The following is a 57,671-nucleotide window of genomic DNA, read 5'->3' on the forward strand; positions in this document are numbered from 1 at the left end:
CCTGCACGCGGACCACGAACAGAACGCGTCGACCTCGACCGTGCGTCTCGCCGGTTCGTCGGGTGCGAATCCGTTCGCCTGTATCGCCGCGGGTATCGCCTGTCTGTGGGGCCCGGCGCACGGCGGCGCGAACGAAGCCGCGCTGAACATGCTGGAAGAAATCGGCTCGGTCGACAACATTCCTGAGTTCATCAGGCAGGTGAAGGACAAGAACTCGGGCGTGAAGCTGATGGGCTTCGGTCACCGCGTCTACAAGAACTACGATCCGCGCGCGAAGCTGATGCGCGAAACCTGCCACGAAGTGCTGGAAGAGCTGGGCCTGCACGACGACCCGCTGTTCAAGCTGGCGATGGCACTGGAAAAGATCGCGCTGGAAGACGAGTATTTCGTGTCGCGCAAGCTGTACCCGAACGTCGACTTCTACTCGGGCATCGTGCAGCGCGCACTCGGCATCCCGACCTCGATGTTCACGTGTATCTTCGCGATGGCGCGTACGGTCGGCTGGATTGCACAGTGGAACGAAATGATCGCCGATCCGGAACAGAAGATTGGCCGTCCGCGTCAGCTGTTCATCGGCGAGACGCAACGTGAAGCGAAGCCGCTTGCGCAACGTTGAGCGGGTTTGAGTCTGCGTAGTTCGTAGCGGTTGGTTTGCTGCGAGCGAGCGGAGAGTTCACGCTGAAAGTGAAACGCCCCAACGGGTTCACCGTTGGGGCGTTTTGTTTTGTAGCTACAGCAACGTGACGTACATCTCATCCGCGCCGTGGTGCGCAAAAAACGAGGCGTATCTGAAGCGCCAGTTGCCGAGCTTCCTGCGCGGCGAAAGCCCGCCGGATTTTCCCACCGATCACTTCGAGACGGACTTCATCGGCCGCGCTCAGGAGAGCGACCTGACGCCGTTGGGGCGTGCGCAACTCGGCTTCGATCTCGCGCGTTAAACATGCGAATGCGTGACGGCGCATTACGCCGCCATCACACTCATCACGCTTGCCGGGTAACGTCGATACAGGTATCGGCACTACCACCCAACTCCCTGTTTTTTATCGGTTTTCTCGCTGATTGAAGGGCCCACGGCGGGGCGCTGCGTGGCATAATCGACCGACACAGTCAGCCCGCAGTCATTACTACCCCGCATACCATGGCACAGACTCTCTACGACAAATTGTGGAACACGCACGTGGTCCACACGGAAGAAGACGGCACGACGATTCTCTATATCGACCGTCACCTGCTGCACGAAGTGACCAGCCCTCAGGCGTTCGAAGGCCTGAAGCTGGCTGAGCGTCCGGTGTGGCGCATCAGCGCTAACCTGGCGGTCTCGGACCACAACGTCCCGACCACGGACCGCAGCCACGGCATCGCTGATCCGGTCTCCAGGCTGCAAGTCGACACGCTCGACTCGAACTGCGACGCCTACGGCATCACGCAGTTCAAGATGAACGACCTGCGTCAGGGCATCGTGCACATCATCGGGCCGGAGCAGGGCGCCACGCTGCCGGGCATGACGATCGTCTGCGGCGACTCGCACACGTCCACGCACGGCGCGTTCGGCGCACTGGCGCATGGCATCGGCACGTCGGAAGTGGAGCACGTGCTGGCCACGCAAACGCTCTTGCAGAAGAAGAGCAAGAACATGCTGGTGAAGGTCGAAGGCCCGCTGCCGCGCGGCTGCACCGCGAAAGACATCGTGCTCGCGATCATCGGCAAGATCGGCACGGCGGGCGGCACCGGCTACGCGATCGAATTCGGCGGTTCGACGATTCGCGCGTTGTCCATGGAAGGCCGCATGACGGTCTGCAACATGGCGATCGAAGCAGGCGCGCGCGCCGGCATGGTCGCGGTCGACGACACCACCATCGACTACCTGAAGGGCCGTCCGTTCTCGCCGCAAGGCGTCGAGTGGGATCACGCGGTCGAGTACTGGAAGCAGTTCAGGTCGGACGACAGCGCGCAATTCGATCGCGTGGTCGAACTGAGCGCCGCGGAAATCGTGCCGCAAGTCACGTGGGGCACGTCGCCGGAAATGGTCACGGCCGTGGACGGCCACGTGCCGGATCCGGAACGCGAAAAAGACCCGGTCAAGCGCGACGCGATGGAACGCGCGCTGAAGTACATGGCGCTCGAACCGAATGCGCCAATCGAGTCGATCAAGCCGGATAAAATCTTCATCGGCTCGTGCACCAACGCGCGCATTGAAGACATTCGCGCCGCGGCTTACGTCGTGAAGAAGCTGGGCCGCCGCGTCGCGCCGAACATCCGGCTGGCCATGGTGGTGCCGGGTTCGGGTCTGGTGAAGGCGCAGGCGGAACGCGAAGGCCTCGACAAGGTCTTTACCGATGCTGGTTTCGAATGGCGCGAGCCGGGTTGCTCGATGTGTCTCGCGATGAACGCCGACCGGCTGGATCCGGGCGAGCGTTGCGCGTCCACGTCGAATCGCAATTTCGAAGGTCGTCAGGGCGCCGGTGGCCGTACCCACCTCGTGAGCCCCGCAATGGCTGCGGCTGCGGCCATCGAAGGGCATTTCGTCGATATTCGCAAGCTTGGATAAATCGCATGATGAAGAACATGAATCGCATCACTCTATTGCGCCGCTTTGCACTCGGTGCGCTGGCCGGGCTACTACTTGGTCTGGCCGGCTGCAACACGGTGCACGGATTCGGCGAGGATATGTCGCACCTCGGCAATTCGATCAGCAATCACGCTGATAAATAAGCGGTTTTTGATTTTTGCCGGCGATGCGGCGAACGGCTTTCCGGCCGCGAGCCGCATCGCCCGGTCTTGAAACAGGCGCAAGCGTCATGGATAAATTCATCGTACACACCGGCGTCGTGGCGCCGCTCGATCGCGAGAACGTCGACACGGACGCGATCATTCCGAAGCAATTCCTGAAGTCGATCAAGCGCACGGGTTTCGGTCCGAACGCGTTCGACGAATGGCGTTACCTCGACCATGGCGAACCGGGCCAGGACAACTCGAAGCGTCCGCTAAATCCGGACTTCGTGCTGAATCAGCCGCGTTATCAGGGCGCTTCGGTGCTGCTGGCGCGCAAGAACTTCGGCTGCGGCAGCTCGCGTGAGCACGCGCCGTGGGCGTTGCAGCAATACGGCTTTCGCGCGCTGATCGCGCCGAGCTTCGCCGACATTTTCTATAACAACTGCTTCAAGAACGGCGTGCTGCCGATCGTGCTGACCGAACAGCAAGTCGATCACCTGTTCAACGAAACGTACGCGTTCAACGGCTTCAAGCTGACTGTCGACCTCGAAGCGCAAGTCGTGCGCACGTCGGACGGCGGCACCGAGTATCCGTTCGAAGTCGCGGCGTTCCGCAAGTACTGCTTGCTGAACGGTTTCGACGATATCGGCCTCACGCTGCGTCACGCGGACAAGATCCGCCAGTTCGAAGCGGAGCGCATCGCGAAGCAGCCGTGGCTGAATCACCGCATCGTCGGTTGAACGTGTGAGGGCCAGGCAAGGCCCGCTCGGTGATTCACGCTCAAAAGTCTCGAAGAACATCATCAAGGAATTCGCATGAAGATCGCAGTGTTGCCGGGCGACGGCATCGGTCCCGAAATCGTCAAGGAGGCCGTCAAGGTCCTGAACGTACTCGGCGAAAAGTTCGAACTCGAAGAAGCGCCGGTTGGCGGCGCGGGCTACGAAGCGAAGGGCCACCCGTTGCCCGATTCGACGCTGGCGCTGGCGAAGCAAGCCGACGCGATCCTGTTCGGCGCGGTCGGCGACTGGAAGTACGACAAGCTCGAACGCGCGCTGCGCCCGGAGCAGGCGATTCTCGGTCTGCGCAAGCATCTGCAACTGTTCGCGAACTTCCGTCCGGCGATCTGCTATCCGCAACTCACCGGCGCGTCGTCGTTGAAGGAAGAGATCGTGTCGGGTCTCGACATCCTGATCGTGCGCGAACTGAACGGCGACATCTACTTCGGCGCGCCGCGCGGCGTGCGCGAGGCGCCGGACGGCCTGTTCGCCGGCGCAAAGGAAGGCTTCGACACGATGCGTTATGCGGAACCCGAAGTGCGCCGCATTGCGCATGTCGCGTTCCAGGCGGCGCAAAAGCGCGGCAAGAAGCTGACTTCGGTCGATAAAGCCAACGTGCTCGAAACGTCGCAGTTCTGGAAAGACGTGATGATCGACGTGTCGAAGGAATACGCGGACGTCGAGCTGTCGCACATGTACGTCGACAACGCGGCGATGCAGCTGGTGAAGGCGCCGAAGTCGTTCGACGTGATCGTCACCGGCAACATGTTCGGCGACATCCTGTCCGACGAGGCCGCCATGCTGACGGGTTCGATCGGCATGCTGCCGTCGGCGTCGCTCGACAAGAACAACAAGGGCTTGTACGAGCCGTCGCACGGCTCCGCGCCGGACATCGCCGGCAAGGGCGTGGCTAATCCGCTCGCGACCATCCTGTCGGCGGCGATGATGCTGCGCTATTCGCTGAACAAGGCGGAGCAGGCGGACCGCATCGAAACCGCGGTGAAAAAGGTGCTCGAGCAGGGCTATCGCACCGGCGACATTCTCACGCCGGGTTGCAAGCAGGTCGGCACAGTCGCGATGGGCGACGCCGTCGTCGCAGCGCTGTAAGGCGAGTCAGGCTCAAAGCAGTAATTGGGTCGTCAAACGGCCTTTAATACGCAAATCGGCCTCGAAACAGGCCGATTTGCGCGCAATACGGACGGCAGCGGCGAATGACGTCGCCGGATTCCGGTTTTCGTGTATATTGTAGCGATGGCGCAGATCTCCCAAATCTCCTCGATTTCCAAACTGCACGGCAAAACGGCCCGTGTGGTTGAGTTCGCCATTACCACCAAAGCGCTCATTAAAGCGATTACCCCGAAAACGATCACGAAACGCTGATCGTCCGTCGTGCCCGCTCATCTTCCCCGCGCGGTCACTGCGGGCAAAGATGCGGGGAAGTTTCCATTCGAAGGGTATGAAGTCATGAACGTAGGTCTCGTAGGTTGGCGCGGCATGGTCGGCAGCGTCCTGATGCAGCGTATGCGGCAGGAAGGCGATTTCGACTTGATCGAACCGGTGTTTTTCAGCACCAGCAACGCGGGTGGCAACGCGCCGTCGTTCGCCAAAAACGAGACCAAGCTCAAAGATGCGACAAGCATCGACGACCTGAAGAAGTGCGAAGCGATCATCTCCTGCCAGGGCGGTGACTACACCAACGACGTGTTCCCGAAGCTGCGCGCAGCGGGCTGGAACGGCTACTGGATCGACGCGGCTTCGTCGCTGCGCATGAAGGACGACGCGGTCATCATTCTCGATCCGGTCAACCTCGACGTGATCAAGAACGCGCTGGTCAAGGGCCAGAAGAATTTCATCGGCGGCAATTGCACGGTCAGCCTGATGCTGATGGCGCTCGGCGGCCTATTCCGCGAGAACCTCGTCGACTGGATGACGGCCATGACATATCAGGCCGCTTCGGGCGCGGGCGCGCAGAACATGCGCGAACTGCTGCAGCAAATGGGCACGTTGTATGGTGCGGCCAAAGAAGACCTGGCTGATCCGTCGTCGGCGATTCTCGACATCGACCGCCGCGTGCTGAGCGCGATGAACAGCGATCGCATGCCCACCGACAACTTCGGCGTGCCGCTCGCCGGCTCGCTGATTCCGTGGATCGACAAGGATCTCGGCAACGGCATGTCGAAGGAAGAATGGAAGGGCGGCGCCGAAACCAACAAGATTCTCGGCAAGCCGGCCATGGGCACGCCGGGTTCGATCCCGGTCGACGGTCTGTGCGTGCGGATCGGCGCAATGCGCTGCCACTCGCAGGCGTTGACCATCAAGCTGAACAAGGACGTGCCGCTGGATGAAGTGAACAGCATCCTCGCGTCGGGCAACGACTGGGTCAAGGTGGTGCCGAACGAACGCGAAGCGTCGATGCGCGATCTCTCCCCGGCGGTGGTGACGGGCACGCTGACGGTGCCGGTCGGCCGGGTGCGCAAGCTTGCGATGGACGGCGAATATCTGTCGGCCTTCACGGTCGGCGATCAGCTGCTGTGGGGCGCTGCCGAACCGCTGCGTCGGATGCTTCGCATTGTGCTCGACAAGTAAAGTAAACTACGCGCTCACGACGCGTAGAAACTCATGAAGCGTCGCGCTTGCGCGGCGCTTTTTTCATTGTGTGCTCCGATTATCTTGTCTCCTTCCAACCGCAAAAAAGGCTGCGCGCTGACGCGCCAGGAGTCCCGATGAACCTTCGACTCTCGTCCATTCGGGCTATGTTCATTCATCAAGATAAGGGCCGTTTGACGGGCCACGCCGCAGGCGCGGCCGCTTTGGCTTTGGCGCTGGCCACCGCGGGCGTGGGCAGCGCGATTGCCGCGCCAGGCGATGCCGCGAGCGCGCCTGATGCCGCTTCCGTTTCGTACGCGGCCGGTAGCCAGTACACAGTGCGGCCCGGGCAGTCGTTGAACGACGTGGCGATTGCCGTCACGCAGTCGCACGACCGGGCAACGCTCGTACGCGCGTCGCGCGCGTTGTTCGATGCGAATCCGAACGCGTTCATGGGCCATGATCCGAGCCGGATGCGAGTAGGAGCGGTGTTGGTGGTGCCGGCGCTGGACGCGTCCGGGGCTTTGGCGGCTTCGTCGGCGGGTGCTCAAGGCGCTGCGGCGGCTTCCGCACCGAGTACGGCGGTGGCGACTGACGCGGCGAGCGGCGTGGCCCAGGTCAACGCTGCAGCGGCAAGCGCGGCAAGTGCCGCGGCGCCGGTTGCGCCTGCGGTTTCGGGGAAGGCCAGCGCGGCGGCCGAGGCAAGCTCGGCGGCGGTGGGCGGCGCGGCTGCGTCGTCGGCATTGGCAGCGGGTTCGCAGGCGGCGGCGTCGCCGGTGGGCGGCGCGCATGAGTGGTCCGGCTCGATTCAACCGTCGGCGAGCGAGCCTGCCGTGGGCGGACAGACACCGGCCGGGACGGCTCCGGCGACCGCTGCGGTACAGTCGGCGTCGCAACCGCGGGCGCAGGTCTCCAGTTTGCAGCAATTGCTTGCGCTGAAAAACCGCGTGCTGATGGAGTTGCAGAAGCATGGAATTGGCGGTGCGCCGGTGGCTACCAGCGGCACGGTGTCGGCGAGCGCAGTGCAGCCGGTGGCGGGTGCGTCCTCGGCGGCACCGGCGGTGTCCGGTCATGGGGCTGCGGCGGTTGTTCCCGCGTCGAATAGTGGCGGGATGTCGCAAAGGGATTTGAGCATCGCGGCGGCGGTTGGCGCCGCATTGGTTGTGCTGCTGGCAGCTCTGCGCATGAGTCGGCGTAAGCGCGAGCGTGTTGCGTCGGCGGAAGCTGCGTCGGCAGATGGCGAAGTGACGGCGTCGGCGCGGGCAAGCGACCCGCAGGATATCGTTGCGGCACGCGGGCAGACCGCTGTGCGCGAAGCGCCGGGCGCGGACGACGGCGACGCAGTGCGGCATGCGGCGGCGCTGGCGGTAGCTGAACGTGCGGCCGCTGAACAGGCAGAGGCGGAACGCGCAGCAGCGGAGCGTGCAGCGGCCGAAGGGGCAGAGGCGGAACGTACAGCAGCGGAACGCGTAGCGGCCGAACGGGCAGAGGCGGGACGCGCAGCAGCGGAACGCCTAGCGGCCGAACAGGCACACGCGGCACGCGCAGCAGCCGAACGCGCAGCAGCCGAACAAGCGGCGGCAGAACAAGCGGCGGCAGAACACGCAGCGGCAGAACACGCAGCGGCGGAGCGAGCACGACAACAAGCAATGGCCGAGCGCGCCACAGCAGAACACTTACCCACTACTCACGAACCCCATACAGACTCCCCCGTACCGGACCCCAATCCGCTCCAGCGCGACTGGCAGGAACACCACGCGTCGCCCGCACCCTTCGAACCAGTGCAACCGGCCGCGATCGCCGTCCCGCCCGCTGAGAGTGATTCCACATCGGAACCTCGCCCCGCTGCGCATGAAGAAAACTTCGACGGCGCGACCACGGCAGCAAGCCTCGCAGCCGCCGCGGAACTTGGCGCCGAAGCCTTGCCGCTGACACCACTGGAACCGGTCGACGAAGCCTTGCAGCCAGAAGAGCCTGCTCACCGTTTGCGATGGAATGACGAGCCGTCGCCGCGCGCGTCGGCCGCACCGCAAGAACCGGCGACCGAGCCGCAGAATCATCTGAACGCCCCACCACCTGTGATCGACTTCACGCAACAACGCATTGAGCCGCACACGGCTCCCCCGTTTGGCCAGCCGTACCGCGACGTGTCGGCGGATCCGCTCCCCGAAACGTCGGCGCACGCTCAACCTGCGTCCGCCGTGCCGACCGAATTCCCGCGCGACGCCGTCGACGCGTTCGGCAGTCTCGACATGCCGCTGCCGCCGCGCGTTGAGTCACTCGCCGATAGCATCCAGGCTCCCGCGTCGCTGACGACGCAGCCGGTCGCCTCGCCCGAAACCACCGCGCAACAGGCCTTCGCACCGCACGAACCGGACGACGCCCCGCATGTCGCCGATGAGATCGCCGCCGGCACGGCCGGCCACGCGGCCGTCGCAGGCCTCGGCGCGGCCGGCTTAGGCGCGGCCAGCTTCGGCGCGTTGAAGCTCGACTTCGACCTCGAGTTACCGCCGAGCCCGGCTCAGCCGTTACCGGCGTTTACGCAGGCCGATCTGGTCCGTATTGCGCGCAACAAGCTCGATCTGGCGTCCGAATACATCGAACTCGGCGATCTGTCCGGCGCACGCGCGCTCATCAACGAAGTGATCGAGGCGAACGATCCGGCCACGCGCACCGCCGCCCGCGCGCTGCTCTCGACGCTGGCACCGTTGTCGTGAAGCGGATTGCACTAGGCGTCCAGTACGACGGCGCGGCATTCGGCGGTTGGCAGTCGCAACCGCACGGCAATACCGTGCAGAACGTACTTGAACGGGCACTGCGCGAATTCGCGCAGACGCCCTTGCACACCGTGGTGGCGGGCCGCACGGATGCGGGTGTGCATGGGCTTGGGCAAGTCGTGCATTTCGACACCGAACTCGATCGCGCGGATATTTCCTGGGTTCGCGGCACCAACGCGTTTCTGCCGAAGACGATCGCCGTGCAATGGGCCAAGCCGATGCCCGACGAGTTCCACGCGCGCTTTTCGGCGTTCGAGCGGACCTATTACTACGTCCTTTACGTCAGTCCGGTACGCTCGCCGATGCTCGCGACGCGGGCCGGTTGGGTGCATATGCCGCTCGACGTCGGCGCGATGCGGGCCGCTGTCGCTCATCTGATCGGCGAGCACGATTTCTCCGCGTTCCGTTCGTCGCAATGTCAGTCGAAAACGCCGACCAAGCATCTGTATCAGATCGACGTTCAACAGCAAGGTAACTTCGTCCATTTCCGCTTTCGGGCGAATGCGTTCCTGCATCACATGGTGCGCAACCTGATGGGCTGCCTGATCGAAATCGGTCGGGGTCGTCGCCCGTCTGAGTGGATGGCCGACGTGCTCGCGAGCCGCAGCCGTGACTGCGCCGCGCCGACCTTCATGCCGGACGGCTTGTATCTGGCGCAAGTGGGCTATCCTGAGGAATTCGCGGTGCCTGCGCCGCAAACGGGCAGCGTGCCGTGGAGTACTGTATGGACCGAGCAACCGGAAACATGAAAGCAAGCGCTAACCTGCCGAACGACGCCGATGCCGCCGCCGCGGCAAAGCAGCACAGCGTGCCGCATCGCACACGCATCAAACTGTGTGGGCTGTCGAAGCCGGAAGACGTCGCCCACGCGATCGATCTCGGCGCCGACGCGATCGGCCTCGTGTTCTATCCGCCGAGCCCGCGCTCGGTCAGCGTCGCGCAGGCGGTCGAACTGGTGCACGATGTGCCGCCGTTCGTGTCGCTCGTGGGCCTGTTCGTCAACGCGACGCCGGATTGGGTCCGCGAAGTCGCAAGCAATGTCGGTCTCACGCTGTTGCAGTTTCATGGCGACGAGACCGCGGAGCAGTGCGAATCGCTCGCCGGCGTTGCGGGTTTGCCTTGGTTGCGCGCGTTGCGAGTTGCGGCGGATACACAGCCGGCCGATTTGGTAGAATCGGCTCTCAAATATTCAGCAGCCAGTGGTCTTCTGTTCGACACCCATGTCGAAGGCTATGGCGGCGGCGGGAAGGTTTTCGATTGGTCACTTATTCCAGCAGAGCTCGCGCGTCGGGCCGTTTTGAGTGGTGGGTTGAACGCGCAAAACGTCAGTGATGCGATCCATCGCGTGCGCCCGTACGCGGTCGATGTCTCGAGCGGCATCGAAGTCGCGGGCGCCAAGGGCGTGAAAGATCACGCCCGGATGGCGGCGTTCGTACGCGCAGTGCGCGCAGCGGATGCCGAATGATTCAGGCCAGCGGTTTTCTCATACGAAAGCCGCCATGCCACACTGAGAAGAGTGATCACCATGTATAACTTGCCTGACGAAAGAGGCCATTTCGGCCAGTTTGGTGGCGTGTTCGTCGCCGAAACGCTGGTTCACGCGTTGGACGAGCTGCGTGAAGCGTACGGGAAATATCAGAAAGACCCTGACTTCATCGCCGAATACGAGCGTGAGTTGAAGTACTTCGTCGGCCGTCCGTCGCCGATTTATCATGCACAGCGCTGGAGCGAACTGCTCGGCGGCGCGCAGGTTTTCCTCAAGCGCGAGGACTTGAATCACACCGGCGCACACAAGATCAACAACGTGATCGGCCAGGCGTTGCTGGCGAAGCGTATGGGCAAACCGCGCGTGATCGCGGAAACCGGCGCCGGCCAGCACGGCGTGGCCACGGCGACCATCGCGGCGCGTTTCGGCATGGAATGCGTGGTCTACATGGGCGCCGAAGACGTACGCCGTCAGGCCGCCAACATGTACCGCATGAAACTGCTCGGCGCGACCGTCATACCAGTCGAATCGGGCTCGCGGACGTTGAAGGACGCGCTGAACGAAGCAATGCGCGACTGGGTGACGAACATCGAAAACACGTTCTACATCATCGGTACGGTGGCTGGGCCGCATCCTTATCCGATGATGGTGCGCGACTTCCAACGCGTGATCGGCGATGAATGCAAGGTGCAGATGCCCGAACTGGTCGGTCGTCAGCCGGATGCCGTGATTGCGTGCGTTGGCGGCGGTTCGAATGCAATGGGTATCTTTTACCCGTATATCGACGACAGTTCGGTGCAGTTGATCGGCGTCGAAGCGGCCGGCGACGGCATCGAAACCGGCCGTCATGCGGCCTCGCTGATCGGCGGCAGCCCCGGTGTTCTGCATGGCAACCGCACGTATCTGCTCCAGGATGAAAACGGCCAGATCATCGAGACGCATTCGGTGTCGGCGGGGCTCGACTATCCGGGTGTCGGTCCTGAGCACGCGTGGCTAAAAGAGAGCAATCGTGCGCAATATGTCGGCATCACCGACGAAGAGGCGCTCAAGGCGTTCCACGATTGCTGCCGCATCGAAGGCATTATTCCGGCACTGGAATCCAGCCACGCGCTGGCCTACGCCGCGAAGCTCGCGCCGACGCTGCCGAAGGACAAGGTCCTTCTGGTCAATCTGTCGGGCCGCGGCGACAAGGACATGCATACGGTCGCTGAGCGATCGGGCATCCAGTTCTGAGCGCCGCGACGATGCGCGACGAGTTCGACGAGCCGCAGCCGGCGATTGAAACTACCAATCCGGCCGCCGAGGTAGCGGCGGCCGCGGCACCTGCACCGTTACTGGCGCAAGTGCCGGCCAGCATCCAGCTGTTGAATCGCGATTTTCTGACCGATGTGGCGAACATTCCTGACGCGTCGATCGATTTGATCGTCTGCGATCCGCCTTATGGGCTGGGCAAGGATTACGGCAACGACTCCGACATGCGTACTGGCGACGATTTCCTCGCCTGGACGCGTAGCTGGCTCGAACTGGCGGTGCCGAAGCTCAAGTCGTCAGGTTCGCTCTACATATTCTGCACGTGGCAGTACTCGCCGGAAATCTTCAGCTTCCTGAAGACAAAACTCATGATGATCAACGAAATCATCTGGGACCGGCGCGTGCCGAGCATGGGCGGCACAGTGCGCCGATTTACCTCGGTGCACGACAACATCGGCTTTTTCGCGATATCGAAGGATTATTTCTTCGATCTCGATCCCGTCCGCATCCCGTACGATGCAGTCACGAAGAAGGCGCGTTCGCGTAAGTTGTTCGAGGGCAGCAAGTGGTTGGAGCTTGGCTATAATCCGAAGGATGTCTGGTCGGTATCGCGCCTGCATCGGCAACACGCCGAGCGCGTCGATCATCCGACCCAGAAGCCGCTGGAAATTGTCGAGCGGATGGTGCTGGCCAGTTGTCCGAAGGGCGGCCGTGTGCTCGACCCATTCATGGGCAGCGGCACCACCGCAGTCGCTTGCACCCGTCAGCAGCGCGAATTCGTCGGCTATGAGATCAATGAAAGTTACTGCGCGATAGCGCGCGAGCGCGTGAGCGCCGCCGCTTCGCCTCCTGTGACTCGTCGGGCTAAAGCCAAAACACAACGGCAGACCGAAGTCCAATGAGCACCGTGCGATGAGCGCGCAGTAGCCCCGCAGTGGCCCAATTCCGAGAATATTCCATGTCCCGTATCAAGAACACGTTTGCCGCGCTGTCCGCCCAAGGTAAGAAAGGCCTGATTCCGTTCATGACGGCCGGCGACCCGGACCCGACGCGCACGGTCGAATTCATGCACGCGCTCGCCGCCGGCGGCGCGGATGTGATCGAACTCGGTGTGCCGTTTTCCGACCCGATGGCCGACGGCCCGGTGATCCAGCAATCGTCCGAGCGTGCCTTGGCGCACGGTGTGTCGTTGCGTCATGTGCTCGCCGACGTCAAGCGTTTCCGCGAAACCGACGATAAAACGCCGGTGGTGCTGATGGGCTACGCCAATCCGATCGAACGGATGGGTACTGAAGCGTTCGCGAAAGCCGCCAAAGAGGCCGGCGTCGATGGCGTGCTGGTTGTCGACTACCCGCCGGAAGAGTGTACTAACTTCGCCGAACAGATGCGATCTGCCGGTATCGATCCGATCTTTCTGCTCGCGCCCACCTCGACGGATGAGCGCGTCGCGGAAGTCGGCAAGATTGCCAGCGGCTACGTCTACTATGTGTCGTTGAAAGGGGTGACCGGAGCGACAAATCTGGACGTTTCCAGCATCGCGAGTAAAATCCCGGCCATCAAGTCGCGCGTACCCCTGCCGGTGGGCGTCGGTTTCGGCATCCGTGACGCGCAAACCGCGCGTTCGGTGGCCGAGGTGTCCGATGCCGTCGTGATCGGCAGCCGTATCGTCCAATTGCTCGAACAGGCAGCGCCCGACACCGCTGCCGAGACGCTCACGCGTTTCATCGCTGAAGTGCGCGAGGCGCTCGATAGCGCCGCGACTGCCCGATAACAGTTATTTTTGTCGCTGTAGTGTGAACGGCGGGCTTGTCCCGCCGTTTGCGCGACCGCTGACCCCAGAAGGATTCAATATGAGCTGGCTCGATAAGCTACTGCCGCCGAAAATCAAACAAACCGACCCGAAGAGCCGCAAGGGGATTCCGGAGGGCCTGTGGATCAAGTGCCCGTCGTGCGAAGCCGTGCTGTATCGCAATGACGTCGAGGCCAATCTACATGTTTGCCCGAAGTGCGACCATCACATGCGCATCGGCGCGCGTGAGCGGCTCGACGGCCTGCTCGATCCGGAAGGCCGTTACGAAATCGGCCAGGAAATCGTCCCGGTCGACGCGCTGAAGTTCAAAGACAGCCGCAAGTACCCGGAGCGCCTGAAAGAGGCGATGGACGATACCGACGAAACCGACGCAATGGTCGTGATGGGCGGCGCAATCCATACGCTGCCGGTGGTGGTGGCCTGCTTCGAGTTCTCGTTCATGGGCGGCTCGATGGGTTCGGTGGTCGGCGAGCGCTTCGCGCGCGGCGCGCAGAACGCGCTCGAACAGAAAGTGCCGTTTATCTGCTTCACCGCTTCGGGCGGCGCGCGGATGCAGGAAAGCCTGTTGTCGCTGATGCAGATGGCAAAGACCACGGCCATGTTGACCAAGCTCGCCGAAGCCAGGCTGCCGTTCATCTCCGTGCTGACCGATCCGACCATGGGCGGCGTGTCCGCGAGTTTCGCGTTTCTTGGCGACGTGGTGATCGCCGAGCCGAAGGCGCTGATCGGCTTTGCCGGCCCGCGCGTGATCGAACAAACCGTGCGTGAGAAGCTGCCGGAAGGCTTCCAGCGCGCCGAGTTCCTGCTGACGAAGGGCGCGGTCGACATGATCGTCGACCGTCGCAAGCTGCGTGAAGAACTTGCGCAATTGATGGCGCTGTTGAGCCATCAGCCGGCGGACGCGGTCGCGTAAGCAGACGCCGCACAGAGCCATTGACCGCCACGGCGCCGTGTAAAACGCGCGGCCGCGGTCGGAAAAGCAGTCAAGAAAATAGCGCGCCGCGTGAGTCATCAAGCGGCGCGCTGTCATTTCCGGGATAATCACGGTCTCGCAACGCAGCGGTGGTTGCGTAGGCTGCCCCGCGCGGTTTTCTGCGCATAAAGTGCCGCGCGCTACGCTCTGACAGCCGCAGCCGCAGCCGCAGCCGCAGCCGCAGCCGCAGCCGCAGCCGCAGCCGCAGCCGCAGCCGCAGCCGCCCGGCCCGCGCACCTTCGTAACACTGTCTAACCGATTCACTCGCGATTCACTCGATGACGACATTCCCCACCCTCGACGCGTGGCTCACGCACCTTGAATCCGCGCATCCGGTCGGCATCGACATGGGTCTGGGCCGCATCTCCCAGGTACGCGACGCGATGCAGTTGTCGTTCGCCTGCCCGGTCATCACGGTCGGCGGCACCAACGGCAAGGGCTCGACGTGCGCGATCCTCGAATCCATTCTGCTGCGCGCCGGCTTCACGGTCGGCTGCCACACGTCGCCGCATCTGCTGTCGTTCAACGAACGGGCGAGGGTGAACGGCGCAATGGCGAGCGACGCGGATCTGCTGCGGCACTTCGAAGTCGTCGAAGCCGCGCGCCAGAGCCTCGCCGAACCAGTCACGCTGACTTACTTCGAATTCACGACGCTGGCGATCATGAGCCTGTTCGCTTCGCGCGGACTGGACGCGGTGATCTTCGAAGTCGGTTTGGGTGGCCGCCTCGACGCGGTCAATATCCTCGATACGGACTGCGCGATCATCACCAGCATCGATATTGATCACACGGACTATCTCGGCGACACGCGCGAGAAGATCGCCTTCGAGAAAGCCGGCATTTTCCGCCCAGGCAAGCCGGCGATCTGCGCGGACCCGGTCGCTCCGCAATCGCTGATCGATCATGCCGAGAAGATCGGCGCCGAACTATGGCTCTTCGGCCGCGATTTCCGCTACGAAGGCCAGGCGGGCAGCGAGCGCCAGCAATGGAGCTACGTCGGCCCGACCATGCGGCGTTCGGCGCTCGCCTATCCCGCGCTGCGCGGCGCAAATCAGTTGATCAATACGTCGGCGGCGCTGGCCGCTCTCGAAGCGCTGCGCGACCGTTTGCCGGTGTCGGCGCAGGACATCCGGCTCGGCCTTGCCAACGTGGAGCTGCCGGGGCGTTTCCAGGTGCTGCCCGGCAAGCCGGCCATCGTGCTGGACGTCGGTCATAATCCGCATGCGGCCGCGGTGCTGACGCAAAACCTCGGCAATATGGGCTTCTTCCCGTACACCTACGCGGTGTTCGGCGCGATGCGCGACAAGGACATTGCCGGCATCCTCGCGCACGTGAAAGGCGAGATCGACCATTGGTGCGTGACCGATTTGCCGACCCCGCGGGCGGCGTCGGCGGAACAACTCGAAACGGCATTGCGCGGGCAGGGCGTGGGCGAGGGCGCCGATAGCAGCGTGATGCGCTACGCAACGCCCGCGGAGGCTTTCCAAGACGCGCTAAAACGAGCGTCAGAGAATGATAGAATCGTCGTCTTCGGCAGCTTCTACACGGTAGCGGGCGTCATGGCCTACCGTAAATCGCAGCAACACTGAACGGGCGCCAGGCTCGAACCAAGCGATTCATGGGAATTTTCTCGTTCGGCAAGAAAGACGACGCGCCCACCCGGCGCGGCGCAAACACCAGTTCCAATCGGGCTGCCCGTGGTGAGCGCGTGGAGCGGCGAACCCGCCGCACGGAGCGCACCGTCGATGCCGACGCGATGCTGCTCGACCCTACGCTGCCGGAAAAGCAACGGGCGCGGCGTCGGCTGGTCGGCGCAATCGCGCTGGTCGTGGCGGCGGTGATCATCCTGCCGATGGTGTTGGACTCACACCCCAAGCCCGTCACCGACGACATCTCCATCGACATTCCGAACCGTCCCGCGCCGAGGGTCGCGCACAAGACCAACGAAGACACGCAGAGCGGCGTAGCACCCGACAACCCGACGCCGGAAGCAGGTCTGGCTGCTTCGAGCCTCGCGCCGACGACCGCAGCCAAGCCGGACCAGTCCGGCGCGGCGAAGCAGAGCGCGAACGTGGACGCAACGCCCGCGGCCAAGCCGGCGGCCAAACCGCAGGCGCCGGCCGTCGCTGCGAACCCCGCACCGGCTGCGCCTGCAGCGCCGACCAAGCCGGAAGCCCGGACGCCGGAAGCCCGGACGCCGGCCGCCCGGACGCCGGCCACGCATAGCGCCGGGAACACCGCGGCCCCGAGCGACGACGACACGAACACCGCCGCCAGCGCGGACGCGAATTCCGGCACGCCGGCATCGCCGCCTGGCAGCCGTTTCGCGGTTCAGCTCGGCGCGTTTGCGAACGACGCCAACGCGCGTAATTGGGCAACCAAGTTGAAAGCGGCGGGTGTGCCCGCATATACCGAACATCGTAAGCAGGCGGATGGCACGACGCTCACGCTGTTGCGCGCCGGCCCGTTTGCCGATCGTGCAGCGGCAACCGCCGCGATCGCGAAGGTTCGCGAGGCCGGCCTGACGTCGGGCGCGAACAACGGCGCGGCACAGTAAGCGAGCGATGTTCACTGCCTTCGACTACGCTGTAATGGCGGTGATCGGTTTGTCGGCGTTGCGCGGCACGTGGCGTGGCTTTTTGTCGGAGGTATTCGGACTGATCGGCTGGATCGCGGCGTTTTTCATTGCCTGCGAATTTGTCGGTTACGTGGTGCCGTATATCCCGTCCCATTGGCCCGGCGGCGCGTTGACCCAGTGGCTGCTGGCGTTCGCGCTGGTGGTGATAGGCGTGGTGCTGGTGACGAGCGTGCTGAGCGCGCTGCTGAGCCGCATCGTGCAGGCTACCGGCTTGAGCGGCGTGGACCGCTCGCTCGGTTTGATGTTCGGCCTCGTACGCGGGGTCATCCTGGTGCTGATTCTGGTCGCCCTTGCAGGCTTGACCGAACTGCCCAAAGAGGAATTCTGGCGCAACGCCTTGCTTCGGCCCTATGCGGTCGAGGGCGTGCACGTAATGAAACCGCTGCTTCCCGAGACGCTTGCTGCGTACGTCCGTGTATGACGATCAGGCGAGCGGTTAGAGGAACACAGCAGGACTCCGGCGCAAACCGGTTGCCTTGGCGTACCGTCGCGTAACATCGCGTACGCCCCGAAGGAAGTCCCCTCGGGGAACGCCATCGCAGGCATCGGCCGCCACGACGAATTTCGTACCTTTGAAGGACATGCCATGTGCGGCATCGTAGGCGTAGTTTCCCATTCTCCGGTTAATCAACTGATTTATGACAGCCTGCTGCTCCTGCAGCACCGCGGTCAGGACGCCGCCGGCATCGCGACAGCGAACGGCAGCAATTTCCACATGCACAAGGCCAACGGCATGGTGCGCGACGTGTTCCGCACGCGCAACATGCGCAGCCTGCCCGGCACGACCGGGATCGGCCAGGTCCGCTACCCGACCGCCGGCTCCGCGTCGAGCGAAGAAGAAGCCCAGCCGTTCTACGTGAACGCGCCGTTCGGCATCATCCTCGCGCACAACGGCAACCTGACCAACTGGCAGCAACTGAAAGATGAGATGTTCCGCATCGATCGCCGTCACATCAACACCAATTCCGACACGGAAGTGATGCTCAACGTGCTCGCGCACGAATTGCAGCTGGCCAGCTCGGGCCTGCAACTCGATCCGGCCGCGCTGTTCAACGCCGTGTCGGGCGTGCATCGCCGGGTGCGGGGTTCGTACGCGATCGTGTCGTTGATCGCGGGTTACGGCCTGCTGGGCTTCCGCGACCCGTTCGGCATTCGTCCGCTGTGCCTCGGCAAGCTGGAAACGGCTGAAGGCGTCGAGTGGATGCTGGCGTCGGAATCGGTGGCGATCGAAGGTATCGGCTTCGAGTTCGTGCGCGACGTGGCGCCGGGCGAGGCGATCTTCATCGACATCGACGGCGAGCTGCACTCGCAGCAATGCGCGACGAGCCCGAGCCTGAACCCCTGCATTTTTGAACTCGTGTATCTCGCGCGCCCGGACTCGGTGCTCGACGGCGTGCCGGTCTACAACGTGCGTCTGCGCATGGGCGATTACCTCGCCGAGAAGATCAAGCGCGAACTGCCCGACGTCGCGATCGACGTCGTGATGCCGATTCCCGATTCGTCCCGTCCGGCCGCGATGCAGGTCGCGAAGAAGCTGGGCGTCGAGTACCGCGAAGGCTTCTTCAAGAACCGTTATGTCGGCCGTACCTTCATCATGCCGGGCCAGGCGGTACGCAAGAAATCGGTGCGCCAGAAGCTGAACGCGATGGGCATCGAGTTCAAGGGCAAGAACGTGTTGATCGTCGACGACTCGATCGTGCGCGGCACCACCTCGCACGAAATCGTGCAGATGGCGCGCGATGCGGGCGCGAACAAGGTGATCTTCGCGTCAGCGGCGCCGCCGGTGAAATTCCCGAACGTCTACGGTATCGACATGCCGACGCGTGGTGAACTGGTCGCCCATGGCCGCACGGACGACGAAGTCGCGCGCATGATCGGCGCGGACCATCTCGTCTATCAGGACGTCGAAGCGCTCAAGCAGGCGGTGCGCGACATCAACCCGGCGCTGAAGGAATTCGAAGCGTCGTGCTTCGACGGCAACTACGTGACCGGCGACGTGACGACCGAGTATCTCGACCGCATCGAAACCGCACGTCTCGCACCGTCGTCGCAATCGGATCGCGACGCCGCGAGCGAAGCGATCGACGGCGGCAGCCCGGCGCGTTCGCAACTGCATCTGCAACTGTCGGTAGGTTGAGCGCGGATTGCCCGACCGAGCCCGTAGCGTGGCGCGCCGCACGCCACGCTACACTGTGAGCGTGTTAGCATGGCGGCTTGCGTCGATTTGATCTCAGCTTGCGGACGCGGGGCAACCCGAAACAGCTAAAGCGAAGGGTGGAAAAGCCGCACTCATCCGCCTCCGCTCCAGCTTTCCCCCGCACATGAAGCCCGCTTATGCCGACGCAAAAGCGGGCTTTTTTGTTGCTGTCGTCTGGCGTTGCGCTTGGCTTCACACGCGAACCGCGCCGGACGCAGCCATCGAACATTGGAAACCAGAACCAACATGGACGACTCCCTGAACTTCGATACGCTGGCAGTCCGCTCGGGCACGGTGCGCAGCGACTTTAACGAGCATTCGGAAGCGATCTTCCTGACCTCGAGCTTCGTGTTCGCGAGTGCCGCGGACGCCGCCGAGCGCTTCAAGAACTCCGAGGACAACTACACCTACTCGCGCTTCACGAACCCGACGGTGTCGATGTTCCAGGACCGCCTGGCCGCGCTCGAAGGCGGCGAAGCCTGCATGGCGACGGCGTCGGGCATGGCCGCGATCATGTCCGTGGTGATGTCGACGCTGCAGGCCGGCGATCATCTGGTGAGCTCGCAGGCGCTGTTCGGTTCGACGCTCGGCATGTTCTCGCAGATCTTCAGCAAGTTCGGCATCACGACCACCTTCGTCGATCCGACCGATCTGGACGCATGGAAAAACGCCGTGCGTCCCGAGACGAAGATGTTCTTCCTCGAAACGCCGTCGAATCCGTTGACCGAAATCGCCGACATCGAAGCGATCAGCAAGATCGCCAAGGCGGCGAACGCGCTGTTCGTGGTCGACAACTGTTTCTGCAGCCCGGCCTTGCAGCAGCCGCTGAAGTTCGGCGCGGACGTCGTGATGCACTCGGCCACCAAGTTCCTCGACGGTCAGGGCCGGGTGCTGGGCGGCGCGCTGGTCGGCTCGAAGAAATTCATCATGGAGAAGGTGTTTCCATTCGTGCGCAGCGCCGGGCCGACGCTCTCAGCGTTCAACGCCTGGGTGCTGCTCAAGGGCATGGAAACGCTGTCGCTGCGCGTCGAAAAGCAGTCGGCGAACGCGCTCGAAATCGCGCGTTGGCTGGAAACGCATCCGGCCGTGAATCGCGTGTTCTATCCGGGGCTCGAATCGCATCCGCAGCATGCGCTGGCCATGCGTCAACAGAAGGCGGGCGGCGCGATCCTGTCGTTCGAACTGAAGGGCGACACGCCGGAGCAAATGCGCGCGAATGCGTGGCGCGTGATCGACAGCACGAAGATCTGCTCGATCACCGGCAACCTCGGCGATACGCGTACGACCATCACGCATCCGGCCACCACCACGCACGGCCGCGTGACGGCGGAAGCGCGCGCGGCGGCGGGCATCAGCGAAGGTTTGATCCGTCTTGCCGTGGGTCTGGAAAATGCCGGCGATATTCGCGGCGATCTGGAGCGCGGTCTGGCGGGTTGAGTGGTGCCTGATGCAACGGCGCCAGGTTCAGCGGCGCTCGCAGCAGCGCTTGCCGCGGCAAAAGCGGGCCGCCGTGTCAGGCGGCTCGCGCAGTGAAACTCAGTGGCGCAACGCGCGCCACTGACCGGGCGCCATCCCGAAGCGCCGCGTGAACGCGTGCGTGTATGCGCTCTGATCGCCGAAGCCGATGTCCAGCGCGATATCCGTCAACGACAGACGCGGGTCCGCGAGCAACGTGATCGACGTATCGAGCCGCAGCCGCTGCAAATAGCGATGCGGTGTTTCGCCGAACGCGTCGATAAAGAGCTGATGAAAGCGCCGCACGCCGAAGCCGCAATGCGCGGCGAGGTCGGCGATCCGCAAGGGCTCCGACAAATGCGCGCGCAGCCAGCGGTCGATCCGCGCGAAGTCGAGACCGGCGCCGCCTGCCTGCGCGCCGGCCGTCGTGCCGGTGTCGGCCACCAACGCAGCGCCCAGGCGCGCGGCTGCGTCCCAATGGAAACGCCGGCTGTCCAGATCGTCGCCTGGTGCGCCGCCGGTGGCGTGCGCCGCGATCCGCAGCACGAGCTGCGTGAGCGACGCATCGACCGTCACGGCACGTGCACGGTCGAACAGACGTTCCGGCACGGCCAGCGACGCGGCCGGCAAATCCAGCACCAACTGGCGGTTCTCGCCGACGCCCGCGTAATCGTGCCGCGCACCGGCCGGGATCAGCCAGGCGGAGCCGGCGTCGATCTGTTGCGCGACACCGTCGACCGCCATCACCATCGCGCCGTCGAGCCCGAGCACGACCTGGTGAAAGTCGTGCACGTCCGACGCTTCGATCGCGCCGTAGCGGCGCAGCGAAACGCTAGGAGCGGTGACGGCGGCGTGACTCATGGCCGTGACCCGTCGACGATGCGTGCGAGCAAAAACGACGAACCGCTTAGACGCCGAGCAATTCGACTTCGAACACGAGCGTCGCATTCGGCGGAATCACGCCGCCCGCGCCGCGCACGCCGTAGCCGAGTTGCGGCGGAATGGTCAGCTTGCGGGTGCCGCCGACCTTCATGCCTTGCACGCCTTCGTCCCAGCCCTTGATGACCATGCCGCCGCCCAGCACGAAAGCGAACGGGTCGTTGCGATCCTTGCTCGAGTCGAACTTCTGGCCATCGGTCAGCCAGCCGGTGTAGTGCACGCTGACGGTCTTGCCTGCCACCGCTTCGGCGCCGGTGCCTTCAACGATGTCTTCGTACTTCAAGCCGGATTCGGTAGTCACAGTCGACATGTGTCGCTCCTCAGTCAAATCGTAAAAACCGACATTGTAGGCGTGTTGACGCCGCCCCGCCCAGGATTGCCGCGTGGCACACCGATTGCGTGGAAGCTGGCCGTCCGGCGAGGCCGGCCGCACCTGGCCGGCCGCACCGGATGCCATGCCTATAATGGGGTTTTCTTCAATCATCCCGCACTGCCTGCGAGGGCTCGATCGTGACAACGTCTTCAACCGGGGCTGCCGGCGCACAGCCGGTTCCTTCCGGCTTCGCCGTATCCGAACGCACTGCGCGTCTGCGCGCCGAAGCCGCGCTGTTCATGCGCGATCACGTGCTGTCGCTGGTGTCGCACGATCTGCGTGGCCCTTTGAATGCCATTCATAGCTGGGCGTACGTGCTCGAGCGCAAGCTCGATGCGAACGACCCCAATGCGCAGCGCGCCGTCACCGGCATCCGCAGCGGCGTGGATCAACAGGTGAAGCTGCTCGAGACGATCGTCGACGCGACGCGCGCCGAAACCAGATCACTGGCGCTCGCCTATGCGCCGTTTCCGCTGCACCCGCTGCTCGATGAAACCGTCGACGAGGTCCGCTCGAACCTCGCGCGCCCGCGCGGCGTGGAAATCACGGTCGACTCGCAACTCGCGACCGAGCAGCTCAACGGCGACCGCGAGCGTCTCGCCGCCGCGTTGTGGGTGATGCTCACGTTCGCGGTCGAAGCGAGCACGGAAGGCGCCGCGCTCACGCTGGCTGCGCGCGTCGACACGGGCGCGTGGCACGCCACCGTCACCTACGATACTAACGAAGCGGCGTTGAACGACCCGGCATTGCCACATGTGCTGGAAACATTCGCCCGCCAGCAGGCCGGTGAGCCGCGTGAAGCGAAGCGGATTGCGTGGGTGTTCGCGCTTTGCAAGCGCGTCGCAGAAGCGCATGGCGGCAGTTTCGAGCAAAGCGACGCGACCGGCGGCGAAGCCGCCACGCTCGCGCTGCGTGTACCGCTGAGCGCGATGGCGCCGAGATAGGTGCTTCATCCCGGGTCTTGTGTTGTGCGCGATTAACTTTTCATCGAGTTTTCACCTTCTATACTGACAACTTTTGTTGCCGGAGCCCCTTGCTTTGATCCAGGTCGTCGCCCTTATCGGTGCGTTGTTTCTCGTTGCCCTCAACGGTTTCTTTGTCGCCGCTGAATTTGGTCTGGTCAAACTGCGCCAGACGCGCGTGCAGAGTCTCGCGACGCGGCACGGCTTGCGCGGACGTTTGCTCGCCAAGGTGCACGGGCGGCTCGACGCTTATCTGTCCGCCTGTCAACTCGGCATTACGCTCGCGTCGCTTGGACTCGGCTGGATCGGCGAGCCCGCGTTCGCACAACTGATCTCGCCGCTCTTCAGCCTGGTCGGGGTGGAATCGGAGAGGCTGGTGCACGGCATTTCGCTGTTCTTCGCGTTCTCGTGCATTTCGTTTCTGCATATCGTGGTGGGCGAACTGGCGCCGAAGTCGCTGGCGATTCGCGAAGCCGAGAAGGTGTCGCTGTGGGCCGCCATGCCGTTGTACAGCTTTTACTGGGCGATGTATCCGGCGATCTGGGTGCTCAATTCGAGCGCCAACGCGGTGCTGAAGCTCGCGAGACTCGACGCCGACCACGGCCACGACTCGCATTACTCAACCGAGGAACTCAAGCTGATCCTGCGCGGCCGCCACGCCACCGTTGCGACTGAACTGGGTTCGGCGGACGGCGCATACAGTCAGGACGAATGGAACACGATTGCGCACTCGCTGGATTTCTCGCGCATGACCGTGTCGGACCTGATGCGCCCGGCCTATGAAATGGTCGGCTTGCGGCGCGATCTGCCGACGCGCGACAACCTGCAGATTGTGGCGCAGCACCGCTTCAGCCGCTATCCGCTGTTCGAAGACGCGTCCGGCGAGCGCGTGGCCGGCATGATCCATTTGAAGGACTTGTTGCTGGCGCGCCAGGCGGGCAGCACGCTCGACGATCTCTCCCGATACGTGCGGCCCGTGCAATACGTGAAGCCGGAGATGCCGGCGCTCGAACTGTTTCGCCGCTTCCGCAAGGGCGCGCCGCATCTGGCGCTGGTCGGCCGCAAGAATGCGAAGCCGATCGGCTTTCTGACGCTCGACAATCTGCTTGGCGCCTTGGTCGGACAGATTCACGACGAATTCCGTCAGGGCGATGCCGACTGGACGCGCATGGACGACGGCACGTTGATGGGCAAGGGCAGCTTGCCGGTGGTGTCGCTGGAGCGCGCGTTGGGAATCGATATCGACGAGGGCCAGGCCGAATCGGTCGGCGGTCTCGTGATCCAGGCGCTCAACGATCTGCCCACCGAAGGACTGCGCGTGGAGTTCGACCGCTTCGACGTGGTGGTCAAGAAGATGAAAGGGCCGCGCATCGTGCTCGTGCGCGTGTACCCGAAGGTCTTCGACGACGAAGGCGGTTGAGCCGCGATTGATTGGTCGTTATGCGAAACAAGGCGGCTGAAGCACCTGTGTTTGAACCGCCTTCGGGCCGCCCGCAATAACTCGGCATCAACCGCGCGGCACGCCGTCCTCTACCAGCATCGCAATCGGCATCGCCGCGAGCGCATCGCGCAGATACAGCAGGCCGTTCTCATCGACCTTCGGCGCCGCCGGACTGAGCCAGTCGAACAACGCTCGCGCGGACAGATCGGACGGCACCTCCACCGCGGTATCCGCCCACTGCACGGGATCGACCATCGGCAGATCGCCGTCGTCGCCGAGCAACCCGGCAGCGAGCCGGCTCGCCACCACCACAGCCCACGCGTTGCCGTGCCGCCGCGCAAACGCGATCACATTCGACGCGTGCGCACCGCGCACCACGAGCGGCAGATAGGTGCTCTGACTCAGCAACTCCGGCAAATGCGCGCGCAATGCTAGCACTCGCTGCACTACTGCGAGCTTCACACGTCCATCGCGCCAGCCCGGCAGGAATTCCGACGGCGGCGTTTGCGCGAGCCACGCCACGCGTTTAGCGAAATCGACCGGCCGGCGATTGTCCGGATCGACCAGACTGAAGTCCCACAATTCGGTGCCCTGATAAAGATCGGGAATGCCAGGCGATGCGAGCCGCAACAGCGTCTGCTGCAAGCTGTTGAGTACCCCGGCGCGACCGATCCGCGCGACGAACGCAAACAGTTCCTTCAGGAACCCGTCGCGCCGCTGCGGCGCCAGGATGTCGAACAGGAAGTCGCGGCAACCGGCTTCGTACGCTTCGTCGGGAGCGAGCCAGTTGGTTTGCAGCTTTGCTTCCCGCAATGCCTTCAATTGCCATTGCGCGACGCGCTCGGCCAGCTTCCTGATGCCCGCTTCGTCGTCCGGTTGCAGCTCCGGCGGCCAGCAGCCCACCAGCGTTTGATACAGCATCGCTTCGGCGGCGGGGCCGGGCGCCCACGCGTCGCTCCGGTCTTGGCCGAAACCTTGGCCGGTATCCTGGCCGACACTGCCGACCGGCTTGCCATCGAGCGCACGCCGATGCGGCGCGTTCAACGTGGACCACGCGCGCAACGTCGCGCCCCAGTCCTCTGCGATCTCGCTCAACACCGCGAGCCGCGCGCGCACGTCTTCGCCGCGTTTGTGATCGTGCGTGGCCGTGGCGAGCAGCGTGTGCGGAAAGCGCTGCGAGCGCTCCAGATTCCCCGCATGAAAACGCTCGACCGACAACGCGAATTCGCCCGGGTCCGAGCCGACTTCGTTGCGCGATAACAGACGGCCATAGCGATAGCACGCCGTATCCTCGATCGCCTTCGCGGCGACCGGCGCGGTCAGCTGCGAAAACAGCGTCTGCGCGCTGCGTCGCGAGGAACCCGCATGACTCGGCGGCATACCGTTCTGAGCCGGCTGTTGCGGCGCGCCGGGCCGTGCACCCGGCATGTCTTCGGCACTGCCGCCGAGCCACGCGTTCACGCGCTCGAGCACGGCATGGTCCGCGCGCGACAGCGCCGCTCTCGCGCCCGCCAACGCCTGCTCGAAGTAGAGGTTGTCGGTGGCGCTGCGCAAGCCGTTCTGCGGATAGATGCGATACACCGGAAAATGCACGACCAGTTCGGTCAGCACGCGGCGCAGCGTGGTGAAGGTGAAGTCGCGCGTCGTCAGCGAATCGCGGGCAATACGATGCAGCGCGCGCGCCGCGCGATCCAGTTCCGCCGGGAGGTTTTCGACGAGAATCTTGCGGCGCGCGGCCACTGCTTCGTCGGCGAAACGCGGGCTGCGGCCGGTGAGTTCGGTCCATGTCCGCGCGAGCGGCTCGGCGCCGGCCGGATCGTGCAGCAATGCGCCCACGTCGTTCATGAAATCGTAGCCGGTCGTGCCGTCCACCGGCCAGTCGTCGCGCAACGGTTCGCCACGGCCGAGAATCTTTTCGACCACCACATACGGCGCGGTGTCGCGCAGTTCCGTGAGCCGCTGCCGCAAGCGTTGACAGTATTCGCGCGGCTCGGCGAGACCGTCGATGTGGTCGATCCGCAATCCGTCCAGCATGCCTTCGTGATACAGACGAAAAACCAGCGCATGCACGGCGTCGAATACTTCGGGCCGTTCCACACGCACGCCGGCCAGCGTCGAGATGTCGAAGAAGCGCCGCCAGTTCACTTCATCGGAGGCAGTGCGCCACCACGCAAGGCGAAAGTGCTGCCGCTCGATCAGCCGATGCAGCCGGTCACGCGTGACCGGATCGTCGGGCGCATACGCCTGCAACACGACGTCGATTGCCGCACGACCACTTTGCGCGACGAACTCGCGCAATTCATCGCGCCCTTCGGCGGCGCGCGGCTGATCGGTGGGCTGCGTCGTCAGTCCGTTGAAGCGCTCCGCGAGCGCGCTGAGATCGGCGCGCTCGGCGCTTTGCAGGATCGCCGCGTAATCGGTCGGGCACACCGGAAACACATGCGGACCATAGCCGATACAAAAGCGCCCGCTGTCGGCCGCGAAATCCAGCGCGATGCGGCCCGCCGCGAGTTCGTCGCCATAGGGCGCACCGAGCGTCGGCAGCAGCACCTTGCCACGCAGCGCCGGATCGGGCGAATGCCAGTCGACGTCGAAATGGCGCGCATACGCGCTGTGGCGGCCCCATTCGAGGATATCGAGCCACCATGCGTTGCCCGAACCGCTAACGCCCATATGGTTCGGCACCATGTCGACGACCAACCCCATGCTGTGCGCGCGCAGCTTGTCGACGAGGCGCCTGAGGCCCGCCTCGCCGCCGCATTCGGCGCTGACCTGGGTGTAGTCGACGGTATCGTAGCCGTGCGTCGAGCCCGGCTCGGCTGTCGTGACCGGCGACGCGTACAGGTGGCTGATGCCGAGCGCGGCGAAGTAGTCGACGTGCTTCGCGGCATCGTCGAAGGTGAAGCCTCGATGGAACTGGAGGCGCAGCGTGGAGCGCGGGACGGTCATGGCGTATCAGGCTCCGAAGAAGCTGTGGGAGAAGGAGCGGAAGTACCGGCAGAAGCGGCGCGGCGCGCGCGATCGACCGCCAGCAGGCGATCGTTGAAGCTGCCGTCGTCGAACATCTCGTCGATCGGCAAGGTCATCCGGCGGCGCCAGTTCGGATGCTCGTCGATCGAGCCGGGCAGGTTCGGCTGATCGTCCAGCGCGAGCAGATCTTCGAGCGGAAACGTGACGAGCGGCCCAGGCGTTGCCGCGACGAACGCCAGCGCTTCGTCAACGGGCGCGCTGTCGGGCGGCGGCGCGCCCACCTGCGGCGCGGCCACGCCGGCTTGCTGGAACGCGCGCCACAACGCGGCGCGGTCGTGCGCGCGTTCGGCCTGCGCGGCTTCCTCGGCGTTACGGCCGTCGGCGCGCGCCATCGTCTGACCGATCCGGTTGCGCCACATGATGTCGCTGCCGCGCCACCAGCCGGCCACGGTCGGTAGATCGTGCGTGGTGGTGGTGCCGACCGCGTTGCGGTCCCACTCACGCGGCGGCTTGAAACCGTTGCCGTCGGGCGCGCCCTCGAACCACAGCACGCGAATCCCGGCGATGCCGTGCTCGTCGAGCCGCTCGCGAAAACCCGGCGGCACGGTGCCGAGATCCTCGCCGATCACGATCGCGCGATGCCGCCACGATTCGAGCGCGATCAGACGCAGCAGGTCTTCGAGCGGATAGCGCAGATAGGCGCCATGGCGCGCGCTTTCGCCTTCGGGCACGAGCCATAGACGCCGCAAGCCGAGAATGTGATCGATGCGGATACCGCCGGCATGCGCGAAGGCCGCGCGCAGCATGTCGATGAACGCGGAGAAGCCCTGCGTGCGCATCGCGCGCGGCGAGAAGGTGGTGAGGCCCCACGCCTGCCCGGCCTGATTGAACAGGTCCGGCGGCGCGCCGACCGACACGCCTTGCAGCATGTCGTCGCGATACGACCACGCGTGACTGCCGGCGCTGTCGCAACCCACCGCGAGGTCGGCGATCAGGCCGACCGCCATGCCGGCCTCGTGCGCCGCGTGTTGCGCGTGCGATAAACCCTTCGCGGCGAGCCATTGCAGAAACAGATGGAAGTCGACTTCGTGACGATTGGCGTCGGCAAAGGTCTCCACTTCCGGGCTGCGCGGATCGCGCAAGGCCTCGGGCCAGCGACGCCAATGTCCGTTGCCGCCTTGCGCGAGTTGCGCCGCTTGCAGCGCTTCGAAACGCGCGTGATCTTCGAGTGCGCGTCCGGCGCGCTCGCAGAAGCCGTGGAATTCCAGCGCGCGCGGCGCGTTCTGCGCCCGCTCGTGCACACAGAAATGCTCGTATAGCGTGCGCAACACCTTCAGCTTCAACGTGACCGCGTTCGGCCAGTCGATCAGCGGCAGGTCTTCGAGTGCCGACCATGCGGCCGTGGCCTGTGCGGCTGCGAGCGCGGCGCGCGCCGCGTCCGCGCCGAACACCGCGGCGGGATCGATATGCGTGACGTTCAGCCACAAGCGCGACGACGGCGAATACGGACTGAAGCGCTTCGGCTGAGCGCTGAACATCGCGTGAGTCGGACTGACGGCGAGCGCATGCGCGCCACGCTGCGCGCTTTCGACGGCGATTCGCGCGAGCGCCGAATAGTCGCCGATGCCGCCGTCGCCGCGACGACGCAAGCCGTACAGTTGCGCGGCGATACCCCACAACGGCGGCATCGGCGCGGCGTCGTCGCGATGCAGCGTGCGCCATGCGTCGTCGACGGTGTAGCAGCGCGACGGCGCGATGGCCAGCGTCACGTGCTGCTCGTTGATCACGAGCGCGTGATAGCCGGGCTCATCGATCGGCGCGAGCAAGGCCTCCTCGCCTTTGGGCGCCGTGAAGCGACCGTCGATGATCGAGCCGCTTTCGAGTTCGATCCGATAGTGACTGTTTGATTTGAGCGCCGCGAGCGGCAGCGCGATACCGTGCCCGACCTCGGCGGTGATCAGCGGCGGCAATTTGCGGCCCGACAATTCGGCGTCCAAAGCAGCGGTGCTATGGCGGATTTGCGTGGTGTTGCCGCAAGGCAGGCCCATCTGTTCGAGCAGCACCGCGAGCGTGTTCTCGGGCACGTGTTGCGTCGTATGGTGCGCGTCCCGCCACTCCACCTCGAAGCCGGCGCGGGTGGCGAGCGTGGCGATCGTGTCGCCGTGGCGTCGGGTAGTCACGCGCGGTGCTCCTGTTGGCCCGCGATGCGAGCATCGTGGCCGATCGCATAGTCGCTGACGTCGCCGGTCAGCCATGCGACGAACGCGTTCGGCGGCAACACGCTGGCGTCGATCTGCTCGCGCACGCGCGGCGGCGTTTCGAAAATCACCTTGCCGGCGGGGACGTTGTCGAACGCGACGCTTTCCTTCGACAGATTCAGCGCGACCGCCAACGTCTCGCCGTCGCCCAGTTTCCAGCGGGCGATCAGCGCGTTTGCATCGCCGCCGTTGGCTGCGCTTAGCACGGTCGCGCTGAGCGCCTTGCTGTGTTTCAGGCGCGGCGTGATCAGCTTGGCGCGCACCGCGAGCGCGGACTTGTAGAAGTGCATCCAGTCGAGACGGTCTTTCGCGTCGGCATCGTTTTGCGCGGGCGCTTCACCGGGCGCGGGCGGCGACGACGCGGCGAACGTCGTCACGTCGTTCGGATCGGGAATCTGCGCGCGCCGCTGTGCGTCGCTGAACGCCGGGAAGCGTGCGAATTCGCGGCGCCGTCCTTCGCGCACGGCGTCGGCGAGTTCACCGGTGTAGTCGGTGAAAAACAGGAACGGTTGCGTCGAGCCGTATTCCTCGTCCATGAACAGCAGCGGGATTTGCGGCGACAGCAGGAGCAGGCCGGTGGCGGCGCGCAACCCATCGTCCGAGGTCAGCTTGCGCAGCCGCTCGCCGAACGCGCGGTTGCCGATCTGATCGTGGTTCTGCAAAAACATCACGAACGAAGTGGGCGGCAGATGCCGGCTCGACTCGCCGCGCGGTTTGCCGCCGTGAATCGGCGACGGGTCGCCCTGATACGTGAAGCCTTCCGACAGCACGCGCGCGAGGCGGCGGATCGGCTGGTCTTCATACGCGTGGTAGTAGCCTTCCGATTCACCGGTCAGCAGAACGTGCAGCGTGTTGTGCGCGTCGTCGTTCCATTGCGCGTCGAAATGCGTTTCCAGCAGGCTCGCCGTGTTGTGCTCGTTTTCCAGCACCAGATGCACATGCCGGCCATGCTGCACCTTGGCGCGGATATGGTCGGACAATTCGCGCAGCCATGCATGATCGTCGATCGCGTGCACCGCGTCGAAACGCAGCCCGTCGATCCGATATTCGTTGATCCAGTAGACGGCGTTGTCGGTGAAGAAGTCGCTCACTTCACAACGGCTGAAATCGATTGCCGGACCCCACGGCGTGTGCGTGCCTTCACGGAAAAACGAGCGGGCATAGGCGTGCAGATAATTGCCGTCCGGGCCGAAGTGGTTGTAGACCACGTCGAGAAACACCATCAGGCCGAGACCGTGCGCGGTGTCGATCAATGCTTTTAGTTCGTCAGGGCGCCCATAAGCGGAATCGGGCGCATACGGCAGCACGCCGTCGTAGCCCCAGTTGTGCTTGCCGGGGAAATCGTTCAACGGCATCAATTCGATCGCGGTGACGCCGAGCGCGACGAGCGCCGGCAAGCGCTTCTGCACGCCCGCATAGCCGCCCATCGCGCCCACATGCAGCTCGTACAGCACCGTTTCTTCCCACGGCCGGCCATGCCAGCTCGTGTGCTCCCAACGGTAGGCGCGCGGGTCGATGACTTCGCTCGGTCCGTGAACATCCTGCGGCTGGAAACGCGACGCGGGGTCGGGCACCGGTTGCTCGCCGTCGAGCTTGAAGCGGTACAGCGTACCCGCGCCACTATCCACGGTGGCTTCGAACCAGCCGTTGCCGGTGGGCGTCATGTCGTGCGCGCCTTGCGCCGGGCCGTTTTCGATTGCCACCTGGACGGTCTTGCAGGACGGCGCCCAGAAACGAAACCGCGTGCGCGGCCTGGTGCCCGCGGCGCCGAGCAATTGCGCGCTGAACGGCAGGCAATGTGCGTGATGATGCGCGTGAGGATCAATCGGACTTTCGGACATGATTCTTCACCATTCGTATGTGCTGTCGAGCCGCGTGCTGCCCGGCGTCAAGTGCTCGGCGATGTATCGCTACTGGGCGGATGCGCACCCGGATCGGGCGGCAGCGCCGTCAGGAGCCGCGGCCCGTGCTGCGGGCCGGCCTTCCAGCCCGCCTGCCAGTCCGCTTCTCCCACCGGTTGCGCAGCCAGCATCACGAGGCTGTGCGCGGCCACTTCGACCTCGGCCACCGCCAGCCGATGCGGCGCGCTGTCCGGTTCAGCAGTGTCTAACAGCACATGCCATTCCAGGTGCGGGGCGGGTGGCAGAAAGCGCAGCGTTTCCGCATTCGCGTTGAGCATCATCAACAATACTTCTGTTTCGCCATTCAAACCTGGTCCGGCGCGACGCAATGTGAACGCGCGGCCTTCGAGGTCCTGCCACGCTTCGATGGTGAGCGGATCGCCCTGTTCGTCGAACCAGCCGACATCGAACAGGCCCGGCAGCACTTCACGGTCGCCGAACAGAAAACGCGTTTCACGCAGCAGCGGATGGTGTTTGCGCAGCGCGATCACGCGCGCGACGAATTCGGTCATCTGGCGGCCGTCCGGAGATGCCGCGCGCTCCCAGTCGAGCCACGAGATGTCGTTGTCCTGGCAGTACGCATTGTTGTTGCCGTTCTGCGTGCGCAGCGACTCGTCGCCGGCGAGCATCATCGGCGTGCCGAGCGCCATCAGCAGCGTGGCGATCAGCGAACGGGCCACGCGTCGGCGCGTGTCGAGAATCACGGGGTCGTCGGTCGGACCTTCGACGCCCCAGTTGCGGCTGCAATTCTCGTTGTGGCCGTCGTTGTTGTCTTCGCCATTGGCTTCGTTGTGCTTCTGCTCGTAAGCCGTGACGTCGGCCAACGTGAAGCCGTCATGCGACGTGACGAAGTTGATCGAGGCCCATGGCTTCCTGAAGCGCCGGTTGAACAGGTCGGCCGAGCCGGTCAGACGCGCGGCAAGATCGGGCCGCAAGCCGGCGTCGCCGCGCCAGAAGCGGCGCACGGTGTCGCGGAAACGGTCGTTCCATTCGGCGAAGCCCGGCGGATGATTGCCGAGCTGATAGCCGCCGGGGCCGATGTCCCACGGCTCGGAGATCAGCTTGCGTTGCGACAGGATCGGATCCTGGCGCAACGCGTCGAAGAAGCCCGAGCCGGGATCGAAGCCATGTTGCTCGCGCCCGAGCGTCACGCCGAGATCGAACCGGAAGCCGTCGATATTGAATGCCGTCGACCAGTAGCGCAGCGAATCCATCACCATCTGCAGCACGCGCGGATGCGGCAGGTTCATCGTGTCGCCGCAGCCGGTGTCGTTGATATGGTGACGCTCGTCGCCGGGAACCAGGCGATAGTAGCTGGCGTTGTCGAGGCCGCGCCACGAGACGGTCGGGCCCATCTCGTTGCCTTCGCAGGTGTGGTTGTAGACCACGTCGAGAAAGACCTCGATGCCGGCCGCGTGCAACTGACGCACGGCAATGCGCATTTCGTCGAGCCGGTGCGTGCTCAGATACGACGGCTCGGGCGCGAAGAACGCGGCGCTGTTGTAGCCCCAGTAGTTGCGCAGACCGCGCCCCACCAGGAAGCGGTCGTTGAGAAACGCGTGGACCGGCAGCAATTCGACCGCGGTCACGCCGAGCTTCAGCAAATGCTCGATGAACTCCGGCGACGCCAGCGCGGCAAACGTGCCGCGTTCGTGCTGGCGCAAATCGGCACGCAGCATCGACGCGCCGCGCACATGCGTCTCGTAGATGATGGTCTCGCCCCACGGCACATTCGGGCGCCTGTCGTGCGACCAGTCGAACGCTTCGTCGATCACCACGCATTTCGGCATGGCCGGCGCCGAATCGCGCCGGTCGATCGAGAGGTCGGCGCGATTCGAATGCACGCGATAACCGAACAGCGCATCCGACCAGCGAAACTGCCCGACCAGCTTGCGCGCATACGGATCGAGCAACAGCTTGTGCGGGTTGAAGCGATGTCCCTGGTGCGGCTGATACGGCCCATGCGCGCGAAAGCCGTAAGCGGTGCCCGGATGCGCGTTCGGCAGGTAGCCGTGCCAGACCTCGTCGGTGCATTCGGGCAGCGCGAAACGGCGGATTTCCTTGCGGCCGGTGGGGTCGAACAGGCAGAGCTCGATTTTCTGCGCGTTCGCCGAGAACACCGCGAAGTTCACGCCGAGGCCATCCCAACTCGCACCGAGCGGATACGGCGAGCCGGGCAGCAGCCGGTCGGGCATTGCATGCGACATGATCCCCTTCCCTGTTCTGATTTATAAACGCCAGCTTGGGTCTTCATGCAGCGAGCGCGCGGCCTAAAGTGCACGCAGAGCCCACGCGGAGACCCCGCAGGCCGCGCGCTCGCGTTACAGCACGTCAATCACTCTGCGCGCAACACGATCGTCGCGAGCGGCGGCAATACCAGTGAAGCGGAATGCGGCCAACCGTGGCTCGAGATTGCGTCGGTATGAATCAGCCCTCCATTGCCCATGTTCGAGCCGCCGTACACGCCGGCATCCGTATTCAGCACTTCCGCCCAGCGTCCGCTGCGCGGCATGCCGATGCGATAGCCGACGCGCGGCACCGGCGTCAGGTTGCAGACCACCACGAGTTCCTGGCCGGCGCCGTCGGTGCGCCGATAGGCGAACACGCTGTTGGAGCTGTCGTCGCCGATCAGCCAGCCGAAGCCGCCCGGCTCGCTGTCGAGCCGATACAGCGCGGGCTCCTTGCCGTACAGATGGTTCAGGTCGCGCACCAGCATCTGCACGCCGTGGTGGTTCGCGTCGTCGAGCAGATGCCAATGCGGCGACGTGTCGTGATCGAACTCCGCCATCTGGCCGAATTCGCCGCCCATGAACAGCAGCTTCTTGCCCGGATGCGTCCACATGAAACCGAAGTACGCACGCAGGTTGGCGAACTTCTGCCACGGGTCGCCCGGCATCTTGCCGAGCAGCGAGCCTTTGCCGTGCACCACTTCGTCGTGCGAAAGCGGCAGCACGAAGCGCTCCGAGTACGCGTACACCATGCCGAACGTCATGTTGTGATGATGGTATCGGCGATAGACCGGGTCTTCCTGCATGTAGTGCAGCGTGTCGTGCATCCAGCCCATGTTCCACTTGAACTGGAAGCCGAGGCCGCCGTCTTCGACGCGCGCCGTCACGCCCGGCCACGCGGTCGATTCCTCGGCAATCGTGATCGCGCCGGGCACGCCCGGCACATAGCCGACTTCATGATTCAGGCGCTTCAGGAACGCAATCGCTTCGAGGTTCTCGCGGCCGCCGTAAATGTTCGGCACCCACTCGCCGGCGGCGCGCGAGTAGTCGCGATACAGCATCGACGCGACCGCATCGACGCGCAAACCGTCGACGTGATAGCGCTTCAGCCACGCGAGGCCCGACGCGACCAGGAACGCACTCACCTCGTTGCGGCCGAGGTTGTAGATCATCGTGTTCCAGTCCTGGTGATAGCCTTCGCGCGGATCGGCGTGCTCGTAGAGCGGCGTGCCGTCGAAGTCGACCAGGCCGTGCGCGTCGTTCGGAAAGTGCGCGGGCACCCAGTCGAGAATCACGCCGAGTCCGGCTCCGTGCGCCTTGTCGACGAAGCGCGCGAACTGCTCGGGCCTGCCGAAGCGCGCCGACGGCGCGAACTGCCCGAGCGGCTGATAGCCCCACGAGCCGCCGAACGGGTGCTCCGCGATCGGCATGAACTCGATGTGCGTGAAGCCCATGCTCTTCGCGTACGGAACAAGCCGCTCGGCGAGCTCTTCCCAGTCGAGGCCGCGCTGACCTTCTTCGGCGATGCGCAGCCACGATTCCGCGTGCACTTCGTAGATCGAGATCGGCGCGCGCGCGGTCTGTTTGTCGGCGCGCGATTGAATCCAGTCGTGATCGGTCCACGGAAACTGCTCGACCTCGTCGACATGCGCGACCACCGACGCGGTGCCCGGCGGCTTTTCCGTCTGCATTGCGCACGGATCGGCCTTCAGCGGCAGCGGATGACCGTCGCGCGACAGCAGCTCGTATTTGTAGCGTGTGCCCGCGCCGACGCGGGGCACGAACAGTTCCCACACGCCGGCCTGATGGCGCAGCCGCATCGGATGACGGCGGCCGTCCCACGCGTTGAAGTCGCCGACCACCGACACGCGCCGCGCATTCGGCGCCCATACGGCGAAGCGCACGCCGGGCACGCCGTCCACTTCCATCGGCCGCGCGCCGAGGCATTCGAGCACCGCGTACGGGTCGCCGTTGGCGAGGCGGCCCAACGGCTCGTCGCCGAGCACGGGGCCGAACGAATAGGTGTCCTCGATTTCCTGCACCACGCCGTGCCAGTCGATCCGCAAGCGGTACGGCGCCGCCGTCGTGACGCGGCCGACAAACAGCCCTGGCCGCAACGGTTCGAGCGCACCGAGCGTGGCGCCGTCGGCGCGCGCGATCACGGTGACCTGCGCGGCGTTCGGCAACAGCGCGCGCACCACCGGGCCCGCGTCCGTGCGATGCAGCCCGAGCTGCGAGAACGGATCGGGGTGGCGCGCTTCGACGAGCGCGTCGATATCGAGTGGGTGGAGGCCTGCGGCCGGATCATGCTCACTCATAGTCGCCCTCGGCCGGATTAGGCGGGGTGGCGGCACCTGGCGCCTGGGTGGATGAATCCTGATGGACGGGCGTGCCGGTATCGCCGAGCAGACGGCTGGTGAGCGAGGCGAGCCCGCGCACCGGCAAGCTGAGCCACGTCGGACGGTTGGCCGCTTCGTAGCGGATCTCGTAAGCGGCCTTCTCGATCAGGAACAGATCGAGTAACGCCTGTTCGGCCTCGGGGGCCACCAGCGGGGTCGGCGCATCCGCGACCGCTGCGCGGTACTCGGCGAGGAAGGCGCCGGTGGCATGCGCGCGGAACCGGTCGAATAACGCACGCTTGCGATCGGCGGTTTGCTGCGGCGCGCTTTCCATCGTGGATTGCGCAGCTGCGCTGGCATACGACAACGAACGCATCAGACCGGCCACGTCGCGCAGCGGACTCGACTTCTGACGACGCTCTTCGAGCGAACGCGCCGGCTCGCCTTCGAAATCGATCAGATAGGCGTCGCCCTGCGCGACCAGCACCTGGCCGAGGTGGAAGTCGCCGTGAATGCGGATGCGCAATGCGCCCACGTCGGTGGTGACCAGCTTGTCGACGGCCGCGACGAGTCCGGCGCGACGGTCGATCAGGCTTTGCGCCAGGGCCTGGGTTTCCGGATCGCTCATCTGTTCGATGCGCGGCGCGAGCAGATCGAGCGCGCTGGCGAGCATCTTCTGCGTGCCGTCGACCCATGCCTTCACCTGTTTGGCGCTGGCCGGTTGCGGCGCGAACGCCGGGTCGTCGGTCGGCGACGCGAGCGCCACGTGCAACTCGCCGAGCCGCCTGCCGATGATGCCGGCCAACTCGCTGTAGCCTTCCATCAGAATCGCTTCGTTGTCGCGGTCCGGCGCCGACGGCGCTTCCGTATCGACGGCGATCGCGAGCTCGTCCACCGAGCGGCGCAGATAGTCGAGCGACCAGTTCCACGCATCGCCCTGGTTGTCGATATAGCCCTGCAGGATCGCGAGCGTATGCGGCACGCCTTCTGGATCGACGCGCACCACTTCGCCATACAGCGGCGCGGTGTTCGCATAGCCGAGCTGGGTCAGATAGCGGCTGATCTCCGCTTCCGGATGAATGCCGCTGACGAGCCGGCGCACCAGCTTCAGCACCGCGGCATCGGCGATGATCAGCGAGCTGTTGCTCTGCTCGGCCGCGAGCCAGCGAATCTCCGGCCGGTCGCCGAGGTTGTCCAGTTCGGCGAAACGTTCGGTCGGCAGGAATTTGATTTCGCTCTTCTGCACGGTCGGCACCACCGCGCGTTCGCGCAGCTTGCGCACTACGTTGTGGGCGAAGATCGGCAGCGAGAACGCGTCCGTCAGATGCCCGACGTTGCGGCCGCGCCGCACGCGCGCCAACGCGAGCTGCATGAACAGCGGCGTGGTGGTTTCGCCGCCCCACGTGATCGCGATCGGCACCACGTAGCGTTCGGTGTGGTTGCCCACGTCCGCTTCGATTTCGGTGAACGCGAAGCCACCGTTCGGAATCGTGGTCAACGCGGCGAGCCGCACCGCGTGCATCTTCTGATCCTTCGACGCGAACCAGCGGCGCCGGCTCAGCCACGAAGGCAGCACTTCCGATTCGAGCAGACGCACGTTCTCCGGCGTCGGGCCGACCTGGCCTTCGCGGATCACGATCGTGACGAATTCCGGCAGCGGCTCCGAATGCGCCTGCGCCCACGTCGGACGCTGACTGCCCTCACACAGCATGAACCACAGGAAGCCGTACGGCGGAAACGTCAGCAGATAAGTCAGTTGGCCGATCGCGGGGAACACGGAATCGGCGGTCATTTCGATCGGCACAGAACCGTTGAACTCGGACAGATCGAGTTCGACCGCTTGCGGCGCGCGCGACAGATTCGCCACGCAGAGGATCGGCGGCTCGCCCGGCGTCTCGCGCAGATACGCGAGAATCTTGCGGTTCTCCGGCTTCAGAAAGCGGATCGTGCCGCGCCCGAAGGTCTGCTTCGCGCGCCGCGTGGCGAGCATGCGCCGGGTCCAGTTCAGCAGCGAATGCGGATCGCGGCTTTGCGCTTCGACGTTGACCGCGTCGAAGCCGTACAGCGAACCCATCACCGGCGGCAGCACCAGCTGTTCGGGATCGGCGCGCGAGAAACCGCCATTGCGGTCCGACGACCACTGCATCGGCGTGCGCACGCCGTCGCGGTCGCCGAGGTGGATGTTGTCGCCCATGCCGAGTTCGTCGCCGTAGTAGATCACGGGCGTGCCGGGCATCGACAGCAGCAGCGAATTGATCAACTCGATGCGGCGGCGGTCGCGCTCCATCAGCGGCGCGAGGCGGCGGCGAATGCCGAGATTGAGCCGCGCGCGGCGGTCGCTCGCATAGGTATTCCACAGGTAGTCGCGTTCGGAATCGGTGACCATCTCGAGCGTCAGTTCGTCGTGATTACGCAGGAAAATCGCCCACTGGTTCGACTCGGCGAGGTCCGGCGTTTGCCGCATGATGTCGGTGATTGGAAAGCGGTCTTCGCTCGCGATCGACATGTAAATGCGCGGCATCAGCGGGAAGTGGAACGCCATGTGGCATTCGTCTTCTTCGCCGAAATATTCCTTCACGTCTTCCGGCCACTGGTTCGCTTCGGCGAGCAGCATCCGGTTCGGATACTCGGCGTCGATGGTCGCGCGGATCTTCTTCAGCACCGCATGCGTTTCCGGCAGGTTCTCGTTGTTGGTGCCTTCACGTTCGACCAGATACGGCACCGCGTCGAGCCGCAGCCCGTCGATGCCCATGTCGAGCCAGAAGCGCATCACCTGCAGCACCGCTTTCAGCACCGCCGGATTGTCGAAGTTCAGATCGGGCTGGTGCGAGTAGAAGCGGTGCCAGTAATAGGCGCCCGCAACCGGATCGTGGGTCCAGTTCGACGGCTCGGAGTCGATGAAGATGATGCGCGTTTCCTGGTACTTCTGATCGGTATCGGACCACACGTAGTAGTTGCGGTGGTTCGAACCCGGCTTCGCGCGGCGCGCGCGCTGAAACCACGGGTGCTGATCGGACGTGTGGTTGATCACCAGTTCGGTAATCACGCGGATGCCGCGCGCGTGCGCTTCCTGAATGAAGCGCTTCACGTCCGCGATCTGGCCGTAGTCGGGATGCACGCTGCGGTAGTCGGCGATGTCATAGCCGTCGTCGCGGCGGGGCGACGGATAGAACGGCAGCAGCCAGATCGCATTCACGCCGAGTTCGGCGATGTAGTCGAGCTTCGCGATCAGGCCGGGGAAGTCGCCGACGCCGTCGTTGTTCGCATCGAAGAACGACTTGATATGCACCTGATAGATGATGGCGTCTTTGTACCAGAGCGGATCGTCGCTCAGGGCCGCCGGCTTGCCGCGCCGATGCGAGCGTGCTTTGGCCGCGCTGCCCGTGGCTGCGTCGGTATGCGCCTGTGGCGTGGTTTGGGCTGGATCGTCACGCTTCATGTCGCACCTTCCGTAAAGGTTGGGTTGAAGGCGTCTGCATGATGGGCACGGTCGGAATCGCTGTCAGAGATGCTGTCCGCGTCATCCGGGCGCTCGGCGGGCAGGCCGCCGAGCGGCGCGATGCGCCAGATCGAGAACGGCTGCCCCGAGCCGAGTTGCACGTGCTGCCAGCGGCCGTGCCATTCGAAGCGCGCGCCGGTCATCTGATCGGTGACTTCCAGCGCGCCATGATCGTGCAGATGCCAGCGTTGGAAAGTGTCCCACGATAATTCGATATCCGCGCCCTGTTCGTTGAACGGGTCGAGGTTGATCGCGACGACGATCACATTGTCGCGCGCCTCGGTCGCTTTCTCGAACAGCAGGATGTGGTCGTTGTGCGCACTCAGGAAGGTCAGGCCGAGATGCGTTTGCAGCGCCGGGTTCGCACGGCGAATCCGGTTCAAGGCCGTGATCTCGCCGACGATGTTGCCGGGCCGGTGCCAGTCCCACGCGCGCAGCTGATACTTTTCGGAGTCGAGATATTCCTCGCTGTTGGGCAGCGCGGCGGCCTCGCAGAGTTCGAAACCGCTGTACACGCCCCACGAACCCGCCAGCGTCGACGCGAGCGCCGCGCGAATCAGAAAGCCCGTGCGTCCCTGCGATTGCAGATGGCGAGGGTTGATGTCCGGCGTATTGACGAAGAAGTTCGGCCGGTAGAAGTCACGCGCGCCGGTTTGGGTGAGTTCGGTCAGGTACTCGATGAAATCGTGCTTCGACTCGCGCCACGTGAAATACGTGTACGACTGCGAGAAGCCGATCTTGCCGAGCCGGTTCATCATGCGCGGACGCGTGAACGCTTCGGCGAGGAAGATCGTGTCGGGATAGCGCGCGCGCACGTCGGCGATCATCCATTCCCAGAACGGCAGCGGCTTGGTGTGCGGATTGTCGACGCGGAAAATGTGCACGCCCGCGTCGATCCAGAACAGGATCACGTCGCGCAGCGCGAGCCACAGGTCGGGCTTGGCATCGTGCGCGTAGAAGTCGGGGTTGACGATGTCCTGGTATTTTTTCGGCGGATTCTCCGCGTAACGCAAGGTGCCGTCCGGACGCCAGGCGAACCACGTCGGATGCTCCTTGAGCCACGGGTGATCCGGCGAGCACTGGATCGCGAAGTCGAGCGCGATTTCGAGGCCGTGCGCGTGCGCGGCGGCGAGCATCGCCTTGAAGTCGTCGAGCGTGCCCAGTTGCGGATGCACGGCTGTGTGTCCGCCTTCGGCCCCGCCGATCGCATACGGACTGCCGACATCGCCTGGCTGCGCGGTCAGCGTGTTGTTGCGGCCTTTGCGATTCGCGAGACCGATCGGATGAATCGGCGGGAAATACAGCACGTCGAAACCCATGTCGCGGATGCGCGGCAGCTTCGTCGTCACGTCGGCGAAGGTGCCGTGACGCGCTTCGTCGTCGCTCATCGAACGCGGGAAGATCTCGTACCAGCTCGCGAAGCGCGCGGCGGTGCGGTCCGCGTCGATCCTGTAGAGCACCGGGTCGCGGCTTAGGAAGGGCCGGTGGCGCGCGGCGGTCATCGCCTGCGCGGTGGTCGGCGCGAGAATCAGCGCGAGCTTCGTTTCGGCATCGGCCTTCGTGAAGAGCTTGACGATGTGTTCGAGCGGCTCGGTCACCGCGCCGTCCGCCGTTTCCACTTCGGCGAGCACCAGCGCGAACAGATGCGCGGCTTCGTCGAGTTCGATCTCGATGGTTTGGCCCGCCTTCAGCTTCTTCTGGATGTGCTCGACCAGCGACGCAAAGTCGTCGCGCCACGCGATCACGGTGAACTCGTGGCGGCCCAGCCGTTCGAGCGGAATGCGCGCGCTCCAGATGTCGAGGCCGGCGGGCTGCGCCGGGGTCATCGGCACTTCGTGCCAGGCGGTTTCGTCAGCGGCGCGCCAGAGGACCGCGGCGGCGATCTTGTCGTGACCTTCGGCGAAGATCGCAGCGCTGATTTCGGCGCGCTCGCCTACCGACCGCTTGGCCGGGAAGCGGCCGTTGTCGACCGAGGGCATGACGTTTTCGATTGCCACGCGCGGCGCTTCGATCGCTTCGAGCACGCTCTTGTGGCCGCTGCGTTTGCCGCTCGCCTTGTCGATGGGCGGCGCGAGACGAATCGGCTGCTCCGCCGCCGCGCGGAACAGGCGCACGGCGCCGGGGGCGAGCGTGAATGGCGTCAAGCCGGCGGGCGCGGCCTGGCTTGGCGCATCGAGCGGCACGAAGCGCGTGAAGTTGCCCGGCGCGCTCGCGAGGAAGCGCGCCGGATCGACGCGCAGCGGCGCGCCGAGTTCGGGATTGATGACGATCAGGATTGCTTCGGCGGCTTCGCGCAGGTCCGGGTGATCGGCGCGCAGCAACACCGCCGCGGGTGCGCCGGGCCCGCTCAGCGGGCGTAACTCACCATTGGCGTGCAGCGTCTTGCTATGGCGCGCGAGTTCGTTGGCGTGCGCGATCCGTTCGGTGAGATCGAATTTCTTCGCCTGGGCCGCGACGGCGAACTGCGAGGCGTCGCCGCGCGTTTGCGACATCGGCTCCGTGATGCCGTATTCGAAGCCCATCGGCATCATCCAGCCGGTGCCGAGCGCGGCCGACGTGAACAGCGCGCGCCGGTAAGCCCGTTCGACGATGGCAGCGTCGTGGACGTCGCTCAACTCGGCGGCGAGACGCGTGCCGTACGGCGCTTCGGGGAAGGCGACCGGCGCGCCGATGTGCGCGAGCGCGGCGTGCTCCTCGGCCATCCAGCTCGAACGGAAGTCCCACCAGCGCACCGACGAAAACACGCTGTCAAAGCCCGCGCCTGCGAGGCCGAGCAGATCGTCGCGGGCGAGGCCGGGCGTCGCGGCGAGGAAACGCACGTCGGGGTGCCTGGCGCGCACCGCGTCGCCGAGTTGCCGCCAGACGGCGGTCGGCACGCGATGCGGCGAATCGAACCGGAAGCCGCCGACGCCGGCATCGGCCAGCGCCAGCAACTGCTGCGTCCACCAGCCGGCCAGCGCGGCGCCGCTGCTGGGGTCGTTGAAATTGGCATACGCGACGTTGTCCTCGCGATGCACATGACGTGGATCGAGCCGCGCCTCTGCCGACTCCAATGGATGGAACCAGCCGGCATGTTCGGCGTATAGCGCGCCATCGGCGGCCATCCGGTCGATCACCAGATCGACCAGCAAGGTCAGGCCGTGTTGACGGGCGGCGTTCGCGAGCGTGCGGATCGCTTCGGGGGGCGGCTGCCTCGCCTCGAACACCGGATGCAGCCGGGCGTGGTTGCCGACCACCTGTCCGTGGCCAGCTCGCCCGGGCTCGAACAGGCTGCCGATCAGCGCGTGATCGAAGCCCAGCGCGGCCGCATGAGCGAACTGCGCAGGCCACGCATCGAGCGGCCCGACCAGGAGTGAATGGAAATAGTAAATCCGCGGCGCATATCCGTTTGGAGATTCCATCGGTCGTTTCCAGATTGGTCCTGCTGTGGTGTGGATGCAGTTCGCATGCGATCACAGCGCTCATTGGGCTTCCAGAGCCGGATACCGCGCGATTCATCAGCGAGGGCGCGTACTGGTCAATGTAGTGCAAAGATCGTCACGCCGCTGGCCAGTCGAGGGTGCTTTGACGCCAGGCGCCGTTCGCATGAGGCTGGTCAGAACTATCCGCAGGGTGCAGCAAACGGTGTGCCAGTTGGGCCTGGAGCGGATCGATCGAAGGGCGCGCGCCCTGAAGGACGGCGCGCCGGGAGGCTGGAGAGGGACCAAGCGCGGTGGCGCACGCCCCGCGTGTAAAACCGGCGGGCATCGTGGGGGTTTTACACGCGGCGCGTGACAGGCGGCGCGATGACCGCCAGAGACGAAGTTGCGGCGGGTTGGATTGTGTCAGCAGCGTTACGACCCAAGCAGGCCCGCGGCAATATTCACGCACAAGCCCAGCACGGCCACATTGAAGTAGAACGACAGAATCGATTGCGCGAGCGCGGCGCGGCGAATCGAACGCGAGCGCAGCACCACGTCGGACGTTTGCGAAGCCACCGCGATGGTGAACGAGAAATACATGAAGTCCCAGTAGTTCGGTTCGAGCTTGTGATCGGGAAATAACAGTGCGGTCTCTTTCGCATCGGTATCGTAGTAGAGCCGTGCGTAGTGCAGCGTGAAAATGGTCGGAATCAGAAACCATGCGCCAATCAGCGTGAGACCGGTCAGCAGGTAGTGCCATGCGCTCGACGCGCCGGCTGTCCCTTTCGCCGACGCAAGCTCTAGCACGATCGCGGCAACGCTTGCGATGGTCGCAAGACAGAGCACGAACAGCACGACGCCCGCGTTTTCATCGTCGCGCACGGCGTATTCGCGGACCCGATGTTCGTCGGCGGCGGCCATGTGCACCCAGATCATCAACAGGTAGCTCCAGACGGCGGCGTCCCAGCCGATCAGCGCGCGTCCCATCGGGCTCGTATGCGCGGGCACCACCAGCGCGACCACGATGCCGATGACGAGGCCGATCACCGTGCGTGGCCGATTGCGAAGAACCTGCGGATAGTATTTTATGAGCATGGAATCGGAAGTGAGGGCCGCCGGTGTCGCGGATTCTACTCGCGCTTCGGCGACCATTTGTCGAATGAGTCGGTCACAGGCTATAGTCTTTCGCAGCGGCCTTGCGCGCCGCTTTCAGTTGAAAGGCAACTGGCAGCCAGCAGGCCTGCCTCGCAGTGAGCGCCACGTCGTGTGCGCTTATCACAGCTTCCACGAGCATCTGGCGGAGCCAGGCAATCGCGTCGTGCCGTCGGCGGATCACAAGGACGCGCTCGGCATCCCGCAGCCCGAGATCTACTACTCGATCAACGACTACGTGAAGAAGAGCGCCGCCAATACGCACGAACTGTATGCGCAGATCGCGGCGCTGTTCGGCGGCACCGAGGTCTCGTTCGACGACAGCTTCGCGCCCAACAGTCACATCATGGGCACCACGATCATGGGCAGCGATCCGGCGGATTCGGTCGTGGATGCGGACTGCCGCACGCACAATCACTCGAATCTGTTCATTGCCAGCAGCGGCGTGATGCCGACCGCCGCCTCGGTGAATTGCACGCTGACGATCGCGGCCTTGTCGCTGAAACTGGCCGACAAGCTCAAGCGCGAAATCTGAGCCCTGAGCGGAGAGTCACAATGACGAAGAACACCTCTCGCGTGCCGCCGGAAGAGGCGCTCGTTCAGCGTGCGCGCCACCGCCGCTTCAGGGGCGCGACGCTGGCGGCGGCGTTTTCGCTGTTCGCGCTGTACGTCGCCTGGCATGAGGCGCACGGACCCGAAGCGCGCCCCGAAGACGAATTGCCGATCACGCGGGCCCGCGCCGACGCCGCATCGCAGCCGGCCAATGCCGCGGCGACGCCGGCCGCGGTGACCGGCAACGATCTGGTCAAGCGCGGCGAATACCTGACGCGCGCCGGTGATTGCGCGGCCTGCCACACGGCGGACAAGTCGCGTCCGTTCGCGGGCGGCCTGCCGATCGACACGCCGTTCGGCACTATCGTGACGCCGAACATCACACCTGACCCGGCCACCGGCATCGGCCGATGGAGCGACGCCGACTTTCTGCGTGCGATGCACGAAGGCATCGGCAAAGGCGGCGAGCGGCTTTACCCGGCGTTCCCGTATGCGGAGTACACGCGAGTCACCGAGCAGGACGTGCTGGCCATTCGTGCGTATCTGAACACGCTCACGCCGATCCACTACACGCCGCCGGCCAATAACCTGACATTCCCGTTCAACCAGCGTTGGCTGATGGCGTTCTGGAACCTGTTCAATTTCACCGAAGGCCGCTTCGTTCCCGATCCGAAGCACAGCGCCGAGTGGAATCGCGGCGCATATCTGGTGCAAGGCCTCGCCCATTGCGACGAGTGCCACACGCCGCGCAATTTCATGCAGGGCCTGAAGTCAAGCTCGCGCTTCTCCGGTGCGGTGCAGGCCGGCTGGCATGCGTTCAACATCACGCCGGACAAGATTAGCGGTGTGGGCGACTGGCGCAATGACGAACTGGTCGCGTATCTGGCGACCGGCGCAGCGGCGGGCCGCGCCAATGCCGCCGGCCCGATGGGCGAAGTGGTGGCCGACAGCACGCAGTATCTGACGCCGGTCGATCTGCGCTCGATCGTCACCTATCTGCGCTCGGTGCCGCCGATCAGCGGCGGCGAAACGCGCCCACGCCACCAATGGGGCAGTCCCGCCGCCGACGTCACCGCGCTGCGTGGCACCACGATCAGCGGAGTGAACGGCGCGCAGCTCTTCGTGGCCAATTGCGCGACCTGCCATAGCTGGACGGGCCAGGGTGTGGGGGCGAGCGCGCCGGGGGCGTATCCGTCGCTGATCCACAATTCGACGGTCGGCGCGAGCGATGCCAACAATCTGGCGATGGTGATCCTGCACGGCGTCAGTCGCACGACGACGCATGCGGACGTGCTGATGCCCGCATTCGGCAACCAGCTCACCAACGACCAGGTGGCCGCGATCACCAACTATGTCACCAGACAGTTCGGCAATCCGCAGTCGAGCGTGACGGTCGAGCAAGTCGCCAAGCTGCGCACGCAGCTACGCCCGTGGCAATAATGACCGCAAAGGCCGCGTGTTTCCGGCAAGGCATCCCGGAAACATGCCGTTTTTGCGTTGTTTTGCGTCATTTTTGCTTTCTCATTCGCCAGAATACGATCGGCACCGCGCATACGCGCTCGCGGATGCAGCATTATCATGAGTATATGGCTTCCGTACTCGTCAACTCCGTCCAGCATCATGCAGCCAATGCGAGCGGCCGCGACTTCGTGGTCGGCGATCTGCACGGCTGCGTCGACGCATTGCGCTATCTGCTGCGCATGATCGCGTTCGACCCGGCGCGCGACCGGCTCTTTTCGGTCGGCGATCTGGTCGATCGCGGCGAACATTCCGAGCAGGCTCTGGCGCTGCTCGACAAGCCGTGGTTCTTCGCCGTGCTCGGCAATCACGAAGACACGCTGTGCGCTGTCGCCGATGGGCGTTTGCGGCCTCAGTGGTGGTATGGAATCGGCGGCACGTGGGCGATGGGTCTGCCCGACGAACGCTTGCAACACTACGCGGAACATCTGCGGATGCTGCCGCTCGTGCGGGTGGTCGGCAGCGGAAAAGAGCGCTTCAATATTCTGCATGCCGAATTTTTCGGCACGGACGCCGATCTCGACGCGGGGAATTTTTCCGCCGAGACCCGCCAGCAATTGCTTTGGGGACGCGACCTGGCATTGGGCAACGGCGATCCGGCGCGGCAACGCGGACTTTCGCTGACCTATTGCGGCCATACGCCGATGCGTGACATCAAGCAGATCGGTTCGCAGGTGTTCATCGACACCGGCGCATTCGGGCCGGGCGGCAAGCTGACGATCGTGCAGCCTCAGGCATTGCTGCGCTGGTCGATCTCGGTCGACGAAGCGCGCGCCGAAGGGGCGGCGGCGCTGGCTTTGCCCTGAGCGCGTGCGCCGCCGGGACTGTCTGGCCCGTTCATCAGCCGACCTGGCTGAGTTCGAACACCATATCCACGCTCGTACCGTTCCAGTTGTATTCCAGATACGCCGCGTGATGGCAGTCGCGCAGCAGCGTGGTCCGGAACGCGGCGAGGCATTCGCCTTCGGCATCCCGCACCGACGGATAGACGACGCCCGGCGCACCCGCTTCGCGCACCGTGCGGCCGAGCGACTGCCCGGCCAGATAATCGTCCGGCGACAGCACGGAGAGATCGAGCGAAGCGTCGTTGCGCAGGTCGACCACGTTGCCTTGCGCCGCCACTGTGTAGAGACGCATCTGCTGGCGCATCGGCGGCTCGGCGGTTGCTTCGAGAAATTTTCCCGTGTGATAACGCGTTTCGGCAATCGCGGTGGCGCGCGAGCGCGCGCAATAGAACACGCCGTAGGTGCCGTCGGAGAAGCGGCTGCCGAGCGGATTCAGATGCGTCAACGCGGCCATGATCGGTCCGTAGCCCGGGCCGAAGCGGCGCTCTTCGCGCGGCACCAGATCGAGCTCGCCGATTTCGGTGCGCAGCCGGTCGTTGGTCATCGCTTCGAGCGCGTACAGCGCGTCGAAATCTTCAGGGGAGGCGACCCGGTCGAACAGATTCACGGCGGGAAAGCGCGTCGGAATCACACGATACGCGGGCGACCAGTCGAGCGGCGCGGTGGGCCAGCGGTCCTGCCAATGCGGTTGTGTCACGCCCAGCCGCCTCGCATCGCGTCAAGATACTGGCGCACGGCCACGAGGTCGCTGATATTGCCCGCCAGCATGCGGTCCAGCGCGCGGCGGCCGCCGAACGGCGGCGCGCTGTTGGGGCGTTTGACCCAGGCGTCGGCGGCGCTCGGTTGCGGCAGCAGGATTTGCAACGCCTTGTAGATGCCGAGCAGCAGCGACAGGCGCTCGAGCGTGTCGCGCCCGAGACGGGCCGTTTCAGGCGCCTGCTTCCATTTGAAGAACGTAGAGCGGCCCGGCGAGCCGAGCAGCACGATCTGCTCGTCGGCGTTCAGGTCCCAGTCGCGCGCAATGTTGAAGAACGCGCGCAGACCCGCCGCGGTCATTTGCGTGAGCGTGGGTTCCGAAATGGGCCGGCGAATCGGCTCCTCGGGCGAGTTGAGGCGGGCAGCGTGGGCCATGAGCGGGTAAGTCCCTATATGTACTTAAAATTAATATTAGTCTAAATATGGATTTTTGCAAGAGAATATAATCCCGGCTCGTCATGCAGTCGAAGATCAGGAGAAGCAGGAGATGTGGGTTCGAGCAGTAGCAGCGGCGCTTGCCATGTGGTGTGTGTCGGACGCAGCGATGGCTGCGGGTTATACGGAAGTCTGGAATCCGCCCGAGGCGAGCGGGCATGCCGCGAAGCCGCCGAAGAACAAGCAGGGTGCGGCCAGGGTTAAGGCGGGTGGCGGTTTGAAGGCCGGTTCGAAAGTCGCCTCGAAGGCTGGGTCAAAGGCAAAAGCCGGTTCAAAGCACATGGCGAGCGTCCAGCACGCGGCGCCGCAAGTGGCTTCGGCAGCCGGAGCGGGGCACGGCGACAAGCGGGCGGCGCATGGCAGCGTGAAGAAGGTGGCGGCCAAGGGGACGGCGAAGAGCGGCGCCAGGCTACCGGCCGCGGGCAAGCCCAAGGAGAAAGCTGTCGTGACGGTGCAGGCCGGAAAGTCGCACGCACAGCTCGCGCAGGCGAAGCCGGGTCAGGGTAAGGTCGTGCACGCCAACCTGGTTCAAAGCCGCACGGCTCATCCTCATGTGGTCAAGGTCGCGGCGAAAAACGGCGCGGCGAAACCGGCTGTGTCCCACATGAGTGCGCCGGCCATGTCCGCAAACGTTAGCGCGGGCCCGGCGGACGCAGCCACCAATCCGGCGACCGCCAGCAGCGGTTCGCTGCCGCCGATCATCCACTGATCCCGACTCACGCCGCGCGTTTGCGTCTGGGTTTGCCGCCGGGCGGCCCCAACGCCGTGCGGCCAAGCTCGACGCGTTTGCCGCCTCCCGCTGTTTCCGTGCGGCGTCACGCGACTTTGCGCGGTCGACCGCCTTTCTTGCCGTTCTCGCGTGCAGCCGCCGACTTCGCCTCCGATTTGACGCTGCCGCCGCTGCGGCCGATATCGCGCATCCACGCTTTGGAGCCGAATACGCCGTCGATCAGGCCGTGGACCGATACCACCACGTCGAGCGCCGGAAACACAAGCGCCGAACCGAGGCCGAAAATCTGGATCTCGCGCAGATCCGCTGGCGCAGCGTTGTGCAAACCCTCGATATAGGCGACTGGCACCAGCAGCGAAATGCCGTTGGTCAGCGTGATTTCGAGGCGTTTCGTCCGCGATTTATAGCATGCGCTACGCGCGGCGGGACGTTTGGCGGTTTCGGCGCCACGTTGCTGCGCAAGCCGCCATTCTTCGCTGCTGTTCATGAGTGGATTCCTTTCCAGGCGGAGCACAGGAACGGCACCATTTCGTTAATACGTTTCGCCAGCCGACGCGCTTCGCGTTCTGAGTACCCTCGAACCTCACGGAGTGTCACCGGGCCCCTTGGGACAATTCAAGATAAAGATCAGCTCACCATCCGGACCGAGAACATGAACATGAGGCGGTGCATGATCGTGAGGGTAGATCACCACGATCAGCCCGTCGATTCGGGCAATGATGGGCATAGCCACGATTATATACCGTAGCCGCTTGGGTTATTGGGATGGTGCGCCCGAATACCTCAAGCGCTTGCCAACCCATTCGCCACCAACCGCAACGTCTCCACCGACCGCGGATCCCGCACCCGCGAATGCAGCGTCACGCGCGATTCCGGCAGCGTCGGCAGACCCAGCCGCGCGCCGACGTCGAGCAAGCCGCGCGGCGCCACTCTGCGCGCCAGCGGCGATACCGCCAGACCTGCCGCCACCGCTGCGCCGACCGCCGCCACGCCGCCGCCGACGAACACCTCCTGCCACGCAACCCCCGCCTCCGTCAGCGCGCGCAACGCCACGTCGCGTACGTTGCACGGCGGACTCAGCAGTGCCAGCGCCAATGGTTCGCCAACCCTCGGCAGCCACGCCGGCGTCGCGAGCCAGCCGAGCGGTTCGCTGAACAGCACTTGCGCGTCGTCGCGCGGCGGTTCGTCGGCGCCGTAACGGACGATCGCCGCGTCGAGCCGGCGTTCGTCGAATTGCGCGAGCAGCGCCGCCGATGTCCCCATGTGCAATTCGACCACCAGACCGGGGTCGTGCGCATTGAGCCGGCCGAGCAGCAGCGGCAAATCGGGCCCCGCGACGTGCTCGCTGAGCCCCAGCACGAGCCGCCGGCGCTCCACCGACAGTGAACCCAGCGCGCGCTCATGCGCGTTCAACAACTCGCGTGCGGCGCTGAGAAACGCGTTGCCGTCGGCGGAAAGACGCACGACGCGCGGTGTGCGCTCCAGCAACTGCTTGCCCAGATGCGCTTCCAGCCGCTTGAGCTTCAGACTGACAGCCGATTGCGTGGTGTCGAGCGCGTCCGCCGCACGCGTGAAACTGTGCAGATCGGCGACCAGAACGAACGCTCGCACCGCATCGAGATCGAGGACTTTCATTTTCAATGGATATAGATGAAATAGCCGATGATGTCTGTTTATTATGACTGAGCCCGCCTAAGCTGTGTTTACCCAATCAACGCAAGCAAGGAGTTTCATCATGCCGCTCACCCGAATCGCATTGCGCGCCGGCAAGCCCTCCGAATACCGGAAGGCGCTGACGGAAAGCATCCAACGCTCGCTGGTGGAGACCTTCAACGTGCCGAAGGACGACATCTTCATGCTGATCACCGAGCACGAGGCCGGCAATTTCGTCTATGACAGGCAGTATCTGAACGTCGGGCGCAGCGACGATCTCGTGCTGATTCAGATCACGTTGAACAACACACGAACGCTCGACCAGAAGAAGACGTTGTATAAGCGGATGGCGGACGAACTGGCGAAGTCGCCGGGGCTGCGTCGAGAAGATGTGTTCATTAGTCTCGTCGAGGTGGAGAAGGAGAACTGGTCGTTCGGCAACGGGATTGCGCAGTACGCGGTTTGAAGGCCGCGCCGCGCGTCATGGCGGGCGAGTTCCACGCGAGGCAGGCGGCAGTGCCGCCTGCTGTTCGTTTCGCCCATTCGTGAAACTGTGAACGGAGCCCTGCTGGATACTGTGGTTCCGTTCCTCGGAGGCCGTTGCGATCTCGCCGACGATATCCGACACGCGGCGGATCGCTTCCTTGATGTCGGCCATCGCGTTCGCTGGCGCGCCACTGAGCGGATCGTTGCCAACGCGCGCGTCGGTATAATGATTCGCTGTCCTTGCCTGGACCTTCGACCGCTCTCCGCCATGACACCCGAACGCACCGATCCTCCCCACGAATCCCTCGAACTCGGCGGCTCCGTCTGGTTTCAGGCCGGCGCGCGGACGCTCGGCGGCGCGTCGCGGATCGCGCTGCTCGCGGCGATCGGCGAAACCGGCTCGATCACCAGCGCGGCGAAGGCCGTCGGCATGAGCTACAAAGGCGCGTGGGACGCCGTCGACACGATGAACAACCTCGCCGGCGAGCCGCTCGTCGTGCGCCTGACCGGCGGCAAAGGCGGTGGCGGCACCACGCTCACGCCGCGCGCGGTGAAGCTGATCGAAACGTTTCGCGCGGTCGAACGCGAGCACCGGCGTTTTCTCGAACGTGCGGGCGCGGCGATCGAAGGCTTCGCGACGGATTGGGATCTGATTGGCCGCATCGGCGTGAAGACCAGCGCGCGCAACCAGTTCTACGGCACGGTGTCGGCGATCACGCGCGGCACCGTCAACGACGAAGTCTCGCTGGCGCTGCCGGGCGGTCACACGATCGTCGCCGTGCTCACGCATGAGAGCACCGAGACGCTCGGCCTGGCCGACGGCGTGGCGGCGTTCGCGTTGATCAAGGCGTCGTGGGTCGTGCTGCTCGTCGAAGCCGCGAGCGGCACGCCGCCCAGGCTCTCGGCGCGCAATCAGTTGCGCGGCACCGTGCAGAGCGTGAAGCGCGGCGCGGTGAATGCCGAGGTGTCGCTGGTGCTCGACGGCGGCGCGGTCATCACGGCGGTCGTCACCAATGAAAGCGTCGATACGCTGGGCCTCGTGGAGGGCGCAAGCGCTGTCGCGGCGTTCAAGGCGTCGAGCGTGATTCTTGGCGTGAAGGATTGAGCGCGAGGAAGACGCAAGCGGTGCAAGCGGACGCCAGCGCCGCGCGCCTGAGTCAACGCATGCTGCGTTCGTAGCCGGCGAACGGCATGTCAGCGTGAACTCAAAAGCGTGTGCTGCGGCACCAGACGGCCCGCGAGCAACGGGATCACGACACACGTCACCGAGGTCACGAGCACGAGGAAATAGCGGTGCTGTCGTCGCCGGCCGGCACGGCTGAATACACCGCCACCGAGAGCGTTTGCATGCGACCCGGCAGGTTGCCCGCGATCATCAGCGTCGCGCCGAATTCGCTGAGCGCGCGCGAACGCCAGCAGCCCGCCGGCGAGAATGCCGCGCGCGGCGAGCGGCAGCGTCACGCGAAAGAACACTGCCGTCTCGCTGACGCCGAGCGTGCGCGCCGCCCGCTCGAGTTGCGGATCGACGGATTCGCACGCGGCGCGCGCCGATTTCAGCACGAGCGGGAAGGCCACGACCGTCGACGCGATCACCGCACCCTGCCAGGTGAACACCAACTGGATATCGAAGCGGTCGAGCCACGCGCCGATCACGCTGCGTCGACCGAGCAGCACGATCAGGTAGTAGCCGAGCACGGTGGGCGGCAGCAGGAGCGGCAGCATCAGCAGCGAATCGATCACGTCCCGCACGCCGGAGCGCCAGCGCGACAAACCGAAGCCCACCGCGACGCCGAACACCAGATTGAGCGCCGTGGCCCAGCCCGCGACTTTCAACGACAGCAGGAGCGGAATTACTCACGACGGCGATTGATTCACGCGCATGAGGTGCTTTGTGAAGCAGAAGGGCGGCGTTTCAGACGCGGGACGCGTGCGGCGGCGCGAGCGTGTTGAGCGTTTGCGACAGCGGTGCCGTCGCCGGGCGGACATCGCGCACCGCCTTCCATTTGGCGCGGATGAACGGCCTTTCATGACCGGACACTTTCAGCGCGATGTGCGTGACCCAGCGCTGGGTCGGCACGTGCACGCCGTGCATCAGCACGGCAAGAACCAGCATGCTAACGGCGACGGGCATTGCCGACAAACGGCCCGGCTCGGCATTCCACGCGATGCGCACGAACAGCAGCGCGGCCAATGCGCCCACCAGGCAGCCGGTGACGGCTTCAGACGGCGAGTGAGCGCTCAGTACGACGCGCGACAGTCCCACCGCAATACCCGCGGCCAGCCCAAGTACGACGCCGATCAGCCGAACGGCAGGGCGTGCGGGCAGCAGCATCAGGAACAAGGCGACCGGATAGACCGCGGTGGACAGCATCGCGTGGCCGCTGACGCCGGTGAAGTCGAGCTCCCGCACGCCGAAACCCCAGCCGAGGAATGCCAGCTTGGTCACGGTCACCACGCCGATGGCCGCGCCGAGCAGCAGCAGCCAGCCCGCCGCCATGCGCCACGTGTAGCCGAGCGCCAGCCACAGCGCAATCGCGAACGCGAGCGGCAGCGTCATGCCGGCCCCGCCGAGACTGGTGATCGAGTACCACAGATGGAGAGGTAAATCGGGCATGGCAGGAGTGCGACCCAGGCCGCGTAGAATCGGGTTGGTAAAGAAATCAACGCGCGAGCGGCGCGAAACGCCGACGCGGCGCAGGCCCGCACATCAAATGATTTAACCGCCAGTATAGACGGGTGTTGCACCCCGGTCTCACCGTGCGCGGCGCCTTTGGCCGCCAAACGTTAGGTGGCGAACAAGCATTGCAGCGCTTTGACGCCAAGGCGGCCCCAAGGTTCGCCGCGCGGACATTTCGGTCCTGGGTGCCATCCCAGGCCTCCTGCATCGCATGAGGATTGATGTTATTGTGCATTGCACAACGATGCGTCGTTCGAGGTTTTATCGAGCGGCCCCTGTCCCTTTTTGCGAGGTCATCCGCCGATGGCAAAAAGTCTATCGAAAATCTGGCTACGCGGTCTGAAGCGACTGTTTGCAATTCAAACCGAGCACGCTCAAAAGACCGCCAAACGCACCACGGCGAGGCCGACGCGGCCCGCTACCGACAAACCGTCGACCAAGGTTCGTCCAGTCAAGCCGGTGGCTGCGCTGCGCGTGCCCGCAAAGCGCGACGCGCCGCTTGCCGCCCCACGCGAGTCGCGGGTGCGTCCGCGCGCGTCGGCGTGGGCGAGCGGCGCGTGGACGCGCTCGTTCCATTCCGCGCCGGTCGCTCCCGGGCGGCTCGTCAATCATCTCCAATACGGTCTGTATATCCCGTCCGGCCATGCACTCGAGGCGATGCCGCTGGTCGTGATGCTGCACGGTTGCACCCAGTCGATCGATGAATTCGCTGAAGGCACGCGGATGAACGTGCTGGCGGACCGCTTCGGCTTTGCCGTGGTTTATCCGGAGCAGTCGAAACACGCGCATTCGCATCGCTGCTGGCACTGGTACGACGCTGGCGAAAGCGCCGGCGGGGCCGAGGCGCGCGCCGTGGTCTCCCTTGTGGATGCGCTGGTTGCGCAGCATGGGTTCGACGACGAGCGTGTGTATGTCGCCGGGATTTCCGCCGGTGCGGGCCTGACGGCGCTGCTGGCGGTCAAGCATCCGGAACATTTCGCGGCAGTCGCGCTGCACTCCGGCCCCGCTTTCGGCGAGGCCCGCTCGGGCATTACCGCGATGGACGTGATGCGCCGCGGCGCACGCCGCGAGCCGGCCGCGCTCGCCGACGAGATGACCGACGTGGCCAACTACCCCGGCATGCCGGCGATTGTCATCCACGGCGATGCCGATCACGTGGTCGCGCCGGTCAATGCGGACCAACTGGCGGAGCAATTCCTTCGCCTGAACCGGATCGTCGACGCGAACGGCGCCCGCAAATCCGGCGAAGTGCGCGAAGACCGCAAGGGCGGCGTGGTGACGCGCGACTACGTGCGCGGCGGACGGCGCGTAGTGCGGCTATGCCGTGTGCAAGGGCTCGCCCACGCCTGGAGCGGTGGCGACGACGCCGTGCCGTTCCATTCGGCCAAAGGCCCGGACGCAAGCGCCATGGTGTGGGAATTTTTCAAGCATCAACGCCGCACAAGCACCGGCCGGATCGCGGAAAGTGCCGTCACAGCGGCCTCATCGGCCGGACGGTGACGTTGAAACAACAGTTCGAAATGAGCAGTGGCGCAATCCTAGGGTTTTCCCTATAATAAGGGTTATCCCTTAGGAGCTAACTCCTAAAACTCATTGTCGAGGTTGACCATGTACCTGCTTAGCCGCCTGTTCCTGTTTTTGACCAAATCGCCCGACCAACTCGCGAAAGAACGCGCGGATGCCTATCTGGCCGAGGCTACCGATCTGTACGATCTCGAGTTCCGCATGCGCAAGCTGGACCGTGATGTGAACGTCCGCCAACCGTCGTGGATGAGCCAGCACTAAGCTGAGCAAATTAAAGCATCGGCACGTAGTGAAACGCCGGTGTTCGGGGCTAGCCGCCCAAGCTGTCAGCCACGCTCAGCCATCCTGACGCACGTTCAGAAAGCCGGATTCAATTGCCTCAGCGTGTAATTCAACACTGCGGCGAACGCCACCCAGGCGACATACGGCACCAGCAGTATCCCTGCCCAGCGGTCCCGCCGCCAGAATACAAACGTCAGCGCGACGATCAAAACCAGCAGGATCACGATATCGGCCAGCGCTAAAGCTGGTCGATGCAGGCCGAAAAACAGCCACATCCACGCTGCGTTGAACAGCAACTGAACCACCCACAAGACGATCGCCGTACTCGCGCCGTCGCGTTTCCACACGCGCCAGACGGAAATCGCCATCAGCACGTAAAGCACTGTCCAGGCCGGCGGGAATACCCAGTTCGGCGGATTGAACGCAGGCTTTTGCAGCCCTGCGAACGGCGTGAACACCGTGAACGGCTTGCTTTGGCCGGTCAACACCTCGGCGCGCTCGAAAATCACCTGGTCCTTGAACGTCAGCCACTGGCGTCCGGCTTCGGCGAGACGCTCACGCACGCACTCGTCGCGCTCGATCGCGACCGGCTCGTAATCGTGATTCGCGAATACCGCATCGACGCGGAGTTCGTTGGCGAGTTTGGGCACGAGGTCGGCCGGATTGCCGTACAGCACGATCAGGCCGCCGCCGTTCGCGCGCAACGCGTCATCCAGTTCGCGCAGCGCCGCGAGAATGAACTCGATGCGGCGGTCCTGCGCCTGCGTATCTGGATGACGAGTCTGCCAGACCGTCGACGAGCGGCTGCAGGATTGTCGTATCGAACACGAAAGCGCACCAGACGCGCTCGCAATGCTTGAGCGCGTAGTAGAGGGCGGCGTTGTCCGCATTGCGCAGGTCGCGGCGGAACCAGACCAGACCGGTGTCGAAGGAGTCGTTCAGTTGTCGGACGCGTGTCATCGGGACCGTCGGTCAGAGCGAGGGGACGCGCTATGTGCTATTGCTGGCCGCAGCCGCAGCGGGCGGCACGGATCATAGCGCAGACTGCCTGCCCCGTCCGCAAAACGCAGCAATGCCCGCCCCTATTGTGCAGGGTGCGGGCGCAGTTCGCGGCGGCGCGGTGGTGCCACGCCGCTTCGACGATTCATTGACGCTTCATCGACGCCGCCGCTTACGCGACTTGCAGACGAACCGCGACGTTGTTGCGGGTGGCGTTCGAGTACGGGCAGACCTGATGCGCGGCATCGACCAGTTCCTTGGCGGTATCCGCCGGCAGACCCGGCAGCGAGATGCGCAGATCGATATCGAGTGCGAAGCCGCCTTTGTCGTTCGGACCGATGCCCACTTCGGCGGTGACTTGCGTGTCGGCCGGCAAAGTCTGCTTTTTCTGGCCAGCGACGAATTTCATCGCGCTCAGAAAACAGGCCGAGTAGCCGGCTGCGAACAGTTGTTCCGGATTCGTGCCGGCTGCACCGTTGCCGCCGAGTTCACGCGGCGCCGCGAGCTTGACGTCCAGCGCATTGTCCGACGACACAGCACGGCCGTCGCGGCCACCGGTACTCGTTGCGCTTGCTTTGTAGAGGATGTTCATGGTGCTGCTCCTAGTTTGGGTTGTCAGGATCTGCATGTTTGCCGCTGTTTGCTGGCCCGCCGTTCTGGCGGAGGGCTATCGGAGCGGCATGTCGTTAAGATAGTACACAAATCATTTGTGTGCAAACTAATTTATGAATCGGCGCGATAGGGTGCGCTTTGCGGCCGCCCGGCTAGTGATCCATGTAGTCGTTGAGGGTGCTGCGCAGACGGGTCAGGTCGTCGCGCAGACGCAGCAGGAATTCCTGCGTTTGCTGGGTCGCGCAGAAGATTTCCGCGGGCACTTCGCGCGCCTGGCGCTTGAGTGCCGTGCCGGCTTTAGTGAGCCGGATATACACGAGCCGTTCATCGTCGACACCGCGTACGCGTTCCAGCAGGCCTTGCGTCTCGAGGCGCTTGAGCAGCGGCGTGACCGTCGCCGAGTCGAGATTCAGGCGCGCGGCCATGTCCTTGACGGTGACGTCGTCGCTCTCCCACAGCACCAGCATCGTCAGATATT

Annotated in this window: 47 protein-coding genes and 4 pseudogenes (1 of these 51 running past the window's edge); 29 read left to right on the forward strand and 22 right to left on the reverse strand. The window is 64.7% G+C overall.

Annotation, left to right across the window (positions count from 1 at the left end):
* From HV744_RS27135 to leuB, 6 genes and pseudogenes are all read left to right on the forward strand, one after another.
* Nucleotides 1-616: citrate/2-methylcitrate synthase (locus tag HV744_RS27135; RefSeq protein WP_281363673.1), on the forward strand; the 616-nt coding region annotated here is incomplete at its 5' end.
* 115 nt (nt 617-731) lie between these two features.
* Nucleotides 732-938: pseudogene (locus HV744_RS27140) on the forward strand (YbiU family protein); the annotation flags it as partial.
* Between the two features lie 200 nt (nt 939-1,138).
* Nucleotides 1,139-2,548: a 3-isopropylmalate dehydratase large subunit gene (gene leuC, locus HV744_RS27145; protein ID WP_175152455.1), complete on the forward strand. Its 1,410-nt coding sequence runs from the start codon at nt 1,139-1,141 to the stop codon at nt 2,546-2,548.
* A gap of 5 nt (nt 2,549-2,553) precedes the next feature.
* Complete coding sequence (locus tag HV744_RS27150; protein WP_175152456.1) at nt 2,554-2,712, forward strand: entericidin A/B family lipoprotein; 159 nt, start codon at nt 2,554-2,556, stop codon at nt 2,710-2,712.
* An 86-nt stretch (nt 2,713-2,798) separates the two neighbouring features.
* Nucleotides 2,799-3,452 (forward strand): 3-isopropylmalate dehydratase small subunit, encoded by a 654-nt coding sequence (leuD, locus tag HV744_RS27155; RefSeq protein ID WP_175152457.1) that lies wholly within the window; start codon nt 2,799-2,801, stop codon nt 3,450-3,452.
* A 75-nt stretch (nt 3,453-3,527) separates the two neighbouring features.
* A complete protein-coding gene (leuB, locus tag HV744_RS27160; RefSeq protein WP_175152458.1) occupies nt 3,528-4,595 on the forward strand; it encodes a 3-isopropylmalate dehydrogenase in 1,068 nt (355 codons plus the stop codon).
* Between the two features lie 12 nt (nt 4,596-4,607).
* Here leuB and HV744_RS27165 read toward each other — a convergent pair whose 3' ends face one another.
* Nucleotides 4,608-4,889 carry a hypothetical protein gene (locus tag HV744_RS27165; protein WP_175152459.1) on the reverse strand — a complete coding sequence of 94 codons (282 nt, stop codon included), beginning with the start codon at nt 4,887-4,889 and terminating at the stop codon, nt 4,608-4,610.
* 63 nt (nt 4,890-4,952) lie between these two features.
* Here HV744_RS27165 and asd point away from each other — a divergent pair, with 63 nt between their 5' ends.
* The 13 genes from asd (at nt 4,953) to HV744_RS27230 (ending at nt 20,643) form a co-directional block, all read left to right on the forward strand.
* Nucleotides 4,953-6,074: an aspartate-semialdehyde dehydrogenase gene (gene asd / locus HV744_RS27170; protein WP_175152460.1), complete on the forward strand. Its 1,122-nt coding sequence runs from the start codon at nt 4,953-4,955 to the stop codon at nt 6,072-6,074.
* A gap of 137 nt (nt 6,075-6,211) precedes the next feature.
* Complete coding sequence (locus HV744_RS27175; RefSeq protein ID WP_175152461.1) at nt 6,212-8,791, forward strand: FimV/HubP family polar landmark protein; 2,580 nt, start codon at nt 6,212-6,214, stop codon at nt 8,789-8,791.
* Nucleotides 8,788-9,600 (forward strand): tRNA pseudouridine(38-40) synthase TruA, encoded by an 813-nt coding sequence (gene truA / locus HV744_RS27180; RefSeq protein ID WP_175152462.1) that lies wholly within the window; start codon nt 8,788-8,790, stop codon nt 9,598-9,600. The genes HV744_RS27175 and truA overlap by 4 nt, the downstream gene beginning before the upstream one ends.
* On the forward strand, nt 9,597-10,316 hold the full coding sequence (locus HV744_RS27185) for a phosphoribosylanthranilate isomerase (RefSeq protein WP_175152463.1): 720 nt from the start codon (nt 9,597-9,599) through the stop codon (nt 10,314-10,316). The genes truA and HV744_RS27185 overlap by 4 nt, the downstream gene beginning before the upstream one ends.
* A 60-nt stretch (nt 10,317-10,376) precedes the next feature.
* Nucleotides 10,377-11,570, forward strand: coding sequence for a tryptophan synthase subunit beta (gene trpB, locus HV744_RS27190; protein ID WP_175152464.1), 1,194 nt, complete (start codon nt 10,377-10,379; stop codon nt 11,568-11,570).
* A gap of 11 nt (nt 11,571-11,581) precedes the next feature.
* Nucleotides 11,582-12,490 carry a DNA-methyltransferase gene (locus tag HV744_RS27195; protein WP_175152465.1) on the forward strand — a complete coding sequence of 303 codons (909 nt, stop codon included), beginning with the start codon at nt 11,582-11,584 and terminating at the stop codon, nt 12,488-12,490.
* A gap of 56 nt (nt 12,491-12,546) precedes the next feature.
* A complete protein-coding gene (trpA, locus tag HV744_RS27200) occupies nt 12,547-13,359 on the forward strand; it encodes a tryptophan synthase subunit alpha (RefSeq protein WP_175152466.1) in 813 nt (270 codons plus the stop codon).
* A 79-nt stretch (nt 13,360-13,438) separates the two neighbouring features.
* A complete protein-coding gene (accD, locus tag HV744_RS27205) occupies nt 13,439-14,311 on the forward strand; it encodes an acetyl-CoA carboxylase, carboxyltransferase subunit beta (RefSeq protein ID WP_175152467.1) in 873 nt (290 codons plus the stop codon).
* A gap of 338 nt (nt 14,312-14,649) precedes the next feature.
* Complete coding sequence (folC, locus tag HV744_RS27210) at nt 14,650-15,960, forward strand: bifunctional tetrahydrofolate synthase/dihydrofolate synthase (RefSeq protein ID WP_175152468.1); 1,311 nt, start codon at nt 14,650-14,652, stop codon at nt 15,958-15,960.
* A 29-nt stretch (nt 15,961-15,989) separates the two neighbouring features.
* Entirely contained in the window at nt 15,990-16,928 is a 939-nt protein-coding gene (locus HV744_RS27215; RefSeq protein WP_175152469.1) for an SPOR domain-containing protein, read from the forward strand.
* Nucleotides 16,929-16,935: 7 nt separating this feature from the next.
* Nucleotides 16,936-17,430 carry a CvpA family protein gene (locus HV744_RS27220; protein WP_175152470.1) on the forward strand — a complete coding sequence of 165 codons (495 nt, stop codon included), beginning with the start codon at nt 16,936-16,938 and terminating at the stop codon, nt 17,428-17,430.
* Nucleotides 17,431-17,595: 165 nt separating this feature from the next.
* Nucleotides 17,596-19,146 (forward strand): amidophosphoribosyltransferase, encoded by a 1,551-nt coding sequence (gene purF, locus HV744_RS27225; RefSeq protein WP_175152471.1) that lies wholly within the window; start codon nt 17,596-17,598, stop codon nt 19,144-19,146.
* Nucleotides 19,147-19,452: 306 nt separating this feature from the next.
* Entirely contained in the window at nt 19,453-20,643 is a 1,191-nt protein-coding gene (locus HV744_RS27230) for an O-succinylhomoserine sulfhydrylase (protein ID WP_175152472.1), read from the forward strand.
* A gap of 99 nt (nt 20,644-20,742) precedes the next feature.
* Here the strand turns inward: HV744_RS27230 and HV744_RS27235 are convergent, their stop codons facing one another.
* Together HV744_RS27235 and HV744_RS27240 are read right to left on the reverse strand one after the other, a co-directional pair.
* Nucleotides 20,743-21,522 (reverse strand): helix-turn-helix transcriptional regulator, encoded by a 780-nt coding sequence (locus HV744_RS27235; protein ID WP_175152473.1) that lies wholly within the window; start codon nt 21,520-21,522, stop codon nt 20,743-20,745.
* Between the two features lie 46 nt (nt 21,523-21,568).
* Nucleotides 21,569-21,910 carry an FKBP-type peptidyl-prolyl cis-trans isomerase gene (locus tag HV744_RS27240; RefSeq protein ID WP_027803023.1) on the reverse strand — a complete coding sequence of 114 codons (342 nt, stop codon included), beginning with the start codon at nt 21,908-21,910 and terminating at the stop codon, nt 21,569-21,571.
* 200 nt (nt 21,911-22,110) lie between these two features.
* On the opposite strand from HV744_RS27240, the gene HV744_RS27245 reads away from it, so the two are divergent.
* Together HV744_RS27245 and HV744_RS27250 are read left to right on the forward strand one after the other, a co-directional pair.
* A complete protein-coding gene (locus HV744_RS27245; RefSeq protein ID WP_175152474.1) occupies nt 22,111-22,917 on the forward strand; it encodes a sensor histidine kinase in 807 nt (268 codons plus the stop codon).
* 94 nt (nt 22,918-23,011) lie between these two features.
* Nucleotides 23,012-24,355, forward strand: a complete 1,344-nt coding sequence (locus HV744_RS27250; RefSeq protein ID WP_175152475.1) for a hemolysin family protein — start codon at nt 23,012-23,014, stop codon at nt 24,353-24,355.
* Nucleotides 24,356-24,442: 87 nt separating this feature from the next.
* Here HV744_RS27250 and treY read toward each other — a convergent pair whose 3' ends face one another.
* The 8 genes from treY to HV744_RS27290 form a co-directional block, all read right to left on the reverse strand.
* Nucleotides 24,443-27,325: a malto-oligosyltrehalose synthase gene (gene treY, locus HV744_RS27255; RefSeq protein ID WP_175152476.1), complete on the reverse strand. Its 2,883-nt coding sequence runs from the start codon at nt 27,323-27,325 to the stop codon at nt 24,443-24,445.
* Complete coding sequence (gene malQ / locus HV744_RS27260) at nt 27,322-29,526, reverse strand: 4-alpha-glucanotransferase (RefSeq protein ID WP_175152477.1); 2,205 nt, start codon at nt 29,524-29,526, stop codon at nt 27,322-27,324. The genes treY and malQ overlap by 4 nt, the downstream gene beginning before the upstream one ends.
* A complete protein-coding gene (treZ, locus tag HV744_RS27265) occupies nt 29,523-31,445 on the reverse strand; it encodes a malto-oligosyltrehalose trehalohydrolase (RefSeq protein ID WP_175152478.1) in 1,923 nt (640 codons plus the stop codon). Before treZ ends, malQ begins: the two co-directional genes overlap by 4 nt.
* Before the next feature lie 47 nt (nt 31,446-31,492).
* Nucleotides 31,493-33,712, reverse strand: a complete 2,220-nt coding sequence (glgX, locus tag HV744_RS27270) for a glycogen debranching protein GlgX (protein ID WP_175152479.1) — start codon at nt 33,710-33,712, stop codon at nt 31,493-31,495.
* Nucleotides 33,713-33,840: 128 nt separating this feature from the next.
* Nucleotides 33,841-36,051 carry a 1,4-alpha-glucan branching protein GlgB gene (glgB, locus tag HV744_RS27275; protein WP_175152480.1) on the reverse strand — a complete coding sequence of 737 codons (2,211 nt, stop codon included), beginning with the start codon at nt 36,049-36,051 and terminating at the stop codon, nt 33,841-33,843.
* The gene (gene treS, locus HV744_RS27280) at nt 36,044-39,511 is read right to left on the reverse strand and encodes a maltose alpha-D-glucosyltransferase (RefSeq protein WP_175152481.1); all 3,468 of its coding nucleotides are present in this window, start codon (nt 39,509-39,511) and stop codon (nt 36,044-36,046) included. The genes glgB and treS overlap by 8 nt, the downstream gene beginning before the upstream one ends.
* Complete coding sequence (locus HV744_RS27285) at nt 39,508-42,972, reverse strand: maltotransferase domain-containing protein (RefSeq protein ID WP_175152482.1); 3,465 nt, start codon at nt 42,970-42,972, stop codon at nt 39,508-39,510. Before HV744_RS27285 ends, treS begins: the two co-directional genes overlap by 4 nt.
* 432 nt (nt 42,973-43,404) lie before the next feature.
* The gene (locus tag HV744_RS27290; protein ID WP_175152483.1) at nt 43,405-44,067 is read right to left on the reverse strand and encodes a DUF1345 domain-containing protein; all 663 of its coding nucleotides are present in this window, start codon (nt 44,065-44,067) and stop codon (nt 43,405-43,407) included.
* A 181-nt stretch (nt 44,068-44,248) separates the two neighbouring features.
* On the opposite strand from HV744_RS27290, the pseudogene HV744_RS27295 reads away from it, so the two are divergent.
* The 3 genes and pseudogenes from HV744_RS27295 to HV744_RS27305 form a co-directional block, all read left to right on the forward strand.
* Nucleotides 44,249-44,659: pseudogene (locus tag HV744_RS27295) on the forward strand (GMC oxidoreductase); the annotation flags it as partial.
* A gap of 20 nt (nt 44,660-44,679) precedes the next feature.
* On the forward strand, nt 44,680-46,116 hold the full coding sequence (locus tag HV744_RS27300) for a cytochrome c (RefSeq protein WP_175152484.1): 1,437 nt from the start codon (nt 44,680-44,682) through the stop codon (nt 46,114-46,116).
* Between the two features lie 146 nt (nt 46,117-46,262).
* Nucleotides 46,263-47,000: a metallophosphoesterase gene (locus tag HV744_RS27305; protein WP_246279216.1), complete on the forward strand. Its 738-nt coding sequence runs from the start codon at nt 46,263-46,265 to the stop codon at nt 46,998-47,000.
* 34 nt (nt 47,001-47,034) lie between these two features.
* On the opposite strand, the gene HV744_RS27310 is transcribed toward HV744_RS27305, so the two are convergent.
* A complete protein-coding gene (locus HV744_RS27310; protein ID WP_175152486.1) occupies nt 47,035-47,736 on the reverse strand; it encodes an RES family NAD+ phosphorylase in 702 nt (233 codons plus the stop codon).
* Nucleotides 47,733-48,095 carry an MbcA/ParS/Xre antitoxin family protein gene (locus tag HV744_RS27315; protein WP_343056466.1) on the reverse strand — a complete coding sequence of 121 codons (363 nt, stop codon included), beginning with the start codon at nt 48,093-48,095 and terminating at the stop codon, nt 47,733-47,735. The genes HV744_RS27310 and HV744_RS27315 overlap by 4 nt, the downstream gene beginning before the upstream one ends.
* A gap of 187 nt (nt 48,096-48,282) precedes the next feature.
* Here HV744_RS27315 and HV744_RS27320 point away from each other — a divergent pair, with 187 nt between their 5' ends.
* A complete protein-coding gene (locus HV744_RS27320; RefSeq protein WP_175152488.1) occupies nt 48,283-48,939 on the forward strand; it encodes a hypothetical protein in 657 nt (218 codons plus the stop codon).
* 106 nt (nt 48,940-49,045) lie between these two features.
* Here HV744_RS27320 and HV744_RS27325 read toward each other — a convergent pair whose 3' ends face one another.
* Both HV744_RS27325 and HV744_RS27330 read right to left on the reverse strand, forming a co-directional pair.
* On the reverse strand, nt 49,046-49,447 hold the full coding sequence (locus HV744_RS27325) for a DUF2442 domain-containing protein (protein ID WP_175152489.1): 402 nt from the start codon (nt 49,445-49,447) through the stop codon (nt 49,046-49,048).
* A 296-nt stretch (nt 49,448-49,743) separates the two neighbouring features.
* Nucleotides 49,744-50,595, reverse strand: a complete 852-nt coding sequence (locus tag HV744_RS27330) for a LysR family transcriptional regulator (RefSeq protein ID WP_175152490.1) — start codon at nt 50,593-50,595, stop codon at nt 49,744-49,746.
* Nucleotides 50,596-50,695: 100 nt separating this feature from the next.
* Here HV744_RS27330 and HV744_RS27335 point away from each other — a divergent pair, with 100 nt between their 5' ends.
* Complete coding sequence (locus HV744_RS27335) at nt 50,696-51,079, forward strand: tautomerase family protein (protein WP_175152491.1); 384 nt, start codon at nt 50,696-50,698, stop codon at nt 51,077-51,079.
* 15 nt (nt 51,080-51,094) lie between these two features.
* Here HV744_RS27335 and HV744_RS27340 read toward each other — a convergent pair whose 3' ends face one another.
* Complete coding sequence (locus HV744_RS27340; RefSeq protein ID WP_175152454.1) at nt 51,095-51,271, reverse strand: hypothetical protein; 177 nt, start codon at nt 51,269-51,271, stop codon at nt 51,095-51,097.
* 96 nt (nt 51,272-51,367) lie between these two features.
* On the opposite strand from HV744_RS27340, the gene HV744_RS27345 reads away from it, so the two are divergent.
* Entirely contained in the window at nt 51,368-52,204 is an 837-nt protein-coding gene (locus HV744_RS27345; protein ID WP_175152492.1) for a TOBE domain-containing protein, read from the forward strand.
* 89 nt (nt 52,205-52,293) lie between these two features.
* Here HV744_RS27345 and modB read toward each other — a convergent pair.
* Both modB and HV744_RS27355 read right to left on the reverse strand, forming a co-directional pair.
* Nucleotides 52,294-52,950, reverse strand: a pseudogene (modB, locus tag HV744_RS27350) (molybdate ABC transporter permease subunit).
* A 61-nt stretch (nt 52,951-53,011) separates the two neighbouring features.
* The gene (locus tag HV744_RS27355) at nt 53,012-53,713 is read right to left on the reverse strand and encodes a phosphatase PAP2 family protein (protein WP_175152493.1); all 702 of its coding nucleotides are present in this window, start codon (nt 53,711-53,713) and stop codon (nt 53,012-53,014) included.
* Between the two features lie 366 nt (nt 53,714-54,079).
* Between HV744_RS27355 and HV744_RS27360 the strand changes: the two genes are divergently transcribed.
* Both HV744_RS27360 and HV744_RS27365 read left to right on the forward strand, forming a co-directional pair.
* On the forward strand, nt 54,080-55,276 hold the full coding sequence (locus HV744_RS27360; RefSeq protein WP_175152494.1) for an extracellular catalytic domain type 1 short-chain-length polyhydroxyalkanoate depolymerase: 1,197 nt from the start codon (nt 54,080-54,082) through the stop codon (nt 55,274-55,276).
* A 108-nt stretch (nt 55,277-55,384) separates the two neighbouring features.
* Nucleotides 55,385-55,561: a DUF3563 family protein gene (locus tag HV744_RS27365; protein ID WP_175152495.1), complete on the forward strand. Its 177-nt coding sequence runs from the start codon at nt 55,385-55,387 to the stop codon at nt 55,559-55,561.
* A gap of 95 nt (nt 55,562-55,656) precedes the next feature.
* Here the strand turns inward: HV744_RS27365 and HV744_RS38310 are convergent, their stop codons facing one another.
* The 4 genes and pseudogenes from HV744_RS38310 to HV744_RS27380 all read right to left on the reverse strand — a co-directional run.
* The gene (locus HV744_RS38310; RefSeq protein WP_343056468.1) at nt 55,657-56,040 is read right to left on the reverse strand and encodes a TspO/MBR family protein; all 384 of its coding nucleotides are present in this window, start codon (nt 56,038-56,040) and stop codon (nt 55,657-55,659) included.
* Nucleotides 56,026-56,542, reverse strand: a pseudogene (locus tag HV744_RS38315) (deoxyribodipyrimidine photo-lyase); the annotation flags it as partial. The pseudogene HV744_RS38315 and the gene HV744_RS38310, both read right to left, overlap by 15 nt.
* 211 nt (nt 56,543-56,753) lie before the next feature.
* Nucleotides 56,754-57,173 carry an organic hydroperoxide resistance protein gene (locus tag HV744_RS27375; RefSeq protein ID WP_175152496.1) on the reverse strand — a complete coding sequence of 140 codons (420 nt, stop codon included), beginning with the start codon at nt 57,171-57,173 and terminating at the stop codon, nt 56,754-56,756.
* A gap of 172 nt (nt 57,174-57,345) precedes the next feature.
* Nucleotides 57,346-57,671 carry the 3' portion of a MarR family winged helix-turn-helix transcriptional regulator gene (locus tag HV744_RS27380; protein ID WP_175152497.1) on the reverse strand. 127 nt of this gene lie beyond the right edge of the window, so the window shows 326 of its 453 coding nt (coding positions 128-453); its start codon lies beyond the right edge, outside the window — the gene reads right to left on this strand; its stop codon occupies nt 57,346-57,348.

The sequence above is a fragment of the Paraburkholderia ultramafica genome, assembly GCF_902859915.1.
In the GTDB taxonomy this organism is placed as follows: domain Bacteria; phylum Pseudomonadota; class Gammaproteobacteria; order Burkholderiales; family Burkholderiaceae; genus Paraburkholderia; species Paraburkholderia ultramafica.

Coding starts and splice junctions, on each gene's coding strand:
- leuC (WP_175152455.1), top strand. CDS start 1,139: ATGGCACAGACTCTCTACGACAAATTGTGGAACACGCACGTGGTCCAC.
- HV744_RS27150 (WP_175152456.1), top strand. CDS start 2,554: ATGATGAAGAACATGAATCGCATCACTCTATTGCGCCGCTTTGCACTC.
- leuD (WP_175152457.1), top strand. CDS start 2,799: ATGGATAAATTCATCGTACACACCGGCGTCGTGGCGCCGCTCGATCGC.
- leuB (WP_175152458.1), top strand. CDS start 3,528: ATGAAGATCGCAGTGTTGCCGGGCGACGGCATCGGTCCCGAAATCGTC.
- HV744_RS27165 (WP_175152459.1), bottom strand. CDS start 4,889: ATGAGCGGGCACGACGGACGATCAGCGTTTCGTGATCGTTTTCGGGGT.
- asd (WP_175152460.1), top strand. CDS start 4,953: ATGAACGTAGGTCTCGTAGGTTGGCGCGGCATGGTCGGCAGCGTCCTG.
- HV744_RS27175 (WP_175152461.1), top strand. CDS start 6,212: ATGAACCTTCGACTCTCGTCCATTCGGGCTATGTTCATTCATCAAGAT.
- HV744_RS27185 (WP_175152463.1), top strand. CDS start 9,597: ATGAAAGCAAGCGCTAACCTGCCGAACGACGCCGATGCCGCCGCCGCG.
- trpB (WP_175152464.1), top strand. CDS start 10,377: ATGTATAACTTGCCTGACGAAAGAGGCCATTTCGGCCAGTTTGGTGGC.
- HV744_RS27195 (WP_175152465.1), top strand. CDS start 11,582: ATGCGCGACGAGTTCGACGAGCCGCAGCCGGCGATTGAAACTACCAAT.
- trpA (WP_175152466.1), top strand. CDS start 12,547: ATGTCCCGTATCAAGAACACGTTTGCCGCGCTGTCCGCCCAAGGTAAG.
- accD (WP_175152467.1), top strand. CDS start 13,439: ATGAGCTGGCTCGATAAGCTACTGCCGCCGAAAATCAAACAAACCGAC.
- folC (WP_175152468.1), top strand. CDS start 14,650: ATGACGACATTCCCCACCCTCGACGCGTGGCTCACGCACCTTGAATCC.
- HV744_RS27215 (WP_175152469.1), top strand. CDS start 15,990: ATGGGAATTTTCTCGTTCGGCAAGAAAGACGACGCGCCCACCCGGCGC.
- HV744_RS27220 (WP_175152470.1), top strand. CDS start 16,936: ATGTTCACTGCCTTCGACTACGCTGTAATGGCGGTGATCGGTTTGTCG.
- purF (WP_175152471.1), top strand. CDS start 17,596: ATGTGCGGCATCGTAGGCGTAGTTTCCCATTCTCCGGTTAATCAACTG.
- HV744_RS27230 (WP_175152472.1), top strand. CDS start 19,453: ATGGACGACTCCCTGAACTTCGATACGCTGGCAGTCCGCTCGGGCACG.
- HV744_RS27235 (WP_175152473.1), bottom strand. CDS start 21,522: ATGAGTCACGCCGCCGTCACCGCTCCTAGCGTTTCGCTGCGCCGCTAC.
- HV744_RS27240 (WP_027803023.1), bottom strand. CDS start 21,910: ATGTCGACTGTGACTACCGAATCCGGCTTGAAGTACGAAGACATCGTT.
- treY (WP_175152476.1), bottom strand. CDS start 27,325: ATGACCGTCCCGCGCTCCACGCTGCGCCTCCAGTTCCATCGAGGCTTC.
- treZ (WP_175152478.1), bottom strand. CDS start 31,445: ATGTCCGAAAGTCCGATTGATCCTCACGCGCATCATCACGCACATTGC.
- glgX (WP_175152479.1), bottom strand. CDS start 33,712: ATGTCGCATGCAATGCCCGACCGGCTGCTGCCCGGCTCGCCGTATCCG.
- glgB (WP_175152480.1), bottom strand. CDS start 36,051: ATGAGTGAGCATGATCCGGCCGCAGGCCTCCACCCACTCGATATCGAC.
- treS (WP_175152481.1), bottom strand. CDS start 39,511: ATGAAGCGTGACGATCCAGCCCAAACCACGCCACAGGCGCATACCGAC.
- HV744_RS27285 (WP_175152482.1), bottom strand. CDS start 42,972: ATGGAATCTCCAAACGGATATGCGCCGCGGATTTACTATTTCCATTCA.
- HV744_RS27290 (WP_175152483.1), bottom strand. CDS start 44,067: ATGCTCATAAAATACTATCCGCAGGTTCTTCGCAATCGGCCACGCACG.
- HV744_RS27300 (WP_175152484.1), top strand. CDS start 44,680: ATGACGAAGAACACCTCTCGCGTGCCGCCGGAAGAGGCGCTCGTTCAG.
- HV744_RS27305 (WP_246279216.1), top strand. CDS start 46,263: ATGGCTTCCGTACTCGTCAACTCCGTCCAGCATCATGCAGCCAATGCG.
- HV744_RS27315 (WP_343056466.1), bottom strand. CDS start 48,095: ATGACCGCGGCGGGTCTGCGCGCGTTCTTCAACATTGCGCGCGACTGG.
- HV744_RS27320 (WP_175152488.1), top strand. CDS start 48,283: ATGTGGGTTCGAGCAGTAGCAGCGGCGCTTGCCATGTGGTGTGTGTCG.
- HV744_RS27325 (WP_175152489.1), bottom strand. CDS start 49,447: ATGAACAGCAGCGAAGAATGGCGGCTTGCGCAGCAACGTGGCGCCGAA.
- HV744_RS27330 (WP_175152490.1), bottom strand. CDS start 50,595: ATGAAAGTCCTCGATCTCGATGCGGTGCGAGCGTTCGTTCTGGTCGCC.
- HV744_RS27335 (WP_175152491.1), top strand. CDS start 50,696: ATGCCGCTCACCCGAATCGCATTGCGCGCCGGCAAGCCCTCCGAATAC.
- HV744_RS27340 (WP_175152454.1), bottom strand. CDS start 51,271: ATGGCCGACATCAAGGAAGCGATCCGCCGCGTGTCGGATATCGTCGGC.
- HV744_RS27345 (WP_175152492.1), top strand. CDS start 51,368: ATGACACCCGAACGCACCGATCCTCCCCACGAATCCCTCGAACTCGGC.
- HV744_RS27355 (WP_175152493.1), bottom strand. CDS start 53,713: ATGCCCGATTTACCTCTCCATCTGTGGTACTCGATCACCAGTCTCGGC.
- HV744_RS27360 (WP_175152494.1), top strand. CDS start 54,080: ATGGCAAAAAGTCTATCGAAAATCTGGCTACGCGGTCTGAAGCGACTG.
- HV744_RS27365 (WP_175152495.1), top strand. CDS start 55,385: ATGTACCTGCTTAGCCGCCTGTTCCTGTTTTTGACCAAATCGCCCGAC.
- HV744_RS27375 (WP_175152496.1), bottom strand. CDS start 57,173: ATGAACATCCTCTACAAAGCAAGCGCAACGAGTACCGGTGGCCGCGAC.